This is a genomic window from Gluconobacter sp. DsW_058 (genome assembly GCF_002153615.1).
In the GTDB taxonomy this organism is placed as follows: domain Bacteria; phylum Pseudomonadota; class Alphaproteobacteria; order Acetobacterales; family Acetobacteraceae; genus Gluconobacter; species Gluconobacter cerinus.
In genome coordinates this window covers 1-57,671 of sequence record NZ_JOPH01000034.1, presented here as the reverse complement: position 1 = coordinate 57,671, position 57,671 = coordinate 1, and the positions used below count along the sequence as shown (strand labels likewise).

Sequence of the window (57,671 nt, the reverse complement as noted above, 5' to 3'; positions counted from 1 at the left end):
GATCGGGAATTACGAAGTGCCCATCTGGGCGAAACAGGGTTGGCTCACAGAAATCAAGCCGGACGCCGCGTATGACATCAACGATGTTCTTCCATCGGTTCGGGAAGCCCTGACCTCAGACGGCAAGCTCTACGCTCTGCCCTTCTATGCCGAGAGCGTCATGACCTACTACCGCAAGGATCTGTTCCAGAAAGCCGGTCTGACGATGCCAGACGCACCTACCTACGATCAGATCCGGCAGTTCGCCGACAAGATCACAGACAAGTCAGGACAGGTCTATGGCATCTGTCTTCGTGGCAAGCCTGGCTGGGGTGAGAACATGGCCTATGTCTCATCACTGGCGAACACATACGGTGCCCAGTGGTTCGACATGTCCTGGAAGCCAATGCTCACGTCAGACGCATGGAAAAAAGCTCTGACATGGTATGTCTCGGCGTTGAAGGAAGACGGCCCACCGGGCGTCACATCCAACGGATTCAATGAAAATCTGGCACTCTTCGCGAGTGGACATTGCGGCATCTGGATTGATTCCACCGTTGCTGGCGGCCTCCTGTTCGATCCGAAGCAGTCTCAGGTAGCCGACAAGGTCGGCTTCGCGTCAGCTCCCAAAGGCCCCTACGGCAAGGGACCAACATGGCTGTGGAGCTGGAGCCTTGCCGTTCCCGTCAGTTCCCATCAGGGCACGGATGCCCAGACCTTCATCACATGGGCAACCTCCAAGGAATACGTGAAGCTGGTTGCGGACCGAAAGGGATGGGTTGCCGTTCCCGCTGGAACCCGTGCCTCAACATATGCTGCACCCGAGTACCAAAAAGCAGCCCCGTTTGCGTCGTTCGTTCTGAACGCGATCAAGACTGCCGATCCGAGTGGACAAACAGCAGAACCGCGCCCCTATACCGGAGCGCAGTTTGTCGGAATTCCTGAATTCCAGGCGGTTGGTACTCAGGTCGGACAGACGGTCGCCGCGACCCTTTCCGGGCAGATGACCGTGGATCAGGCACTGACTGCAGCACAATCTTCTGTCACCCGTTCGCTGCGCCAGTCAGGCCGCGCCAAGTAAGGCAGAGTGCCATGCAGGCAGTTCTAGAACACAGCCCCCCAAAAGGGGCATCAGAACGCAAAGGCAAGCGAACGGGGCTTCTGCTCCTTTCGCCTGCAGTTCTGATCCTTCTCGTCTGGTCTCTCGTCCCATTGGCAATGACGCTGTGGTACTCGCTGATCAACTACAATCTGATTGACCCGACGCTTCACGGCTTCGCTGGCTTCAGCAACTACTGGTGCCTTCTGACTGATCCGGATTTTCTGTACTCCCTGTTGCATACAGTCATTCTGGTCGTTGGCGTCCTGATCATCAGCGTAGGTGGTGGTACGCTTCTGGCCATCCTTTACGATCAGGAGTTTTTCGGGCGCGGCATTGCACGTGTTCTGGTCATTTCTCCGTTCTTCGTCATGCCGACAGTGTCTGCCCTGCTGTGGAAGAACCTGATGCTGCACCCGATCTATGGCGTTTATTCGGCCATGATGCGGGCTGTCGGTTTGACGCCAATTGACTGGCTTGCCCGGTTTCCACTCCTGACAGTCATGATGATCGTCAGCTGGGAATGGTTGCCATTTGCCGTCCTCATTCTCCTCACAGCCGTCCAGTCACTGGATAGCGAGCAGAAAGAGGCCGCACGGATGGATGGTGCCGGTCCGATCGCTCAGTTCCGTCATATCATTCTCCCTCACCTCAGCCGCGCAATCAGCGTCGTCGTGATGATCGAGACGATTTATCTGCTGACAATCTTTGCGGAGATCTCCGTCACGACGGCAGGCGGCCCTGGAGTGGCATCCACCAACTTGGCGTATCTCATCTACTCCCGCGCATTGCTTCAGTTTGATGTCGGCGGTGCCTCTGCCGGTGGTGTGCTGGCCATCATTATCGCGAATGTCGCTGCGATGTTCCTCGTGCGCTCCGTCGCACGCAACCTGGAGGTGTGAGATGGCGATCAAGACAAAGCGCAGTACAAAAATCGCCGTCACCTGTCTGGGCTGGGGGATCGCGCTATGGCTCTTCTTTCCCATTTTCTGGATGATCTTGACGGGCTTCAAAAGCGAAGTTCAGGCGGTCTCAACACCGCCAAAACTGATCTTCGCGCCAACCCTTAGCAGCTACGCGGAAGTGTTCGAGCGCGCGAGTTACTGGCACTTCACCTTCAACACCGTCATCATCTCGGTTGGCGCTACTGTGGGGGCGCTCCTGCTTGCCATTCCGGCGGCATACTCGATGGCCTTCATGCCCTCAAAGCGCACACGCGGGACGTTGCTGTGGATGCTGTCGACACGCATGCTGCCTCCTGTTGGGGTGCTCGTGCCTATCTATCTTCTGGCCCGCAGCACCCACCTTCTGGATACCTGCACAGGACTGGCCATCGTCAATATGCTGACGAACCTGCCCATCATCGTCTGGATGCTGTTCACATTTTTCCGGGAAGTTCCTGCCCCAATTCTTGAGGCTGGTCGCATGGACGGGGCAACACGCTGGCAGGAAATGACAATGGTCCTGCTTCCCCTTGCCCTCCCGGGGATCGCCTCCACAGCTCTGTTGTCGCTGATCCTGTGTTGGAATGAGGCTTTCTGGTCTCTCAATCTTACCTCTTCCAATGCCGCTCCGCTCACAGCATTCATTGCTTCCTTCTCCTCACCAGAAGGACTGTTTTTCGGCAAGCTATCCGCCGCATCCACACTTGCAGTCGCTCCGATCCTTGTTCTGGGCTGGATCAGCCAGAAACAGCTCGTACGTGGCCTCACCTTTGGAGCCGTCAAATGATGGCTACCCTCGCTTTCTCCGTCCCCCAAACGCTCAGGAACGGGACCTGATTCATGGCAACGCTTGAACTCAAGAACCTCCGTAAAACCTATCTTACGGAAGAAATTATCAAAGGCATTTCGCTGTCGATCGAGGACCGTGAATTCGTGGTTTTTGTCGGGCCGTCCGGCTGCGGAAAATCCACGCTGCTTCGTATGATTGCAGGCCTTGAAGACATTACTTCCGGAGACCTTCTGATTGACGGTCAGCGCGTCAACGACGTGGAACCGGGAAAACGCGGCCTAGCCATGGTGTTCCAGTCCTACGCGCTCTACCCGCACATGGACGTCTACAAGAACATGGAATTTGGCCTCAAACTTGCTGGAGTGTCGGAGAAAGAACGGAGCGAGAAGATCAAGCATGTTGCCGCCACGCTTCAGCTTGAACCCTACCTGCATCATAAGCCGGGTCAGCTCTCAGGCGGTCAGCGGCAGCGCGTTGCTATCGGCCGCGCCATCGTACGTAACCCGAAGGTTTTCCTGTTTGACGAGCCTCTCTCAAACCTGGATGCAGCCCTTCGAGGCCAGATGCGAGTGGAGCTTTCAGCCCTTCATCGCAAGCTGAACGCGACCACCATCTATGTGACCCATGACCAGGTGGAAGCCATGACAATGGCGGACAAGATCGTGGTTCTTCAGAAAGGCGTTGTGGAACAGATTGGCTCACCGCTGGAGCTTTATCACCACCCGCGCAACCTGTTTGTCGCCAAGTTCATCGGTTCACCTCCCATGAATTTCTTCTCCGCAATCTTCCAGAACGGCGGCCACGACGGATCGAGCGTTCAGCTCCGGGACGGTACTCTTCTTCATGTCCCGGTCTCGCCACCGGATATTCTGCCCGGAACCAAGATTACAGTCGGCATTCGCCCAGAACACGTGGAGCTGGCTCCCGCGAGTGATGATAGCGGGGTTGTGGAAGTTATCGAGCGCCTCGGTGCCATCACGCTGGTTCATGTCCGCTGTGCCGACGGGCAGATCATCGTTGTTCAGACAGACGGTTTCACAACCCTCGAAGTCGACACGCCGGTCAGCCTGAAGCTTCCTCCGCAGCATTGCCACCTTTTCGCCCCTGATGGCCTGGCGTTCGAGGCCTGCCGCCGTCATCCCCTTGCCGCCTGATTTTTCTTCCCAGGAATATACATCATGTACATGGAAAAACTTCGCCTTGACGGTCGCGTCGCAGTGGTTACGGGCGGTGCACAGAATATTGGCCTCGCCTGCGTCACGGCTCTGGCAGAAGCAGGCGCACGCGTCATCATCGCAGATCTGGATGAAACACTTGCTGCACAATCCGCAGAAGACCTGCGCAAGCAGGACCTGAATGTGGATAGCATCCGGATGAATGTCACCAGCACGGAGAGCGTTCAGTCCGCAATCAAAACCCTTCACGAGAAAGAGGGGCATCTGGATATCCTGGTTGCCTGTGCCGGTATCTGTATTTCAGAGGTCAAAGCCGAGGACATGACGGATGGGCAGTGGCTCAAACAGGTGGACATCAACCTGAACGGCATGTTCCGGTGCTGCCAAGCTGTTGGCCGGATCATGATCGAGCAGAAAAAGGGCGCCATCGTTGCGATTGGCTCCATGTCCGGACAAATCGTCAATCGCCCCCAGCAGCAGGCGGCTTACAACGCGTCAAAAGCGGGCGTACACCAGTATATTCGTTCGCTGGCCGCAGAATGGGCCCCTCATGGCATCCGCGCGAATGCTGTCGCCCCGACCTACATCGAGACAACCCTGACGCGTTTCGGCATGGAAAAGCCAGAGCTCTATGACGCCTGGATCGTCGGAACCCCAATGGGCCGAGTTGGCCAGCCGGATGAAGTGGCATCCGTCGTTCAGTTCCTGGCTTCCGACGCCGCCAGTCTCATGACCGGTGCTATCGTTAACGTCGATGCCGGTTTCACTGTCTGGTAAGTATCAATTCCGCAATCGGGCCTCTCGGTGAAAGGCCCGATTGTTTCTCAGGAACGCCGGGCCATAAGAGGGTCTGTCTTCCCCAGCCTCCCCGTTTCGATCCGACCGGCAAAATGGACGTGTCCTCCAGTTTTCCCGCTTCGGCTGGTCACGGTCAGATCATACCAGAAGTCACTTCCGACCAACGGATAAAAGCGTGACGTCTCCTGCCCGGAAGGCAGTATGGCCGTCCATTCTCCAGCAGGGCCGTAAGCATCTTCAACGGTCAATTCTGCCGTCGCTGACTGGACGTTTTTGAGCACAAGCCTCACTCCATCGTGCTCTTCCAGAATCTGGACCTGCAATCCGGAAAACCCTTTGCCCGCCCGATAAAACCCGGCTGGACCATGCAGGGTGAAATCATGCTCAATCTGTAACGGGATATTTTGCGCGTGCCCTGCCCCAACAGTGTATTGGCGTGATGGTCCCTGGCCGGAAAGCCGGAACACTGCCCCACGCGTCCCACTGTTGGCGATTATCAGATTTTGCAATTGCCCCGTGACCTGAACATCAACTGATAACTTATATGGCAGCACACAAGTTGTTCTCTGCCCTTCCTCCTGTCGAGGCAACGTTTGATATTGTGGAACCAACGGCAGCGGAAGCATGCAGGACTTTCGCGTCTGAGGCATATAGTCGTCTGTATTTGGCAGGCTGGCTTGCCATGATGTGTCAGTCTCGGAAAAATCAAAAGCCGATGTCAGATCGCCACACACAGACCGGCGCCAAGGCGTAATGTTCGGAGCACGCACCCCAAACCTGGCTTCAAGGAACATCAGGACGGATGTGTGATCAAACAGCTCCGAATTGACACGTCCTCCTTTACTCCATGGCGAGATCAAAATTGCCGGAACCCGCGGACCTAGGCCCACAGCAACGCCGTGATAGGTCTCTCCGCTCACTGAAACGGTGCTGCTGCCTTCATCCGGATGCAAAGCCGGAACAGGCGCTGGAACATGATCAAAGAACCCGTCATTTTCATCATAATTCAAGATAAAAACGGTTTTGGACCAGACGTCCGGATGTCGAACGAACACGTCCATCAGTCTTGAAATCAGGTGTTCACCATATCCGGGCGGAGCATTGGGATGTTCGGAAAGAGCGGCGGAAGGCACAATCCAGGACACCTGAGGAAGCGTCCCCGAAGCAATATCTCTCTCGAACGCCTCTACAAGAAACTGTCCTTCAGATGTCGCAGCATTACCGGCAGTTGAGCCTTCAACAATCGTCCGACCTCGCTGATACTGCCATGAGGTCTCTGACAGCCCACGAAAGGCCCTAAATCCAGCGAGGGCATTGTCACCGAAGTTATCGTACTCTTGATATACTTTCCACGAGACGCCCGCCTTCTGCAGTTCTTCTGCATAAGTTGTCCATTGGAAGGCCTGAAACTTCGGATTGTCATGCCGCATATCAGCCGACGTGTTGCCATCATCAACATTTTCAACGGCCTGCCTGCCGTCATGCCCGACACTCAGACCATTGGTACCTGAGAACAAAAACAGGCGGTTTGGGTTGGTCGGACCAAAAATTGAACAGTGATAGGCATCGCAGATCGTAAAGGCGTCCGCCAGAGCATAGTAGTAAGGGATGTCACGGCGGGTGAAATGCCCCATCGTCATAGCCGTTTTGTGAGGGACCCAGCAATCCCACTCATTCCAGGTTTTCTGACTGCCTTTCCAGCTATGATCCAGACTGGCAATGCAGGCACTAGAGGTGTGAACTGTGTTCATGCGGAAGGGCATAACCGTAGCCCCATCCGCAGCTTTCTGTGCGAAAACTGACGTTCCATCCGGTTGATACGGAGCACGCGGGTCTCCATACCCCCGAACACCCTGCAAGCAGCCGAAATAGTGATCGAAAGACCGGTTTTCCTGCATCAGGATCACCACATGCTCGACGTCCTGAATTGTGCCGGTTTTCCGGTTGGCCGGAACCGCCAGAGCCTGTCGCAAATTGCCTGGCAGTGACCCTGCAGCAGCAAAAGCAGCTCCCAGTTCAAGAAATCTGCGTCGGCTGGAAAGCGGTCCGGTCATGATATCGTCCGATCAGTCGAAATGCTTGCGAATTGTGAAGAAGACCATACGCGGAGCACCAGCCTGCAGCGTTTGGAAAGTCCCTGAGGGATCGGAATTGACGAAGCCATTGCTTCCGACTGTTGCCACATAACGCTTGTTAAACAGATTGGTGACGTTGATCTGAGCATCCATGCCACGCAGGAACCAGTTCTGGCTCTGGAAACGATAGCCAACGTTCAGGTTGAAGATCGCATTGGCCGGCACAGAGGCATCGTTGGTGTAGGTGTAGTAGCGCTTGTCCTGAAACTGCATCAGGACATTGCCCCAGATCGCGCCATCATCATATCCGAGTTCCACATTGGCGAGATTGGACGGCATCCCGACTGTGTGCTTACCCTTGATGCGCGCAGAGACCACGCCGTCTGCGTAAACATTGTTGTCATACAGGGAGTTGTTGAACGCGTAGGATGCAAAGAGCGACCAGTTGCGGGCAAATTTCCAATTTGCAGCAACGTCCACGCCGCGCGCTGTTACACCGCCAACATTGCTCAGAACCGACGCATTGCCCTGAATGCCAACACCCTGCGTCACAGCCAGAAGCCGGTTTTGGAACTCGACATAGTAGCCTGTGACAGATGCCTGGAATGTATGGTTATGGAAGCGATATCCCAGCTCCTCAGTATTGGACATCTCCGGCTTCAGCTTCTTTTGAAGCACTTCGAAGCCAGCCGTCGTTGTAGAGAACGGGCCTGATGTCTGTGCGCTATCGAAAGCTGCCATGTTGCGAGCAAAATCAGCAAAGATTTCGTTATGCTGGTTAATGCGGTAGTTCGCACCAATCTGCGGCAGGAAGCCATTCGAGGCGCTCAGCGAACCCGACGGATAGGTCGTGCCGGTTGGCGTACCCATCAGGTTGCCGCTGAGTGCGCGAGCAGAGTTGTCCACGATCAGGGACTTGAACCCGTAAGTCAGCTTCAGCGCTGGCATGATCTGCCAGGTATCCCCCAGATGGACTTGATAGGTCTTGGTATTAAATGTGCTCTGCCACTGGGTGTAGAAGGAATTGCCCTGATACCAGTGAATGGATGACGGAGATCCGCTGTCCTGAAGCGGGTAGAAACGCCGTGCCTGCTCGAAATTATTGTTCTCGAACCAAAAGCCCCAGTCGATCGTATGGTTAGCGATCTTGTAGCTCAGACCACCGATAAAGCCTGCACGATGAATGTCATATTCCGTAGTACGGGTCGTAAGCGGCGAGCCACCAAGAGCCGCGGGGGTGGCGAGATAAGGCGTGACCCATGCCCCCTCACCCGTATTGGTGTGGCCATATCCGGTCACGAAGCCTTTAAGGCGGCTCGTAATGTCAAAATCCAGACGGCCATATCCCATCGCATCTTCACGCAGGCCTGCTGCGTTGTAGTAGACAGTGTCCTGATCCTGAACGCTTGAGGGGAAAGCTGTGCCTGTCTGGTAAGCCGTAGCAATTTGCTTGGCGAGGGCATAATTCCCGGTAATATTGTCGAGATTATATCCATACTTGCTAATCTGAGCGAGCGAGAGATCCTGGTAATCGTTTTCCTTACGCTTGGACCAGTCTCCATAAACCGTAAGCTTTACATGCTCGCCAAATGGCTGAATGTACTTGGCGTTCGCCTGGTCCTGTACCTGAACGCCGTCACCCTTCCACTTGTTGGCATCCTGATGGTTATAGGACACGTAGAAGCGGCCGCCGCCCTTCAGTTCTCCGCTATTAATGCGGGCAAATGTGCGCCAGGTCGAAGCAGAGCCAATCGTTCCCGCAACATCGACGCCAAATTTCTTTGTGGGATCAACAGACGTGAACTGAAGAGCACCGCCCAGATCGTTGGATGCTGCCACACCAAGAGCACCAGCGCCCTGTGTCAGGGTTGATGGCCCGTTATTTTCAGTTTCAAGGGCCCGTCCGATCGAAAGGCCGTTATCATTACCATAAGCAAGATTGCCGAGCGGAATACCGTCCATTGTGAAGCCAAGACGGCTCTGGTCAAAGCCTCGGATAACAATCTGCTGAGACCATTCGTAAGATCCCAAGGGATCAGACGACGTGAACATCACGCCCGGCAGTTTGGAGAGTGTCTTGAACGGGCTGGTTCCCGGCGTCATCTCCTGAATGGCACGGCGCGATACGGTTTGTGTTTCGCGAGCGGCACCCGCTCCGAGAACGACAACGGATTCCGACGTTGTTGCTTCTACAGGCTGTGCAACCGTCTTTTTTGCTGATGCTTTCTTAACCGGCACACTCGACGGAGCGGCCTTACGGGCAGATTGTGACGGGCTCAGATCATCTGCAAAGGCAGACTGTACACCGGAGAAGACGAAAACGCCGCTCAGGCAAGTCGTCAGTGCAAGCATCAGCTTCATCAATGTATTCCTGCAAAGGGCACGGCGATGCCCGTGAATTCGCAGGAACGTTATGTAGACGGTTCATTTGTGTCTTGTGATCGTTTCAAGACATTGCCACACCACTTTAACAATTTGCAGTTCACCTACAAAAAAGGACCTGCCTCACGGCAGATCCTTCTTGAATACTGTCTTATTGTGAAATTGACGATCAGGCGAGAATATAGAAAAGGATCGCCGAGACAGTGATCGTCACAGGCAGTGTAAACAGCCAAGCCAGAGCAATCTTGGTCAACATGTGCATGTTGATCCCGGAGCCTGAGGCAACCATGGTTCCAGCCACGCCAGATGTAATGATGTGCGTAGTGGAGACCGGAAGGCCCGTGTAGCCAGCCGTCATGATCAGACCTGCGCCAACAACTTCAGAAGCAGCACCCTGTGCAGGCGTAAGATGTGCCTTGCCAATGCCCTCACCCAGTGTCTGAACAATCCGGCGATAACCGATCATTGTTCCTACGCCTAGGCAAAGTGCACTCAGCAGTCGAACCCAGAAAGGCGCATATTCCACTGTGGGGCGAAGCTTCTTGGCCAGAGATCCGGCTTCTTTCTTCTGCTCGTTGGATGCAGCAGGGTTGGACGCTACGGAACGCAGGCCAGACAGAACCTGATAGATGTCCCCGCGTGTTTCAGCCGGGCTGGCATGAATTTCCGCGCCCTTTTCCAGTCGATCAATGGATGCAAGGGCATCCGATTTGAACGAATAACGATCAAACTCAGCAACAAGCGGGCGAGCAGCCTGCACGTCCTGACGAATGATATCGTACTGCACCGGCACCTGAGGGTTCAGGGCAAACGTCGCTGGCATCAGACCGATGATCGTCAACATGATCAGGCCAATGCTCTTCTGCCCATCATTGTTACCATGCGAAAAGCTGACCAGCGTACAGGTGGTGACCAGCAGAGCACGAACAACCGGGTTCGGCTTGTGATGCGGCTCAGGGCGCTGATAAAGGGCCGGAAGATGCACGAATTTCCGGATGATCAGGAACAGAATGCCTGCCCCAATAAAGCCGAGCGGCGGAGATACGGCCAGCGTCGTCAGGACCTTCCAGATCTGGTTCCAGTCCACGCTGTGCCCCAGGTCACGGGCATGCAGGAAGGAGTCACCAATGGCGATGCCGACCAGAGAGCCAATCACACAGTGAGAGGAAGAGTTCGGAATACCGAACCACCATGTGAGAAGGTTCCAGGCGAGAGCTGTGCCAAACAGAGCGACCAGCATTGGAACTGCCGGATTTCCATTCGGCGGAGACAAAACATCCGGCGGCAGCAACTCTACGAGCGTGTAAGCAACGGCAATACCACCGAGCAACACACCCAAAAGGTTCATCAGGCCGGACCAGACAACCGCAACCTTCGGTTTGAGGGAATTCGTGTAAATGACTGTCGCAACAGCATTTGCGGTATCATGGAAGCCATTGGCAAATTCAAATACGCAGACCAGCAGGAAGCAGATCCCAAGCGCAATGATTGACCATGTTGACTCTGGGGCGAAGTGCAGCATTCCGGATGCCATCTCCAAATAAAGGTATGTCTAATCTGGTAGCTGTTTCGGTAATTTTACTAAAGATCCCGGGAACTTCTTTCATGAAAGTTTCATCACACCCTGAAACTGGTTTTTATTTAACCGAACCATAATATTTCCCCGTCCATTCTTCCGTTATGGTGCCATTGGCTCTGTCGCCTGCTTCACCCAGAAGGCTTTCCAATGAACCAGCCCACGAAAAAGCAGCCTCACGAACTCTGGCGGGAAACACTCATGACCGCCTGGAACGACCGGATCGGACAGGACAAAAGTTCTGGCCTCCACCTCCTGTTTGCCAGTACAGAACAGGCTGACAAACGCCGTACTTCCCAGTCTCACCAGAGAAGCTAGATTTCTGCCTGCATGACTTTACGTTCAGCTCTCCTCCTCACGACGTTCATTCCGTTCCTGCTTGCTCCGGCTCAAGCCGCGGAAACGCAGGCTCCGGAGCCTGCAACGCCAATTCGCCATCTTGTTGTGATCTATCAGGAAAACGTCTCCTTTGATCATTACTTCGGAACATATCCGTCCGCAGCGAACCCTGCCGGAGAGCCAGCTTTTCATGCGGCGGCAGAAACCCCAAAGGCCAATACGCTCATCGCGGCTGACCTTTTGTTGAAAAACCCCAATACGCGCGCCGAAAACGGCCGGGATGCGGCTCTGCCCTTCCGTCTGGACAGGACACAAGCCAGCACTGCCGATCAGAACCACGCCTATACTGCTGAGCAACAGGCTTATCATCATGGCCTGGCAGACCTGTTCCCTCTTCACACCGGTCGCGGCGCACCGGGTGGTGTCGGAGCATTTTCAACACGCGGCCAGGTGATGGGTTATTTTGACGGTAACACCGTCACAGCCCTATGGAATTATGCTCAGAATTTCGCCATGAGCGACGCCGCCTATACGGACACATACGGTCCTTCCACTCCGGGTGCTCTGGAAGTGGTTTCCGGACAAACCAACGGCATGAAGATCGTCAAAAGCGCTCAAGGCCGGTCCACCCTGACAGTCCAGTCTCCGTTCATTCCGGACGGACAAGGGGGCTGGACGATGGTCAACGATATCGACCCTGCTGGAGATGTCTGTTCCGTCCCGACCGAACAGGTCATGATGACGAGCAAAAACATCGGCGACCTGTTGAACGACAAGCACCTGACATGGGGCGGCTTCATGGGCGGGTTCGATCTGACTGCTCGTAACCCTGACGGCACGACAGGCTGCAACCGCCAGACCTACTCCTCGGTCGTGGCCCAAAATGTGGTTGACTATATCCCTCACCACAACTGGTTTCAGTATTACGCCAGCACATCAAATCCAACGCATGCGAGACCATCCTCTCTCGCCGTCATTGGCCGTACTTTTCAGCAGGACGGTATTCACCGGGATCCGGCCAACCATCAGTATGACCTGAGAGACTTCTACAAAACGGTCGCTGCAGGAAACCTTCCTGCTGTGTCATTCCTAAAAATGCCAGCCTTTCAGGATGGCCATGCCGGTTACTCGGACCCGCTGGACGAGCAGCATGGCGTGGTAGAGGCCATCAATCTTATTCAGCACAGCCCGCAATGGCACGATGCAGCCATCATCATTGCCTATGATGATTCCGATGGCTGGTACGATCATGCCTATGTCACGCCGTCGCATGGCTCCTACGATAATCCTGCAGATCAGCTCAACGGTCCTGGCCGCTGCGGGACAGCCCCGGCTCCGAGCGGAGTTTCGGGTCAGCCTGGAAACGGCCGTTGTGGCCCAGGAACAAGAACACCGCTGATCGTTTTATCTCCATGGGCTAAACCTAACTACGTCAGCCATATCCAGATTACCCAGAGTTCTATCACCCGCTTTATCGAAGATAACTGGCTTCAGAGTCAGCGCCTTGGACAGGGATCATTTGACGCAGATGCTACTGATCTGTCTGATCTGTTCGACTTCAAGCAAACCCCGCACCTCACACCCGTTTTCCTGAACCCTGAGACAGGCGAACCTGTTAAGCAGGCTCCTGCTACACCGCTTTGACCGTCTCACTCCGTTCTTTCACAGTCGTAATGGCTGGCGGCCTAATGTCCGCCATGCTGGCCAGTCAAGCCGTTGCTGCGGATCAGTGTTTGCCAACTTGGGACGGCAGCAATCCATGTCCGGTCAAATTACATCGGCCGGCTCATGCACCTCTTTCCGAGATGGCTAAGATCGGGCGTGAAATCTTTCACGACCCCCTCTTCTCGGGCTCAGGGCGTCTGTCCTGTGCATCCTGTCACAGCCCAAAACATCATTACGGGCCTTCCGGTGCTGCTTCCGTGTTTCTGGGAGGCCCAACACTGGCAAGCCATGGCCGCAGAGCCATTCCGTCTCTGACATATCTGGAGCATGTGCCAAATTTCAGCATTGGTCCGGATAATCCAGAAAGTGAGACGGCCCCCGTTCTGGCTTCGGCAGCACCCGATGCTACACGCTCACCGAAGAGTGCAGCCGCGTCCCCAACGATCAGTATGGTGCCTCAAGGAGGAATGTTCTGGGACGGCCGGGCCGATACGCTCCAGCAGCAGGCTTCAGGCCCCCTTTATGATCCAGCTGAAATGGCCTCTACCCCGGAGATTGCGCTTCATCGGCTTGAAAATGCCCAGTACATCCAACGGCTAAAAGCTCTAGGCGGCCCCGCGACTGACGCATCCCGTGACCTGCTGCTGTCTGAAGCCTTGTTTGCTCTTGCGCGCTACCAGATCGAAGATCCGTCTTTTCATGCTTATGACAGCAAGTTCGATGCATGGCTTGAAGGGAAAGCCCGTTTCACACCGGAAGAGAGTGCCGGATATCGGCTCTTCAACGATCCAACCAAAGGCAACTGCGCAGCCTGTCACCTGGATCGTCCGCTTCCCGGTAATCTCCCCCCCCTTCTCACGGATCGCCAATACGAAGCACTGGGCGCCCCGCGCAATCAGGCTTTGATGGGGCCGTACGACACGGGGCATTTCGATCTCGGATTGTGTAAAGTCATGCCGGGGGGCGTCGAGACGTCATCGGCCTATTGCGGTATGTTCGCGACGCCAACCCTCCGCAATGTGGCAGAGCGCAAGGTCTTCTTCCATAATGGCGTGTTCCATGACCTTCATCAGGTTTTGGATTTCTACGCCCTGCGAGACATCCACCCAGAACGCTTCTACAGCCGTGACACACACGGCCATCTTCAGGTTCCGGACGATATCCCGCCCCAGTATCGCTCCAACCTTGATCGCACTGACGCACCGATGGATCGAAAACCAGACGACCTGCCTGCCCTGACGCCTCAGGAGCGCAGTCAAATTATCCAGTTTCTAAAGACACTTACGGACGGATGGTCTCCCACCCGTCCGTAACATCTTACTTCTGGCTATCAGCCGTCAGGCCACGATGCGCCAGCATCGGCTCAATGTCCGGGTCTTTCCCGTAAAATGCACTGAACATCGGGCCGTAATCCATCGTGTGCCCTTTGGACAGGATCATGTCGCGGAAACGCTGACCATTCTCACGCGTCAAGCCACCATGCTGCGTGAACCAGGCAAAGGCATCCTGATCCAGCATTTCGGTCCACAGATACGCATAGTATCCGGCCGAATAGCCATTGGACCAGATATGCAGAAAGTAGCTCGAACGGTAACGCGGTGGCACGTTGGCCACATCCAGTCCCATGCTGTTCAGGGCATCAGCTTCAAACTTGTCCACATCCTGACGTGGTGCTGACGCCGGGAGGGCATGCCATTTCATGTCCAGTTCTGCTGCAGCGACGATCTCACCCAGGGCGTAGCCCTGATTGAAACGGGCAGCCTTCTTGATCTTGGCGACCAGTTCCTGCGGCATCGGAGCGCCAGTCTTGTAGTGCCGAGCGTAATGGGAAAGGACCTTCGGATCGAGGGCCCAGTTCTCGTTGAACTGAGACGGGAACTCAACGAAATCCCGTGCGACACTGGTCCCTGAAATCGAAGGATATGTCTGGCTGGCAAACAATCCATGCAAGGCATGCCCAAACTCATGGAACATGGTCGTCACGTCATCAGACGTGATGAGTTGCGGCTGACCCGGCGCGGCCTTTGTGAAATTGGCTACGTTGTAGATGACCGGCTTTGTGCCCAGCAGCGTGGACTGACCAACGAAGTTGGACATCCATGCGCCGCCGGATTTGGTATCACGCTTGAAGTAATCGAAATACATCAGGCCAAGCTGTGAACCATCCTTATCAAAAACCTCAAATACCATGACATCAGGGTTATAAACCGGGATGTCAGTGCGCTGTTTGAAGGTCACCCCGTAAAGCTGGTTGGCAGCAAAGAAAACACCGTCTGTCAGAACGGTCTTCAGTTCGAAATATGGCTTCACTTCATCCTGGTTGAGGGCGTACTTCTCATGACGCACCTGCTCCGCATAACGGCTCCAGTCCCAGGGCTTCAGGGTGAAGTTCTCACCATCCCGATGGATGGCATCCTGCAACACACCAGCTTCCCGCTTCTGTTCAGCTGCAACCGCAGGAACAAGCTGCTTCATGAAATTTTCGGCAGCTTCCGGCGTCTTGGCCATCTGATCATACAGCGTGTAGGCTGCAAAGCTCGGGTAACCGAACAGGGCTGCCTTCTGCGCCCGAAGCTGGGCGAGTTCTGCGATTGTGGACCGCGTATCGTTCTTGTCGCTCTTCTCCGCACGGTTCCAGCTCTGATCGAACAAGGCCTGACGCGTTTCACGCTTGCTCAGGTTTTCCAGCGCTGGCTGCTGCGTTGTGTTCTGGAGCGGCAGAACCCACTTACCGGAAAGCTGGCGACTTTCAGCATCTTTCTGCGCGGAGGCGATCGTCCCGTCATCCAGTCCTGCAAGCGCCTCCTTGCTATCAACGACGAGAGCCCCATTTTTTGCAGCGGCAATCAGTTTCTGCTGATAGGCAGATTCAAGATTAGCAAGTTTCGTGTTGATGGCCCGCAGCTTGACCTTGTCCGCTTTGGAGAGCTGGGCGCCCGCATGGACGAACTGCTGGTAATAAACATCCAGAAGCTGCGCCTGCTCGGCATTCAGATTCAGGCTTGCGCGAGCATCATAGAGTGCCTTTACGCGCGCAAACAGGCGCTCATTCAGATAGACTTCATCTTCATGCTGAGACAGACGCGGCGCTTCACGGCTTTCAACCTTGTCCAGTTCGGCATCACTGTTGGCTTGATAAACACCAAAGAACGTCTCCTGCACACGATCCAGCAGACGACCAGACTTCTCCATGGCAACAATCGTGTTCTCGAATGTCGGAGCGGCCTTGTTGTTGGCAATCGCTGTGATCTCGCGCAGATGATCTGCCATACCGCGCTCAAAAGCGGGCGCGTAATCACTGTCCTTGATCAGGTCAAAGCGGGGAGCCTGATAGGGGAGCGTGCTGGCGCTGAAGAACGGATTTTCTGCGGCAGCATGTGCTTCAGTGCCAACGAGCGCGGCAAACGAGAGTGCGAAAGCCGCTCTGGTCCAGAGGTTGGAAGTCATTGAAAAGTCCTGACTGCTAAACGTTATGGCGACTGTATTGAAGAAGCCGCATAACGTCCAATCTCTCTGTCTCGTCAGTCCTTTACGGGAAACAGCTTGGCTCCCCACTCGTCCACACTGTCGCCACTACTGAAGGCTGGATCAATCAGACCATCCACCATGAAGGTTGGCGAGACATGAATGCCATTCTGGCGACCGTAACAAGCATGCCATTTGACTGCTGCCGTCACCTCTGGGCGAACAAAGGCCTCAGCAAGCGGGACACCGCTATAAACCTCAATGCGCTGTAGAATGTCTGCCGGTGTAGCGTCCATATTCGGTCCACGGCAGTGATCGGTAAATTCGAACTCTTCCCGATGATCTGCGACAGCCATCATGACGGCTAAGGCAGCATCCCGGCCTTCGTCCAGCGAAGACGCAGCCAGAATGGCCCGTACAATGACGCCGGAGAACATATGCCACGGTTGGGACTGGAGCCGCACGCGAACCGTCAGACGGTCTTGCCCCGCAAGTTGGAGGAGATCTGGTATTTTGCGTAGGGTCTTGACGGAAAATGGGCAGGTCGGTTCCAGAAAGACTTCAAGAACCTTGGGTCCTGCGCCCCATTCCAGGGCAGAAAGCTGGAACGTCATGTGTCTGTTCTCCCTCTCAATCATCAAGCCGGATGCGACGATTGCGTTTGATCCCGGCCCTATGGGCTTTGCCATCCAGTCGGCGCTGCCGCGCTCCTTTTCCGGGGCGTGTCGGCACCCGGTAGGCCTGTCGATGCGCAGCTTCACGGATCATTTCTGCCAAACGCTCGATAACGTCTTCCCGATTGCGTAACTGCGTCCGAAAACGCCGCCCGGTCAAAACGATCTCTCCATCCCGGGTCGCACGACTTCCCGCAATTTCTAAAAGACGGGTTTGTATCCGCTCTGAAAGAACAGCAGAACCGGAGACATCGAAACGCAATTGGGCGGCAGTTGCAACCTTGTTGACGTTCTGTCCACCTGGGCCAGACGCCAGAATATAGGTAACTTTCAGGTCCTCTTCCCGCAGGGACAGGCCGGGCATGACTTCAACACTCATTCCTCTTCCATACCACACGGATGGATGAACGTGCGACAGTCAGTTAGCTCGCTGAGACGATGTTCTGCTGTCTCCAGACCCGCGGAGAGACCCCGAACCATCGTCTGAACGCACGGCTGAAAGCACTGGTTTCAGTATATCCAAGGAGAGACGCAATCTCACTGACATCTTTGTTCGGCTCTGCCAGATATCGCAACGCATCGATCTGACGTGTCTCATCCAGGAGCCCGGAATAAGAAAGGCCAAGTTGGGCAAGTCTGCGTTGAAGAGTCCAGGGCGAAAGGGACAGTTTTTCCGCCACGTCAGAGAATTCAGAGCCGCCCTGCCGCATCGACTTGCGAACCTGAACCATAACCTGCTCTTTGAGGCTCTGCCTTGAATGAGGCACCGTGTGGCCTGCCCCTCGCGCCAACGTCACAAGTGAAGATTTCATCACCTGTAGCAAAGCGGCATCGGCGTCTGGCATGGGCTTTTTCAGCCCCTCTTTCCGGAACACCAAAGCATTCATCCCGGCAGAAAAGCGTATATCGGCCTGAAACGCTTCTCGATGTTCAGAAGCCTGCTCCGGTTGCTCGTGAGCAAAAAGAACGGCCTGCGGGCACCAGTCCGCACCAAGACCAGCCCTTAAAATATTGGCAAACATGCCCATCGTCAGCTCGGCATCATGACGTTTGTCCTGAATGGCCGTGTCCGCGATCATATATTCAAGCCGGACATGATCATCCGTTTCAACAAACCGTGTGATGGTCTGGGCCTGATGGTACCCGAAATAAGTCGCCAGATTCTGCGCCGCCTGCCCCACTGTTTCTGAACAAAGCGCGATGTAACCAATCAGCCCGAGTTGCCTCGGTCTGAACTGTTGCCCGAAATGCAGACCGATGTTTCCGTCGTGCGTATCTGTTTCGGCTTCGGAAAACAGACGGCAGTACGCGCCTAGGTTCAATGCATCTGTCGGCATGGCGAATTGATGCGTTGAAAGACCAGACCGCCCAGCGATCCGGTCCATGTCTCCGCCTTGCTCCGTAAGGAATTTTTCCACACCGGCAGCGGCGGCCGCCAGGACATAGACATCTGATCCGGAAGACTTGGGAAAGGATGACATGGTGTCTTCCTGTTGCTGCTCACTTGACACGAGTGTTGGGCGCATTGTCGTCAAATGTCAAAACGTTGTTGTTTCGGGTCAAGTCAAACTCGGTCCGAAAGAGATATAATTGCGATAACGGACAAAACCTTGATTCTCCCAAATGCGACTTTCGGGATGAGCAAAGGCAGAGGACTCTGGCCATGGCTTACAGATGCACCCTGCGAGGGGAACAGTACACTTTTGATGATCTGAAAACGCTGCTTGCCAAAGCGTCTCCTGCCCGCTCTGGTGATGAACTCGCGGGCCTGTCTGCCTCTTCCGATGCTCAACGCGTGGCTGCCCGTTACGCTCTCGCAGATCTTCCCCTCGAGACATTTCTGAAATCAGAACTCATCCCTTACGAAACGGATGACGTGACGCGCCTGATTCTGGATACACATGACCGGAACGCCTTCTCCCCCCTCTCATCGTTGACTGTTGCTGGCTTCCGGGACTGGCTGCTGTCCGAAGATGCCACGACAGAAGCACTGGCAGTCGCAGCTCCAGGCATCACACCGGAAATGGCGGCTGCTGTCAGTAAGATCATGAGAAATCAGGATCTTATGACAGTGTCGCGCAAGATCCGCGTCCTCACAAAATTTCGCAATACCATCGGCCTCGAAGGTTGTCTGTCCACACGACTGCAACCCAACCATCCTACAGATGATCTGAGGGGTATTGCCGCTTCTACGCTTGATGGTCTTTTGCGCGGCATGGGCGATGCCGTCATTGGCATCAACCCGGCGACAGACAGCGTCTCCAATGGCCTTGCCTTGCTGGAGATGCTGGACCATGCCCGCCAGCGCTATGACATTCCCACACAGACATGCGTTCTGACGCACGTCACCAACACGCTCGAAATCATGAATCGTGGCGGCGCGGTTGATCTCGTGTTTCAGTCCATCGCAGGCACCCAAAAAGCCAATGAAGGTTTCGGAGTCAGCCTCTCAATTCTGAAGGAAGCCCATGAGGCCGCCCGAGCGCTGAACCGCGGTACGATTGGCAACAATGTCATGTATTTCGAGACGGGTCAGGGCGCTGCACTGTCCGCCGATGCCCATCACGGCGTTGATCAGCAGACTGTAGAAGCCCGCGCCTATGCTGTGGCTCGCGCCTATGACCCCCTTCTCGTCAATACTGTCGTCGGATTCATCGGGCCGGAGTATCTGTATGATGGAAAGCAGATCATCCGTGCCGCGCTGGAGGATCATTTCTGCGCGAAGTTGCTGGGCGTCCCGATGGGGTGTGACGCCTGCTATACCAATCATGCCGAAGCGGATCAGGATGACATGGACAACCTGATGGTGTTGCTGGGAGCCGCTGGGATCACCTTTCTGATCGGGGTGCCAGGAGCTGATGACATCATGCTCAATTACCAGAGCCTGTCGTTCCACGACCTTCTAAGCCTTCGGAAGCTTCTGGGCCTCAAGCCCGCTCCGGAATTTGCAGGCTGGCTGGAAAAAATGGGCCTCTATGACCCGCATACGGAGCGCATGCTGGATATTCCACCCGGCCAGACCCTTCTTGGTGAAATGGCGCGCTGACCATGACGGATGATCGCAACGCGCCCTCTATTCCACCGCACACAGCAGACCTCTGGCAGGATTTGCGGCGTCTAACCCGCGCTCGGATCGGCCTAGGGCGCGCAGGAAACGCATTGAAAACCGAGGATGTACTCGATTTTCAAACCTCTCACGCCCAGGCCCGCGACGCGGTCCACACACCTTTGGACGTTTCAGCCCTGACAGCGACTTTAGGGTCTGAGCCCTATCTGATCGTTCATAGCCGCGCATCAGACCGTTCCACTTATCTGCGTCGCCCCGATCTTGGCCGCCGGCTGGCCCCAGAAACGCTCGACACTCTCACAAAAGGTGACTGGGACGTAGTATTCGTCGCGGGCGATGGTCTGTCGTCTTTTGCCACCCAGCAAAACGCCATCCCGCTCTTTCGGGCCATGAAGAGCCGCCTTCCGGATTGGAAAGTCGCCCCGCTGATTATTGCGACACAGGCGCGCGTCGCTCTGGGGGATGACATTGCCGTCACTCTCGGAGCGAGAATGGTTGTGATGATGATTGGCGAGCGACCCGGTCTCAGCGTCGCGGATAGTCTGGGCGTGTACCTGACATATGCGCCTTTTGTGGGCTGCCCGGACTCAGCACGGAATTGCCTCTCCAACATTCATGCTCATGGCATGACCATCCCAGCCGCTGCGACAAAGCTGGCCTGGCTCATGCATGAAGCCCGCCATCTGAAACTCACTGGCGTCGGCCTCAAAGACGCGGCTCCTGATGCCCCTCTGATTGAAAACACCACTCCCACCCTGGAAAAGGACAATGACCAATGAGCACTGCTCCGACGCATCTCAACAAGTCCCTTAGTGCGTTTCATCTCTGGGGAATTGCAGTTGGTCTCGTCATTTCGGGTGAATATTTTGGATGGAGCTACGGCTGGGCAACAGCGGGGACGTTAGGCTTTCTGATTGCCACAGTCTTTGTCGCGCTCGTTTATACCAGTTTCATTTTCAGCTTCACGGAACTGACATGTGCCATCCCGCAGGCAGGCGGCCCGTTTGCTTACAGCCAGCGTGCGCTTGGCCGCTGGGGTGGTTTGATTGCGGGTCTGGCTACACTGGTTGAATTCATTTTCGCACCACCAGCCATCGCGCTTGCCATCGGAGCCTATCTGAACGTTCAGTTTCCTCATCTGAACCCAAAGGTGGCAGCACTGGGCGCCTATATCGTCTTCATGGCGCTCAATATCGTGGGGGTCCATATTGCCGCCACGTTCGAACTGTTCATTACAATCGCCGCAATCATTGAGCTGCTGGTATTCATGGGCGTCGTTGCTCCCGCTTTTTCATGGGACAATTTCCTGCACGACGGATGGGGCGTTGCACCTCATTTCGGACTGGAGGCCATGGGTGGCATCTTCGCGGCCATTCCTTTTGCCATCTGGTTCTTCCTGGCGATCGAAGGCGTCGCCATGGCGGCGGAAGAAGCCAGCAATCCTCGCCGATCCATCCCCATCGCCTATGTTGCAGGTGTTCTAACGCTGGTCGCACTGGCTTTCGGCGTCATGGTATTTGCTGGAGGTGCGGGAGATTGGCATGCTTTGGCCAACCTGAATGATCCCCTGCCTCAGGCGATGAAGCATGTTGTCGGCGCACATAGTGGCTGGTTGCATATGCTGGTCTGGCTGGGTCTGTTTGGACTTGTCGCGTCTCTGCACGGGATCATCATGGGGTATGCGCGCCAGATTTTTGCAATGGCGCGAGCAGGATTTCTGCCCGCTATTCTCGGCAAGGTGCATCCACGCTTCCACACACCCTACACCGCGACCATTGCCGGTGGCGTTATTGGTATTGCTGCCATTTTCTCAGATGACGTCATTTCGATCCACGGTCAGTCTTTGACGGCAACGCTTGTCACCATGGCCGTCTTCGGGTCCCTGACGATGTACATTCTCAGCATGGTAAGCCTGTTTCGGCTACGCCAGACGGAACCCGCCCTGCCGCGCAGTTACCGTGCACCGCTCTACCCCGTTCTTCCGGGTATCGCCTTGGCAGGCGCAGTGATCCTTCTGGTCGCTGTCACATATTACAACCCAGAAGTCTGCCTGATTTACGTGGCCTTCATGACGATACTGAGCCTCTTCTTCATGCGGAAATACCAGAACGGGCAGAAGCAGGCAGCGTCAGAAATCTGATCCGTTTTTCCTCACGACCCTTCCGAAACCTTCAGGAACGGAATTTCGCGTGTCAAAAAAACACGTCATGGCAGTCTTTTGTCTGCTGGCCGGAACCGCCCTGCCGTCTTTCGCCTATGCGCAGGCGGCAGCCTCTTCAAACACGACTATCACGCCAAACGGCACGCCCAACCCCAATCACCCTACACCACCGCCAACAGCATCCCATGCGAACGATGCCGGAGACCCTGATCTTCCGGCGTTGAAAGCCGGAAATCTTTTCTCTCCCAAAGCAGGACGTCCCCTTACCTATTGGGATGGCTTGGTCGGACATCTCACGGTCGAAGCTGGTATTAGCGGGAACCCGTGGACGAGATCTGGACGCAATTTCGGGCAGTTTTATCTGGATCGTGCGAATACCGTGACCCTTAACCAGATCATGGGTTCTCTCTCCCATCCCGTCACCTCCATCGGAAGCGGTTACGGGATCGGGTTTGTCGTAGAGATGATGTACGGATCTGACTCACGTTTCGACCCGACGATCGGAATGGGCGACGGCACGATTAGCGGCTTGTACCAGTGGGCACCCACACAGGCCCATATCGACATCCATACGCCATGGATTTTCCATCACGGCATCGATTTCCAGGCAGGTCAAATGTACGGCCTGATGGGCGCTGAAGGCACACCAGCCCTCGCCCGTCCGTTCTATTCTTTCAACTACGCTGCCGACTATATCGTTCCCTTCGAGACGGTAGGCGTCGTGGCCACGATGCATTTAAGCCATCACATGGACTGGATCCTTGGCATCGATGCAGGCAATTCTACAACCTTCGGAGGCGCAGGAAACAACAGTAGACCCAAAGGCTACTTCGGCTTTGCCTGGAATAACCTGATGGGCGGCAAGCTAAATGTCCATGCCATTGGCCATTTCGGCCCGCAGGCAAATAATGGCCGCACGATCGTTTCACCCGCCGGATGGAACAGTGCAGGCATCGGGCGGTCCGCCAACGATCTCATGCAGTATAATGCGGACCTTCTCGCCACCTATCACGTGACAGATGCCCTGTCCGTCATGGCAGAAGCTCTCTATCTGCACGACGATGCGTCGCGCGACGATGCTTATGGCGTTTCTTCATATCTGTCGTGGGACATCCAGCCATCCCTCACACTCAACGTCCGAGGTGAAATCTTCCGAGACAACACTGGCGGCATCATCAACCAGTATTCCAGCGACATGTCCTACACAAACTCGCTGAGAAACCGCCCGTTCGAGTATTATAACGCCCTGCCGACCACATACGGAGACCTGACAGTTGGGGTGGCATATCGGCCCAGCTTCATCAATCGACATCTGGGTCCAGCCAGCCTGACCGTCCGACCTGAAATCCGTCTGGACAAATCCCTGAATGGAACACACCCCTTCAATCAATCCGGCACAGTCTCTTCCAGAACGGTGAATAACGGGACGAACAACATGCTGTGGTTCAATCTGGATGCTGTCCTGAGTTTCTGATCTGCCACACCTTCCCTTTCAAAACAGAGGGACATGCAAAACTTCTTGACAGGTTATGCGCGTTTATGACGGTTTGCGCGTGTTTTAACCCGTTTCGGAGAAAGTCCCATTCTAAAGGACGAACGTCTCAGCCACATTCGGGCCCGTCTGCGAAGCCACGGCCGTGTTGTCGCGGCTGATCTAGCTACTGAATGGAACGTCCCGGTCGATATGATCCGGCGCGATTTGCGTGAGCTCTCTGAAGCAGGAGAATGTCGTCGCGTTTATGGCGGTGCACTACGGCTACAGCCCAATGCGTCTCATATCCGGGCGAGAATGGGCGAAAAAATTCCGCTGAAGAACGCCCTCGCACGTCAGGCCGCAACGCTTTTCAAGCCACGGCAGGTTGTCTTCATCGACACAGGCTCAACCAATATTGCGCTGGCTGGATCGCTTCCCCGCGATACGCCTTTGACTGTGGTCACATCCAGTCCCGCGGTTGCTGTTGCCCTGAGCGACGCAGACCAGATTGAAACCATTATGATTGGCGGGCGTCTGGAAGGAACAACGGGTGGCGTGACAGGTTCAGTCGCCGTCCAGGCTCTTCAGCATTACCGTTTTGATCTCTGCTCTTTGGGCGTCTGGGCCATTTCCGCCGAAGGACCAAGTGTCTGGGATCATGAGGAAGCCGCCTTCAAACGTGAGGTTCTGAGCCGGAGCGAAAGCGTGGTGATCATGGCTGAGGCAAGCAAGATCGGGTCCGGGGGGCGCTTCCCCGTTGCCCCTCTTGAAACTGTCCAGACCCTGATCGTTACCGATGATGCCCCAACAGACGAACTCACCCGCATGACTGCCTCTGGCGTCACCATTATCAAGGTTCCAGTCCATGACTGATCCCACTACCGAGACATCACGTCCCGCCCAACGGGATCTTATCCTCATCCTCGGACTGCTGACCTGTCTCGGTCCGCTTAACATCGACATGTACCTGCCGGGTTTCCCCAGTATCGGGCATGATTTCCACGCTGGAGAGACCGCGGTTCAGTTCAGCCTGACCAGCACCCTGATCGGGCTGGCTCTGGGACAGCTCATGGTGGGACCGTTCAGCGATTCACGCGGCCGGAAAGGGCCGTTGCTGGCAGCGATGGCGCTTTTTGCGCTGTCATCCCTGTTCTGCGCCATTTCATCCAGCATCACAGCGTTCATCGTTGCCCGCTTTCTTCAAGGCCTCACAGCATCAGCCGGACTGGTTCTGTCCCGGGCGGTGGTGCGAGACGTGTTTAATGGGCCGGAACTTGCCCGCTTCTTTTCCCGACTCATGATCATCAATGCTGTCGCCCCTATGGTGGCACCAATGATGGGTGGAGCCATTCTGGCGCTGCCATCAGCAACATGGCGCACCATGTTCTGGTTCCTGACAGGCTTTGGCGTCGTGGCGCTAGGTCTGGTTGGCGGCCGTCTGAATGAAACTCTTGAATTACACCGCCGCCTTCCCAACTCAGCACGCTCGACACTAGAGACATTCCATAGTCTGCTGACGGACCGGGAATTCATTGGGCATGCGTTGACTGTGGGGCTGATCCATGGCGGCAGCTTTGCCTATGTGGCCGGCACGCCCTTCGTCTATCAAGACATCTACGGCGTCTCGCCCCAGACATTCAGTCTTCTGTTTGGAATTAATGGTCTGGCACTCGTCGGTGGGAGCTGGCTGATTGGCCGTGCAGGTAGCATGGCGCGCACCAATACAATGCTTCGGGCATCCGTGATCTGTATCACCACCGCAGCCGCACTGATCACGCTTATCGCGACACTGGAAGGACCGCTCTTCCTGTTGGTGGCAGCCATCTTCCTTTACATGACGTGCATCGGCATGATTTTGACGGCTACATTTGTTCTCGCCATTGCCAAGCAGGGCCACCGTGCAGGAAGTGCGAGTGCCATCCTCGGCTCTCTCAACCTTCTGGTCGGCGGCGTTGCTGCTCCGCTCGTCGGGCTGAGCAAAACCAGTGCCTTACCGATGGGACTGGTTCTGTTCTTTACGTCTCTCGCAGGCTTGCTGACCTGCTTTCGCATGACCTCAAACCATCAGGACGAAACGCCCTGATGGTCGACATATCCGCTCAGGCCTTTTGAAGGCCTGGGTTGCCACGCTCAACTGCAAAACTGGCGTAGGTTGAGAGCTGTCCGTCGTGATTGCTCACCTGATCCAGAGTTTTAAGGTCTGCTCGCCAGACATCCCGGCCAACATCACACAACACATAGCCACGCTTGTCTGTCGTTGCCTTAAGATGCGGGTTTTCACGCCGAACCGACTGGCTATGGGCGTCATTATCTCCAACGCCATCACCGCCTGACGAAATGGACGTCGCCAGAAATTCCACGGAGACCGGCTTCTGCTTGGCAGGATCAATCACAAGATTGCCCGCATAATGCCGATGTGCGTCGCCCGTCACGTTGACCACGTTTCCAGGGCAGTGCTCTCCGATGAACTGAAGCAGTCGGTTACGGCTATGCATATAACCGGACCACTGATCCATGCTGTAAAGCAGTTCCGAATGGGCTGACTTACGGTGAGCAAGATCCATAACCATCACCTGATGCGCCAGCAGGTTCCACCGCGTGTCAGACTGTCCCAGCCCGTTGAAAAGCCAGGCCTCCTGCTGTTGTCCCATCATTGTGCGTTCGGGTGACCAGACATCCGTTCCCTGCGGAACGTCTTTATCACCATAAGCCTGATCGCTCCGGTACTGACGGGTATCCAGCACGAACGTATTCATCAGATCACCAAAGCGGAAGCTTCGGTACATCTGCATGTGACTGCCATCCGGAAGAGAGCTGATACGAAGGGGCATATGTTCGTAATAGGCCTGCATGGCGGATGCCCGACGCAGACGGAAAATATCCGCCGGAGTACCGTCCTGATCGGTATCCCCTGCCCAGTTATTATCAACTTCATGATCATCAAAGCTTACCAGCCAGGGCGCGGCGGCATGAGCAGCCTGTAGATCCGGGTCAATTTTGTACTGTGCGTAACGACGGCGATATTCGTCTAGGGAATAGATTTCTGGCCCGATATGCCGACGGACCGCCGTAAATGGCTTTCCATAAACAGTGTGTACGCCTGCCCCAATATCGGGGCCTTCGTAAATATAGTCTCCGTAATGGAAAACAAAATCGACGTTCTCGTTCGCGATAGCTCGCCAGCCACTGTAATATCCAAATTCGTAGTGCTGACACCCTGCGGCAGCGAACCTTACACGCTGCACGCTTGCACCGGGCAACGGCAAAGTACGGGCGCGACCCATCGGGCTCTCATGTCCGGCAATATGGAAACGATACCAGTAAGGCCGATCTGGTTGGAGCCCATCAACTTCAACATGAACGGAATGAGCGAGTTCTGGGTGAGCAATGGTCTGCCCTGACCGCAGGCGTGTTGAAAAATGCTCATCCTCGCTGATTTCCCAGTCCACCAGAACAGGCTTCAGGCGCTTCATTCCTCCCGCTTCTTCCAGCGGGTGCGGCGCAAGGCGTGTCCATATTACGAAACCGTCTGGTGCTGGATCTCCAGACGCGACACCCAACTGAAAGGGCGATGCATCAAACTCAGGAGTCTTGTCCAGATTATGCGGGGCGGCAGCAGACAACTGCTTCAGGCGGTAGGAAAACAGGAGCCCGGCTCCCAGACCTGTCAGTACCCGTCGGCGGTTTAAAAGCATGATGGAAAATCTTTCGCTGAAATCGAGCGGTCGCACTCTTTCCAAGACAGCGAATGAGAGCGTTTGCCCATGCCCTTCAGCCTCTTTTCATGAAACTGTCACAGACCCACCCCGCCAAAATCCGTAATGGAGCGCTTCAGGCAGTCCATCTTTAAAACAGGATGATAGAAGCTTTGGCGGAAAACTGGTTTCCCTGTCAGCAGGAATGGCTGCGCCTTTGCCGCCGCATCAAAAGCCTGACGCATCGCGACGATGCGGAAGATCATCTGCAGACGGCACTGGCGAATTATTATGAACGCGCCAAAGACGACGTGACGCATCCGGAGGCATACATCACCAGAAGTGCGCTCAACCTGCATCTCAATGATTTGAAAAAAGCCTCATCACGCATGCAATCTTTCAGCGATGATCGGGATATTACATTAGAAATAGAAGACCCTGGGCCATCCCAGGAAGACGTTTATGCGTCAGGCCAAAGAATGGATCGCTTCCACGAGGGTTGCAGGCAACTTCCCGAAAAGACAAGGCAGGCCTTTCTTCTCAATCGTGTTGAAAAAATGAAGTATCGGGAGATTGCTTTAACGCTGGGAATGAGCGAAAGCAGCGTGGAAAAGCATATTGCAAAAGCCCTTGTCTTCCTTTCTTCCTGGATGGACCATTAATGCCTTCCGAAAAGCAGCTCGCAGTTCGGGAACAGGCCGCCCTCTGGATTGCGCGCCTGCACGCTGATGATTGTAACGACACGGACCGTGCCCGCTTTGTACAGTGGATGCGTGAGGACACCTGTAACGCCAATACTTTTGAACTCCTGACGGATTACTGGGAGCTTGGCGGCGGGGTTCCAACACAAAGCATTCCTGCAACGCCCGCGAAACGCTCAGATACGCATGGTTTTTCGTTAGGGCGTAGAAGTGCACTGGCCCTTGCCTCAGCTGCGCTCATCGCACTTGTGCCGACGAACAAGACTGCCCGGGCGTCCCGTGTTCTGCAGGCATCGACTGGGCATACTCTTCGCATTGCATTGCCTGATTACGGCACATGCCTCCTGGATTCAGGAAGCCGGATGACGCTGTCTGAAGATGGGCACCGCGCGCGACTGGAGCACGGACAAGTGCTGCTTTCCCCTGAAAGCCCATCAGATTTTCACCTCTCAGTTCGAAACGTTACAGTTCGACTCTCAAGACAGACCTCAGCGAATGTCCGCATGGAACAGAACTGCACAGACATCACGGCGCTTCGGGGCAGGATATTGCTCCGAAGCGGAACAACTGCCGCGCGTGATATCTGGATCCGAACGGGGCAGCGCTTTCGCATTGCCCAGAATGGTGCGGTGAGCATCGATTATCCCAACATCGAAGCGCTTCTTTCCTGGCAAACCGGACGTCTGATTTTTCGCAATACGCCTCTGCAGGAGGCTGTTTCAGAAATCCGACGGTATAGCCAACGTCAGATCATCCTGGCGTCGCCCACTGTTTCAAATATGCGGTTAAGCGGGGTTTATTTTGTGTCGCAGGGAGAGATGTTTTTGCGGATGCTTCCGCGCCTTCTTCCCTTGACCCTTCAGGAACAGGGAAACGTTTTCATCTTTCGTGCTTTATGACGGTTTCATGAAAACCGTTGAACAATGCTGAGGTTTTTCAGTTTTCATTTGTCTTCCTGTTGAGGCCGCCTTCTGCGATCACCAACAGGATAGAGAATACATGGCCGTCAACGTCCGGTGCCCCCTTCGCGCAGTTCTGCTTCTGACTGTAGGGACGACCATTCTGACCCATTCTGCTCTGGCTACACCGTCAGCCACAGCGAATATTCACATTAACCGTCAGCCAATGGCACAGGCACTGGAATCCCTGAGCCAACAGACCGGACAGAGCGTCATTTTCTCCCCTGAACTGGTGGACCACCTTGAGGCTCCGTCCGTTAATGGCGACCTGTCAGCTGACGCAGCCGTAACGCGGTTGCTCAATGGGAGCGGCCTGGTTGCCGAGGTTGCTCCAGGTGGCGGCATGGTCATTCGACGTGGTGCCGCTACAAAACGCCTCCCAAAGCACATACGCGCATCGCGGATCCGGGATGAGCGCGACATTGAGCAGATTGTTGCAACAGGCCATCGGACGCGGTCTGTGCTGAGCATCGGCGGCGACCAGATGCAGGAAATGATGCCGGGTCAGAACCCGATGCAGGCGCTGGATCTCTTGCCGGGCGTGACATTCACCAATGTTGATCCGTGGGGCAACAACGAGCAGAACTCAAGCATTTACGTTCACGGTTTCTCCAACAGCCAGTTGGGCTATACACTTGATGGTGTGCCGCTCGGAGCAGGCGCTTATGGCAATTATAATGGCCTCTCCCCCTGGCGCGCCGCCATCAGCGAAAATATCGGCCAAACGTCCCTGTCCTCTGGGGCGGGCGCACTCGGAACAGCGTCCACCAGTAACCTGGGCGGAACAATTGAGTTCAATACGCGGGACCCGAAAGCAAAAGCTGGCGCAACAATCCGGCAGACTTTCGGCAGCTATTCCACGTTTCGCACCTACGCCCGTCTAGACACTGGTAATTTTGGAAACGGAAACGCGGCCTACGTCTCTTTCTCACGGCAGGATGCCAGACCCTGGAATCTTGGTGAAGGGAACAATCAGGGTGGCTATCAGGTAAACGGCAAATTTGTTCACAAAGGTGAAAAAACCACCATCACGGCGTATTTTGACTGGCAGGACAAAGCAGAGCCCAACACACAAGGACTAACGGCGCCGACAGACCTCTATGCTCGCGGTGCGTTTTTTCCTGATTTGAACGCTGCCATGGCCAACTACCCTGCCATGACCTCCAAATCCGCAGCCCCGGGAACGCCCAATAATAAATACTATTATTCAGCAGCGCAGCGAACCGATTACCTCAGCTATCTGAAAATCTCGCACAAATTTTCCCCAAATCTGACGTGGGATAACCAGCTTTACTTTCACTATGACGATGGCGCAGGTGTGGTCGCAACGTCCATTCGCACCAACGCTATCCTGACAATCCTTGGTAGCTACCTGGACCCGACTGGATCCAAATACATCAAGAATGGCCAGTTCACGTATAGCAACGCTGGAATTGATCCGAAGGTCTGGAATGCAACCGGCGGAACGGGTCTTGCTGTTCGTACGACCGAGTATGAAGACTATCGCGGAGGCCTGACCAGCACCCTGCATTACCATCTGGGCCATCATAATATTGAGGTTGGCGGATGGTACGAACGCAACAACAACACGCAGGGGCGTCTTTGGTATCCGCTCACTGCAACGGACACGCTGACGCCGTATAAGCGCGCGACCAATCCTCTTTTTACTCAGTGGATGAATGCGTTTTACACGAACACGTTTGTCACACACCTGCAGGATAGCTGGCGCGTAACACCCCATCTGACCCTGACAGCAGGCTTCAAGTCCGAGATGGTTTATACCAACGGTACGTTGCCTGTCGCTGCTTTGCCGCAGTCTCTGGCATCATCTGTTAAAGGTGCAAAAACGATTGTTGATACCAGCACCCACACAGTGGCTGGTGGAACGATCCCGTCTTACAAACCCTTTCTTCCTGCTTTTGGTGCCTTGTGGAGCTTCACGCCCCATGAGCAGTTATTCGCCAACATTCAGGAAAACATGAATTCGTTTGCCCAGACTGGATATGGCAGCACGTCACCTTGGGCCGTGACCAGCCAGGAAGCATTTGAAGACTTCAAGAAAACAGGAAAACCAGAAACGTCCTGGACCTATGAAACAGGCATTCGAACCAATCGGCCACTGTTTCTTGGCCCACTCACGGGGATCAGCGGTCAGCTTGAATATTACCATGTCGATTTCTTCAATCGTCTTGGCTCGATCAAGCCGCCTAATCAGGGCATTTCCGGCGTTGGTGGCACTGTAGCCAACCTGGGCAGCGTTTCGACAAATGGTATGGATCTATCCTTCACACTCCGGTTCGGGCAGCACTTCTCGATTTATGATGCCGTTTCCTATGTCAGCAGCATTTACGGCAGCGATTTCATGGACGGCACCACGCTTTACGCGACAAAAGGCGAGAAAATCCCGGCTATTCCTGTCTGGTCTGACAAGTTCGCCATCAACTACAATCAGTCAGGCTTCAACGCTCAGCTCTTCGGAACCTATATGGGCGTTCGTCCCGGTACAATCACGAATACCGTCATGGTGCCACCAAGGTTCCAGCTTGGTTTCAGCTCCGGTTATACGTTCAAGCATATTCCACACATGCAAAGCCTCAAGCTCCAGTTCAACGTCAGCAACCTGACGAACACGCGCTCCTGGTCCACCATCACCGCGGGAGATGGCTCAACATATGTGGGTTATCCTACACCTCCACGCATGTTCTTTGGCACGGTGGCGGCATCGTTCTGAAAAACGTCAGAGGGATGACAAAAACGCCATCCCTCGCTTTTTCAGAAGTCTGCGCGAACGCGGACTTCCCAGGTTGCTGGTCGGCCAGCAACTGCAATGTTGTCTCCACCCACAAAATAGCCGCGCGTCACGTCATAATGCTTGTCGGTGATGTTGCGACCAATACCCTCGATTTTCCAATGGCCCTTATGAGGCGCAAACGAAATATACCCGCCCCATAACGTATAGCCCGGAATAGTATTGGCTGAATTCAGAGCCGTACTCGTGGTGCGCAGGCTGTAATCCACACCTGAAACGAGATCATATTTTCCAACGCGCCACGTATAATCGACGGAACCATTGGCCGTAAAATGAGGCACCTCAATCCCACGTCCAGACACATCCTGCGTGACACCAACCCAAACACCATTGACCTGCTTTGAGCTCGTGACAGCACTGAACTTGTCATAGGCACCTTCGACATAGGCCCCAGACTGCGCCACGTGCAGCCCCGGGATCGGGGACCATTCGACTTCATATTCGCCACCAAACATATGGGAGCGCGGCGCATTTACGAACAGACCAATAGCGGATCCGGTCGTTGGGCTATAGGCGATGGACTGAACCTGACGGTCGAAATAATCATAGTAAAAGAAGTCAGCATTTACCCGCAGGTTATACCTCGGCAGAATTAGCTTGTTTCCAACCTCGAAAGAATAAAGCTGCTCAGGCTTGAACGGATTGGTCATTTGCGTGACGTCAGACGAGTTGTACACCGTGAAGCCACCGGATTTCACACCTTTGCTGAAGGTGAAATACGTCATGTCATGGCTGAACGGATGATACTGAATGCTGAATTTCGCAGACGGCAACGTGTATGACTGCGACTGCTGGGCGACAGCGTTCTGCGGGTTCGTCACCACCCCGCCGACGAGGTAGTGAGCATAGACGTTATTAAGGGTGCGCTTCTCGTGTTCGACGCGAATGCCACCAACCAATTGCAGCTTTGGCGTAAGGTCATACGTCACCTGACCGAAGCCGCTGATTGTATTGACCGTCTGCGAATAACGAACGTCTCCATCCGTATTGTAAAGAGCCTCAAACCCCGACTGGTACCGGTCATTCAGCCACTGATGACCGTAGTAAATGCCTCCAATCCAGTGAAGCCGACCAGATGTATTGGATGAGAAACGCAGTTCATCGGCTACGACATTAGCCCGCGTATTGAACTTCACGTCTGCCAGAGACAATGAGGAATCATCGAAATTGTCGTATTCGTCACGCTGCATGTAATCGTAGCTGGCGAGGTTCGTGATCGTGAAATCACGGAGATGCTTCTCAACCCGCAGACTGCTGCCACCGGTATCGATATGGCTATATGGCTTTTGATCCGGCGTCAGACCAGTTTCTTTGGCAAACTGCTCCGAAGTCCCCCAGCGGGTATTATAACGACTGGTGGACGCGGGCATTGGATTGGTGGAACTGAGGCTGGTGATAGGCTCCCACGCATAGACGCCCGTCCCATCAGAACGATCCCGGCTACCGTGAAGGTTCCACTCCACCTTCCAGCTCTCTGACGGGGTATAATCCACCAACAGCCGAGCCGCGCCACGATTGACGTTCCCGAGATGGGCCTGAGCCTCAGGATTGTACTGCCATGCCCCGCCCTGCTGTGTTTCGCCAGACAGGCGAAACTTCAATTTGTCGTTGATTGGACCGGAAATATATCCGTCGATCTTGGCGCTGTCGAAACGGCCATACTGGGCACTCACGCCTCCCGCCAGCTTATCGGTCGGTTTGTTCGTGATATAGTTGATCGCACCGCCTGTCGTATTCCGACCATACAGCGTACCCTGCGGACCGCGCAGAACTTCCACGCGTTGCATATCAAACATCATTCCGTTGATGCCGAACGGGACCGGGTTCGCCACCTCATCGATATAGATACCCACAGTCGGGGAATTGTTGCTGGAGTAATTGCTAAAGCCGACGCCGCGGATCGTATAAGTGAACTGCCCACTGCCGTAGGACGGCTGGATCTGAAGCGATGGCGTAGCGTACTGGAGATCGAACACATTGTTGATGTTCCGATTTTCCAGCATCTTTGCGGAAACGACGCTGATTGACGTACCGATATTCTGTGGGCTGTCTGCCTTGCGCTCCGACGTCACCACAACGTTTTCCACGCGGGAGGCCTCAGATGCGTGAACTTTAGGCGCAGCCGATGCATGAGCAGCTTTTGCAGAGAGCGCGCTGCCCTTTCGGGACATAGCCTGAGCAGGCTTCTTCGTCTGGGCATTCTCTTCCGCAGCCGCAGCAACATTCCAGAGCGGCAGAAATGCAACGCTGGAAATCAGTGCAATACGCCCACGAACAAGGAGGGCATTCCTGCGGTACGGAGCAGTAAGTACGTCGTGCATCGGTTCCGCCTAATAACTAAGTTTTTTGGTTGTTAATTGAAACAACTATTTAATTGCGTTTAAGGGATAGAAAAACGATTCACAACAGGTTATGTTGTGGATGCAACAATTTTTTGTGTTTCTGACCGCGACATAAGCAAGAGATCAAGATCCATGGCTCCCCAGATGAAACTCGCCGCATTTCTTCTCCCGACCGGCCATCATGCGGCAGCCTGGCGCCACTCAGGATCTGCCCCTGACGCAGGAAGCAATTTCAAACGCCAGCTTGAACAGGCACGCCTCGCTGAACGGGGGCTGTTTGATGCCGTGTTTATCGCTGATTTTACAAGCTCCATTGACGAAGCGACAATCAATGGCTTCCGCAGGATGACATATGCGGCGTCTTTTGAACCTCTGACGCTCCTTTCCGCACTGGCTGCCACAACAGATAAGATCGGCCTGATTGGTACTGTCAGCACGACCTATTCGGTGCCTTATCACCTTGCCCGGCAGTTCCTCTCCCTTGACCAGATCAGCGGCGGACGCGCCGGATGGAACCTTGTCACGACAGCCAACGTCAAGGAGTCCATTCATTACGGACGTCCTAGCCATGTCCCTCATGCAGACCGTTACCGTCAGGCCCGCGAATTTGCACAGATTGTAGAGAATTTCTGGGATAGCTGGACCGACGATGCATTCCTGAGAGATACAGAAAGCGGAGCATTCTTCGCGCCTGAAGGTCGGCGCCCATTTGATTTCAAAGGCGAGTTTCTCTCTGCAGCGGGTCAGATCGATATTCCCCGCTCGCCGCAGGGTAGACCTGTTCTCGTGCAGGCGGGCTCTTCCGAGCCGGGGCGCCAACTGGCTGCGGAAACTGCCGAAATGGTCTTCACCGCCCAGCAAGACCTTGAGGAAGCAAAAGCTTTCCGCCTCGATCTCCACCGCCGCATGACAGAAATCGGGCGTGACCCTGCATCTCTGAAAGTTATGCCAGGCGTATATCCGCTTGTTGGTCGCACGCAGATGGAAGCGGAAGATCTAAAGGGTGAACTTGATGAACTTACTCACCCTGACGTCGGGCTGTTCCTATTAGGAGGCATGACGGGCACAGATCTACGTGGTTTGCCCCTTGATGCGCCCCTTCCAGAAGCTCCAGCCGACTTCAACGGAAACCGCAGCCGCCAGACACTGCTCGTAGAAATGGCTAAGAAGCGCAACATGACCCTGCGAGACCTGTATCTCGAAGTCAGCGGCGCGCGCGGGCACTGGTCCATCTATGGTGGTCCCAAGGAGATTGCAGATCAGCTTGAAGAGTGGTTTGTGGAAGGTGCGGCAGACGGGTTTAACGTCATGCCTCCCATTCTGCCGCAGAGCCTTGAAACGTTTGTGGATCATGTGGTGCCAGAACTTCAGAGACGCGGCCTGTTTCGCACTGCCTATGAAGGCTCCACCCTGCGCGAGCATCTTGGCCTCAAGCGCCCGGCTCCCGGCGAGACCCCATGAAGTCAACTTTTGCGCTTTTAACCATGGCAGGCCTGATTCTGGGCACGTCCGCACTGGCCCAGACGCGCGATACAATGAGCATTGGCGTCTCCATTGAGCCGCCTGGCCTGGACCCAACCCGCAGCCCAAGCGAGGCCATCGGCACAATCACATACAACAACGTCTATGAGGGCCTGACCCGACTGGACCGTGACGGGCACGTCCAGCCCCTGCTTGCACGGGCTTGGACTATCTCAGACGAGGGTCGCGTTTATCATTTTGCTTTGCAAGAAAACGTTCATTTCCATGATGGGACACTCCTAACCTGTGAAAATGTGCGGTTTTCCCTTTTGCGTGCAGGGGCGACGTCCAGCACAAACCCCGACCGTACATTCTTTACAAACATCGCGGATGTGAGCTGCCCCGACACCACCCACGCAGATATCACACTCAAAAAAGCCCATGGCAGCTTCACCTATGAACTTGCGTGGAATGATGCCTCCATCCTGTCACCCTCATCAGCTGACAAGAACGCCAGCCATCCCATAGGGACAGGACCGTTCCTTTTTCAAGCCTGGCAAAGAGGCGATCATGTCACCCTGTCCCGTAATCCCGATTATTGGGGAAAGACGCCAGAACTGAAGGCTGTCACATTCCGGTTCATGCCTGATCCGCTTGCTGCCAGCAATGCACTTCTGGCTGGAGAGCTGGATGCTTATCCCTCGTTCCCTGCCCCTGAAATTCTCGGCCGTTTTGCAGGAAACCCGAACCTCAAGGTCGTGCGTGGAACCTTTCCGTTCAAAGCCATTCTGGCACTGAACAACGCTCGCAGGCCATTCAATGACCTGCGCGTCCGTCAGGCTCTTGCCTACGCCATCGATCGAAAGGCCCTCATTCAGGCTGGGGCCGATGGAGACGGGACAGTCCTGCAATCTCATATGGCTCCCAATGACCCAGACTATGCTGCACTCCCCGATCGGTATCCATACAATCCGGAACGTGCACGGGAGCTTCTCAAAGAGGCTGGCATCAAACCGGGGACGCAGCTGACGCTCTCTTACCCGCCCATCACCTATGCTCGCGATACAAGCGAAATCGTTGCCGCTTATCTGGAGCAGGTTGGCCTGATCGTCACGTTGCAGCCGCTGGAATGGCCATCATGGCTGGGACGCGTTTTTGGGCAGGGCTCTTTTGACATGACAGTCATTGCCCATACAGAGCCGCATGACATCGGGATCTACGATCGGGATAACATCTACTTTCATTACAAAAATCCGCAGTTTCATGAGCTATTCGAACAGTATGAAGCCAGCGACAACGCGAAGGATCGGCATCGGCTCTCCATCGCACTGCAAGATCGTCTCGCGCAGGACGAGCCCAACGTCTTCCTGTATTCCCGCCCTCGGGACACAGTTCTGAACCGGCGTATCTCCGGCTTATGGATTAAGCAGCAGATCGCAGCCTGCCCTATGGCAGATGTGACGTGGCAACCATGATGACCAATCTTGCCTCTGCCATTTCAGGAAGACTGATGGTGCTCGCAGTCGCCAGTGTGATCGTGTTCGCTCTGTTGAACCTCCTTCCGGGAGATCCTGCCACAGTGATGCTTGGGCTGGATGCAAGCCCGGACAGCATTGCGGCTCTCCATCACCAGCTAGGCCTCGATGCTTCCCCCGCAACACGATATCTACGCTGGATTTCTGGCCTGCTGCATGGAGAGGCTGGAACGAGTTACGCCTATGATGTCCCCGTTCGTGGGCTGATCCTTGAGCGCTTCCAGAGCACCCTCCCTCTGATCCTTCTGGCGACGGGCCTCGCTCTTCTCATTGGGTTACCCACGGGAGCCATCGCGGCCACTCATCGTGGGAAAGGTCTTGATCTTGCCGTCATGGCAACGTTGCAGTTCCTCAAATCCATTCCGGATTTCTGGCTGGCCATGATGATGACGCTGCTGTTTTCCCTGACGCTGCACTGGTTTCCGGCAGGAGGATTTACCGGCTGGAACGCAGGATTTTTCACCGGACTGCGCGCTCTTTTCCTGCCCACAGTCGCCCTGGCCATCCCACAGGCAGCCATCACAGCACGCTTCATGCGCTCCTCTCTCATCGATGTTCTGAACCAGGACTTTATCCGGACAGCACGTGCTCAAGGCTACAGCCACAAGAGCGTTCTCTGGAAAGTCGCCATTCCAAACGCATTTATCCCAGTTTTGACACTGATCGGCATTCAGCTTCCCGTTCTGGTGACTGGGGCAATCATTGTCGAAAGCGTGTTCAATATTCCCGGTTGCGGAAAACTGCTTCTGGAGGCCGTGAACCAGCGTGACATTCCGGTCGTACAGAACCTTGTCATGCTGATTGTCGCGGGTGTTCTTCTGCTCAATCTGGCACTTTCCATCGTTGTGCGCTGGTTAGACCCGCGCCTTGCAGGAGAAAGTGCATGACCCGGCTTCGCACGAACAGGAGCCTGATTGCTGGAAGCGCCCTTCTTCTGACGTGCCTTATTCCAGCAACACTTACGTGGATCTGGCGGGGTGGCCGCTCTCCTCTGATTGATATCGCGCATCGTTACGCTCCGATTTCTTTCTCTCACCCACTGGGGACGGACCCGTTCGGACGTGACATTGCGAGTTATGTCCTGACAGGGGCTTTCAACAGCACGGTAATCGCTGTAATTGCGGTGACATTGGCAACAGTCATTGGGACAGCCTTGGGGCTCGTCGCTGCTTACGGCGGTTTGCGTGGCAAAGCCGTGATGAGCACAGCAGATCTGGGGCTGGCTTTTCCACCTATTCTGATCGCCGCCATGCTCGTCACAGCGCAAGGCGCCTCTGCCACTGGCGAAATTCTGGCTATTGCGCTTTTCGGCATCCCAGCTCAGATCCGAATTACCCGACAGGCTGCACACTCCATTCTTGTGCTCGATTACATTGCAGCCGCACGCATGGCCGGACTAAACTCAATCGATACGATCCTTCGCCATGTTCTTCCGAACATCGCGCCTATCCTGATCGTTCATGCATCGACGTCTTTAGCGTTGGCCATTCTCTCAGAAGCCGGCCTATCCTACTTGGGGCTTGGGGCACCGCCCCCTCAGCCGGATCTGGGACGAACGCTCGCGTCTTATCAAATCCATATTTTTGACCATCCCCTGCTTGTTGCAATTCCAGGTGTGACCGTGATGGTTCTGGTGCTCGGGTTTAATCTGCTTGGCGAAGGCCTGCGTGACCTTCTGGAGCGTCCTTTCAATCGACTGAAAGGACAGCCGTCATGACGAGCCTTCTGTCTGTTCAAAATTTGTCAGTCCATGCTGGCTCCACAGCTATTTTGCATCCTTTGTCCTTCACCATAAACGCTGGTGAAACCGTTGCTGTCACAGGAGAGTCTGGGTCGGGAAAATCCACGCTTGCCCGTACTCTTATGGGACTGCTCCCTGATGGCTTTGAAACGTCAGGTCAGGCTCTATTTGAAGACCACAACCTCATTTCTCTTCCGGAGCGCCAGTTTCGAAACCTGCGCGGTCAGAAGATTGCCATGGTTTTTCAGGAACCCATGACCGCGCTTAACCCAATCCGTCGGATTGGTCAGCAAATCGGGGATACGTTCCGACTGCACACCCCCATGACAGGTCGCGAAATCAAAGAGGCCGTTCATCAGCTTCTGGATCGTGTTGGCCTTAGTCGCGCAGGGGTTTCAGCAAACGACTACCCTCACACGCTGTCAGGCGGTCAGCGACAGCGTGTGCTCCTGGCTATCGCAATCGCGTGCAAACCAGCACTGTTGATTGCTGACGAGTTCACAACCGCTCTGGATAGCCAAACCCAAGCAGAGGTCATGGATCTAGTCCAGGATCTTGCTGCTGAAAATCAGATGGCCATTCTGATGATTTCCCATGATCTGGGTCTGATCCGCCATAAAGCCCGTCATGTTCTGGTTCTTCAACACGGGACACTCGTGGAAAGCGCAAGGACGGAAAGACTTTTTTCAGCACCTCAGCACCCATACACACGTGCTTTACTGAGTATGTCCCTGCACGGAGTGAACCATCCGCCGCTGACACGCCTGCCAGTGCCAGAAAATCTGGCGTCTGGGGTGGAGCCATGAGCCATCTTCTGGAAGCCAGACATATCCAGTACGATGTTGCAGGCCGGGGAACATCGCTGCTTCGCTCGCGGAAACCGAAGACCATTCTACAAGATGTCTCGCTTCACGTAGATAAGGGCGAAACACTGGGGCTCGTTGGGTCCTCAGGGAGCGGAAAATCTACGTTGGCTCGTATCCTCACGGGTTTAGTCGGTGCGAAAAGTGGTCAAATTTTCTTTGAAGAACAGGATATTACGTCCATCACCGGCGTTGCCCGACACCGTTTCAGACCCCACATCCAGATGATTTTCCAAGACCCCCAAGGAGCTCTGGACCCTCGGCAGACGGTTGGAAAAATCGTCGCAGAACCTCTTTATCAGACCGGTTTGAGTGCTGAAGAAAGGAACCGTCGTGTTCTTGACGTACTGGCGGACGTAGCTCTGCCGCAAGACGCCATCAGCCGCTATCCGAGGGAATTTTCCGGAGGCCAGAGACAGCGTATCGCAATTGCTCGCGCGCTTGTAACCCGCCCCGATGTTATCGTGGCCGACGAGGCTGTTTCGGCGCTGGACGTCTCCACTCAGGCCATCGTTCTGAACCTTTTGCTGGATCTGCAGGAGCGTCATGGGTTGTCATATATTTTTGTCAGCCATGACTTGGCTGTAATTCGGCACATTTCACATCGTATTGCTGTTTTAGATGGTGGGAGAATTGTCGAAACGGGGCCCACAGCGGACGTTTTGACACACCCCCAACACCCGACAACCCGTGCCCTCATTAACGCTAGCCTCTGAAATCACACGTGCCATGACTTCCAGAATCCGCCATAATCTCATCACGGACATTCCGGGCATTCGCGTTGGAAATGTGCGCAATGTTCAACAAAGAACTGGCGTCACGGCGCTTATGTTCGACCGGCCAGTTGTCGCTTCAGGCAGCTTTCTTGGCGGAGCCCCTGCACTTCGGGAAAATGCGCTTCTGGAGCCAGAAATGCTGGTGGATGGCATTCACGCCATCGTGCTGTCCGGTGGATCGACGTATGGTCTGGATGCAACCGCCGGCGTGCAGGCATGGCTGAGAGAAGAGTTTGACGCTCTTCCCACGCCAGACGGCCAGGTCCGCGTGCCTATTGTGGTGCAGGCCAGTCTTTTTGACCTCGTGAACGGCGGCGATCAGGACTGGGGACGATACTCGCCTTATGCGGAACTTGGCTATCAGGCCGCACAAGCAGCATGTCACGGTCCCTTCAAACTAGGGACCGAAGGCGCCGGAACGGGCGCAACCACCGCGACCGTGAGAGGGGGGCTTGGATCAGCCAGCGCCATAACCTCCAGCGGGCACACGGTCGCAGCGCTTATGGTCGTCAATGCTGTCGGGACGGCCACGATTGGAGACGGACCGCATTTCTGGAGCGCGCCTTTCGAACAAAGTGAGGAGTTCGGAGGGCACGGCTTCCCGCCACATCTGACAGCAGATGACCTCAAACTCCGCATGAAGCCGAATTACGTCGCTGGAACCACAATCGGCGTTATTGCAACTGATGCCACCCTGACGAAAGCGCAAGCCAAACGGCTGGCCGTTTTGGCGCAGGATGGCGTCGCACGTGGCGTTTTCCCCGCGCATCTTCCGCAGGACGGAGACGCAGTGTTCGGTATCGCTACAGGCGATGCACCCGCGCCCGCTTCCATTGAGGAGTGGACCGAAATTCTGCATACGGCCACGCAGGTCACAGCCCGAGCGATCGCGCGTGGCGTTTATGAGGCATCGCCCTTGCCAGGTGAGCCCACTCGCCCCACGTGGCAGGAACGTTTTGGAAGGAATACCAGCCATGACTGAGACACTTCCACCAGCAGAAACATTCTTCCGCGTTCCAGGCCGCAGGCTTGCCGTCTCTTCAAAACAGGCTGGAAGCGACACAACGCTCTTTTTCGTGCACGGATTGGGTGGGAACCGTCAGCAGTGGCGACTGCAGTGGGACCGATTTTCCAAAGAGCCCATCAATCTCGTCGCATGGGATGCGCTTGGACATGGCGAGAGTGCGCGCTCCAAGCACGAACAGGTTTTTGCCAGTCGGTTTTCGGTACAAGACCTTGCCGCTGTTCTGGCAGCGTTCCCCTCGCGCAAACGCATCATCGTCGCTCATTCTTTTGGGTGTCGCATCACGCTGGAATGGATTTCCGGATTACTTGCTGCTGGAGAGGACATACCCGTTGATGGCCTCATTCTGTTGGGACCGGCATCTCTTGCCCCCTCCCTAGAGGGGCCGATGTTTGGAAACTGGATGGACCGTCTGCCCTTCTGGATCGCCTCGTTTGCAAGACCGGCTTTACAGGCGCGCTTCGAGAAGCTGGCATGGGCTCCAGACGTAGATCCAGAGATACTCAAAACCGAGCGTCAGGCAACGAAGCGTAACAGCCTGTTCATGATCAATGCTGTTCGTTCCGGCGCGGCCCCGGTCAATACGGAAATCCTGCGCCATTTTGATAAGCCCGTGCATATTCTTGCTGGTCAGAACGATGGCATCGTCCCTCTGACGGAAGTCAGAAAAGTGCATGATTTTCTCCCCACCAGCACTTTGGATATCCTGCCAGACTGTGGTCATCAGATCATGCTGGAACAGCCTGTTATCGTAAACCAGTACATTGAAAAAGAACTTCAGCGACTTTCCCCCTCTCCCGGAGAGGCGCCATGACTCAGGACGTTTTAAACAACGATATTTCTGCTGACCAAGCGTCCACGATCGCTGGCATCAATGATTTTATCCTTGGTTACCTTGGCTATGACCTGCGTCTGGTCAAAATTCTTGAAGTTGCAGATCAGTCAGAAGACTGCCTGGCGAACACCTATGCCGGTCTGCTCTGGATGCTGTCTGAAACAGGTGATGTTCCATCAGAAGCGCGCCGATATCATGAACGCGCAGCTCAATCCGTTACCAATGCCCTTCCGCGTGAAAAGCTTCTGTTTTCAGTTCTGGAGGCCTCTATTGCGGACGATCCAGAGGCTATTATTCGCCTGACAGATCGTATACTCGCCCAGTGGCCGCGTGATCTGGTGATTTTGAAGCTTCGTCAGTACCACGATTTCATTCGGGGCCGCTTTGAGGACATGCTGGCCGTTGCGTTACGCAGCGAAGATGCCGCCGGAGACGTTGCCGCCCTGCACGGTATGCTGGCTTTTGCCTATGAGCAGTGCCACGATTTACCTGCTGCTGAGCGTTCTGCCCGCACAGCCCTTGCCATGGATGCATCGGAGCCGTGGGCCCAACATGCCCTTGCTCATGTTTTTTTGACGCAGGGACGCATTGATGAAGGTACCGCGTTTCTTGAAGAGCGGTCTGCTGGCTGGAAAACGCTGACCTCCTTCATGGACACGCACCTGTGGTGGCATCTGGCTCTCTTTTACCTTGCACGCAATCGGGTAAGCGACGCTGTCTCCGTTTATGACCAGCATTGCTGGACCAGAGAACGCAGCTTCTCACAGGATCAGGTTGGCGCAGTATCCCTTCTGGTCCGTCTGGAGCTTGCGGGAGCTGATGTCGAGGACCGATGGACGGACCTGGCGAACTGGCTCACTTCACGACAGGACGATGTCAGTCAGCCCTTTCTGACCCTGCAATATCTTTACGGACTACTCCGCGCCCATCGTCCGGAAGGGCAGCATCTGCTGCGACGTATCGAGGGCCTCTCTGGACAAAACCTGCCAGATCAGCGAGCGTGGGATCTGGTAGGCATTCCTCTAGCCCGTGGACTGAACGCCTATCTTCACAATGAAAACGCTTCAGCCCTGCTCTCTTTCAACGCTGCGCTTCCTCACTTGCAGGACATTGGTGGCAGCCACGCCCAGAGAGACCTGTTCATTCAAATCCATCAGAACCTGCAACGGCGCATGTCACAGGCTTGATCAAGCTCCCACGTCTGCCTTGATCCTGGCTGTAATTTCAAGCGAGCGCTTGCGGCTGTCCTGATCATGAATCGGGACTGCCACCATCAACTCGTCAGGCTTGTGACGTTCCAGGAAGTGTCTCAGTTGTCCCGTCACACTCTCTCTGGACCCGGCAAACGTATAAGCCAGTGTCTGCTCAAGGAGCGCCTGCTCCTCTGCCGACCACAACGACAGGACATTGTTGACAGGAGGTGGGAACGCGATAGGCCGCCCGCGGCGCAAAGCCATAAAATACTGGTATAGTGACGTCGCCAGGCGCTTGCCATCTGCTTCCTCATCCGCTGCAATGACATTGACTGTCAGCATCACATGAGGCCGCGCACACCTCTCGGACGGCTCAAACCGCGACCGATAGAGAGCAATGGCCTCTTCCATCTGCGCTGGCGCGAAGTGAGATGCAAAGGCGTACGGTAGCCCCAACTGGGCGGCCAGAACGGCCGAAAACAGAGACGACCCCAAAATCCAGACCGGAACGCGCAGGCCCATTCCGGGAATGGCACGTATCAAATGCGTATCTTCCGCCGCCATGGGCTCGAAGTAATGCAGAAGCTCAACCACATCTTCCGGAAACCTGTCAGGCGCCGACGGATCGCGCCGCAAAGCACGAGCCGTTCTCTGGTCAGCACCTGGTGCCCGGCCCAGACCCAGATCTATGCGGCCCGGAAAGAGCGTCTCCAATGTTCCGAACTGCTCTGCGACAACAAGTGGCGAGTGATTTGGGAGCATGATCCCGCCAGAGCCCACCCGAATACGGGTCGTTGCCCCAGCCACCTGACCGATCAGAATGGCCGTTGCCGCGGACGCAATTCCCGGCATGGAATGGTGCTCAGCCAGCCAGTACCGATGAAACCCCAGATTTTCCGCTAGTTTGGCAAAATCAATTGTATTCCTGAACGCTTCACGAGGGCCTGCGCCCCGTGTGATGATTGAGAGATCAAGAACGGAAAACGGGATCATTGTGTGGTCCTTGAGGTCAATGCGTGCAGACGTACGGCATCGTAGCACGAACCGACAAAGCCGTAGCCATTGTCACCGTACAGACTCCTGACGCAGCACTTCACTGATGCGTTGCGTTCAAGTTCCCGTCATTCAGGCGCTTCATTACTGTTGGGTCAGGACCGAAAAATGCAGGAATAATTTAAAAATTCACAGCTACCATATTCTTCAACTCGTGCATTTGAGCAATGGTGGAAGCCTTCTGCCGAGATCATGACGCAGACTTTACATCCGTTCTTTGAGGCAATCGGCGTATGGGTCTGAGAAAGTTTTAGTTCTCTGCAGGAGCCTCTCACGTAAGGGTTTTTTCTGGTTTCCGCTTCTGAACTGTTTCCTCGTTCTGACAGGGCTGCGTTCCATATGACAACAACCTTTGCCATTCTGCTGGCAACAGCCGCAATCATTGCAGTCGTCGTACTCATTGCGCGTTTTCGTTTGAACCCTTTCATCGTTCTCTTCAGCGTCTCTATTCTGCTGGCTCTTTGCGCGGGTATGCCTGCGGACAAGGTTGTCGCATCTTTCGAAGCTGGTGCCGGACACGTCCTCGGGCACGTTGGCACGATCATTGCGCTCGGGACCATGCTGGGCAAAATGCTGGCTGAGTCCGGCGGTGCTGACCGGATTGCCCTGACAATTTCAGAGCGCGCTGGTCGTCAACGGATTGACTGGGCGATGATGGTGATTGGCCTGCTTGTGGGACTGCCAGTCTTCTTCGAAGTTGGCGTTGTCCTGCTCTTCCCGCTCGCTTTCGTTCTTGCAGCCCGAACGGAAACATCGCTGCTGCGAGTGGCCCTTCCCATGGGGGCGGCGCTTTCCGTTACGCACGCCATGATCCCGCCTCACCCGGCAACGCTGCTCGCCCTCTCGGCCTATCACGCCAACACGGGAACAACGATCTTCTGGGGCGTTCTGCTGGGAACACCGATTGCGGCCATCTCAGGCCCGCTATTTGCGCGCTTCATCAGCCCCCGTGTTCTGATCACAGAAAAAAATGCGTTGGCAGAACAGTTTGTACGGCGTGAAATCCCGACAAACCTCCCAGGCTTTACGGTTACGGTCCTGACCATCACATGCCCGGTCATCCTGATGCTGATCGGCTCTTCCGCAGACATGTTTACGACTCCGAGAAGCGCACCAAACATGTTCCTGCACTTCATCGGCAACACGGACATTGCGCTGCTTCTGGCAACCGTCATGTCGTTTTACGTGCTAGGATTAGCCCGCGGCTTTTCACGAGAAACCATTCTTCGCTTCACCAATGAGTGTCTTGGCCCAACGGCCCTGATCATGCTTCTGGTGGGTGCAGGCGGGGGCTTTGGTCGTGAACTCATTGATAGTGGCGTCTCGAAAGCCATCACGGACGCTGCCGTCAGCGCGCACGTTCCACTTCTCGTGCTCGCATGGCTTCTGGCCGCGATCGTCCGCGTCGCTTGCGGGTCTTCTACCGTTGCAATGAGTACGGCCTCCGGCATCGCGGGTCCGATCCTCGCGCACTCGCAGGGCGTATCGCCAGAACTCATGGTGATTGCCACCGGCGCAGGGTCCGTGGCTTTCGGCCCCATGAACGATGCCGGCTTCTGGCAGATGAAAGAATATCTTGGCCTGACCGTGCCGCAGACAATCAAGACCTGGTCAGTTCTGGAAACGATCATTGCCGTTCTGGGACTGGTCTTCTGCGTTGGTATTTCAATGTTCATCTGATCCGCGTTGACAGAGCGCTGACACAGCAAAGGAAGAAGGATTTTCCATGAGTGTATCTCTTTTTGACCTGACGGGACGTCGCGCTCTGATTACGGGATCGTCTCAAGGTATCGGCTTCAGTCTGGCCAAAGGCCTGCAAGCGGCGGGCGCTGAAGTTGTTCTGAATGGGCGGGATGCTTCCAAACTCTCGGCCGCAGCCGAGGAACTGGGAGGTGTCGAGACACTTGTTTTTGACGTGACCGACCATGCAGCTGTTCGAACGGCAATCGATCGCTTTGAAGAAGATACCGGGCCTATTGATATTCTGGTCAACAATGCAGGAATGCAGCACCGCGCGCCCTTGGAAGACTTCCCACCAGAAATGTTTCAGAAGGTTCTTCAAACAAACCTGACCTCCATTTTCAATGTTGGACAGGCTGTTGCAAGACATATGCTAGGCCGTAGGCAGGGTAAGATCATCAATATTGCCAGCGTCCAGACGGCCCTCGCCCGCCCAAATATCTCCCCCTATACGGCCACCAAGGGTGCCGTAGGGAATCTGACTAAGGGGATGGCGACCGAGTGGGCAAGACACGGCCTTCAGTGCAATGCCATTGCGCCGGGTTACTTCGATACGCCGCTCAACGCTGCACTCGTAAATGATGCAGAATTTTCAACGTGGTTGGAGAAGCGCACACCTGCGGGTCGATGGGGACAGCTTGATGAGCTGACAGGGGCCTGTATTTTCCTTGCTTCCGGCGCATCTTCGTTTGTGAGTGGCCATGTTTTGTATGTGGACGGCGGTATCACGGTGTCTCTCTGAAGCAAACGCGCCAAATACACATCAACGCCGTGTCAGAAGCCCCATCAGGAAACAAGCACCTATCGCAGAAATGACTATCCCAACTGGCAGCTCCTGAGACGGCAAAAGACAGCGGCTGAGAAGATCTGAAAGGATTGTCAGCATCCCCCCCGCGACCATAGCGGGGATAAGGATATTCTGAACAGACCGTCCCCAGATGGGCCTTATGAGATGAGGCACAATCAGTCCGACGAAGCCGATCGGCCCACACAAAGCCACTGTCGTTGCACAGCTAAACGCGCAAAGGGCAAGAACACAAAGCCGTAGCTTTCTTGTTTGCACCCCAAGGGACGCTGCGGTTTCCTCCCCGGCCATCAAGGCATCCAGATCAGCGCCAAAAGCCCATTTACCGAAGATCACGGGCAGAAGCCCCAACACGACAAGTGGCAGGGCCGACCAGCGAGCGGCGGAAAAACTGCCCATCGTCCAGAACAGAACGGATTGCGCCGTATTACGGTCACCCCAGAAAATCAGCAGGTTTGTCAGAGTAGAGAAGACGAAGGAAATCGCCAGTCCAGACAGCAGCATCCGTTCCGTTGAGACCCGTGCGCCAGACCGGGATCTAAACGATACCAGCAACAGAAGTGCTGAGGTTGCCAGAAATGCCCCACCGACGGCACCAAAAGCGATCGTCCAGACGCCGAAAACGTCCCCCAACAATACGATGACAGCAACAGCCCCTGTTGCTGAGCCCGAGGACAACCCGAAGAGAAACGGATCTGCCAAGGGGTTGCGGGTTACGGCCTGAAGAAGTGCCCCTGCACCGGCAAGAATTGCTCCGGTCAAGAAAGCCAGAACCAGCCTTGGCATTCGCAGGGACCAGATAATCCGGGCGGCAATATCATGGCTGGCTGGACCGGCCAAAAGTCCCGCGTGCAACGAATGCCAGCGAAGAGAAGCACTTCCGAGCGTAACTTCCAAAAATGCCAGCACACTCAGAGCCGGCAAAGCGCTGATGCCAAGAACACGCTTCATCTAAGGTGCTGCGTCCGGATGGAGAAAGGCTGCAATTTTTTCGATCACATCGATATTCGCGGGAGACGGCGTCATTTCATCATAGCGCACAACCATAATACGGTTTGTCTTCAGGGCCGTACTCTCCATCAGCAATGGCTGGCTTCGCAGAAATTTCAGACTGTCTGAAACACCTGCCCCGTAATCCATCACCAAGATAGCTTCAGGATCACGCAAACCCGCGTTTTCCCACGAAGCAGCACCCCAGTTTGTTGGTAAATCACGAAAAATATTTTCGCCCCCGCCCAGCCGGATCAGCTCTGTCGCAAGGGCATATTGGCCAGCTGTAAATGGCCGGTCGCGTCCACTGTCATAGAGAAAAACACGTAACGGGTGATGGCCCTTGAGACGATCCTGAATGTGCTGAACGCGCCTCTGCCAGCCTTCGACCAATTGCCGAGCCTGCTGCTCCCGGCCGAAAACCTGTCCAAGTTTTTCTTCGTCGCCATACAGAAGGTCTAATGTCGGGAGAGCTGTAGAGTGTCCGGCCCGGAAGCAGCTTTCAGACAGAACAAGCGTCGGGATACCCTGAATTGCCAAGGTCTCGGGTGTCACATCTCCACCGACATGCATCCCATAATTCCAGCCTGCAAAGAAAAAATCTGTTCCGGCATCAAGCAATTGTTCAAGACTGGGATAGTGAGTTGCAATTTCCGGGATATCACCTTGCTGAGCTTTGAAACCCGGTGTGTATTTGTTCCAGCCTGATATCCCGGTCAAACCACGAATATAGGGCTGCAAATGCAGAGCAAAAGCCATTTCCGCCATATTAACGTCGTGGATGACAGCGTGCTCTGGCTGATGCGTGATCGTTACGGGCTTCCCGCAGCTCTGCACGGTAACCGGGTAGGCGAAGGCCGTTTGCACGGCAAAGCCACAGAACCCCAGAAACAGCATAAAGGTAGGCGTTTTCATGCGCCTCGCGGCCTAAAAACGAACGTCGTGCTGCCATCATCCAGTTGAACGGAATGAACATTCAAGCCGAACGCACACCCTAGTTCCGAAGAGAGCAAAACCTCAGAAGACGCCCCATCCAAAATGATTTCTCCGTCCCTCATCAAGAGAGTTCTCGGCGCAAAATCAGGCACGAAAGACAGGTCATGCAGGACGGCCACGATTGTCAGAGGGAGGTCACGAAGCAGATTTAGAAGCTCTGCTCTGGCCGCAAGATCCAGGTGATTCGTGGGCTCATCCAGCAACAGTATTTTGGGGGTCTGGGCCAGACATCGCGCCAGCATCACACGCTGACGCTCACCACCAGAAAGACTGCAAATCGGCCGTTTTAAAAAAGGTTCGACACGGAAATACTGGATTGCTGTTTGCAGATTCGCAGTATCCTGCTGCGCTTGGACAGTGCCCCGAAACGGGAGACGACCAAGTGCGATATAATCCTCAACTATGAATTCAGGAGTTACATCATCGGTCTGGGAAAGCCACGCAATCTCCCGCGCTACCGCTGGTCTGGACAGGGTACTGAGCAGCGTTCCTTCCAGAACTATCTCCCCTTCCGTGGGCGAAATTAATCCCGCGAGGAGCCTCAGAAGCGTGCTTTTCCCTGCACCATTCGGGCCAATGAGTGCAACATGCTCACCCTCCCTGACGGAGAAATCCGTCAAAGAGAGTATGCGGTCATACCCGACACCATGCGTCTGAAGCACAACCTCAGACACGATCAGAAACCGGCCTGAACACTGATCGAGAAGGACCGCGGCGCCCCCAGCATCACTTCACTCGGATAACTGGTGTCAGCCCACTGGATGAAGTGCTTGTTGCCTACATTGTCTACCCGGCCATAAACCGTCACGCCGCTATAGGCATGCCATGCCGCGAAAAGATTGACGAGCGCATAGTCTTTCAGACTCAGGGTGTTGGCGTAATCGCCCTTGCGGGCAGATACGTAACGCATTCCAGCCCCCAGATCGACCGGCAGATCTGCAACCCGGGACCAGACACCCCACAGGTTGGCCGTTACAGCCGGAACGTTCGGGACCTCGTTCCCGGAAGCATTCACTGACGCTGAGGGATGGAATGATCCATAACGAGACCACGTATAGGCGACATTTCCCGACAGGCTCCAGTGTTTGCCCAGCGTGAGGTCCCCCTGCCATTCCACACCCCGTGACTTCTGAACGCCCGCAGTTGCCACGCTGTCCACACCGGTGGCAACGAGAACTCGGGTACGGCTGATATCGTACAGAGACAGCGTAGAGGACAGGCGCCCTTTCCAGAAAGAACCCTTGGCGCCGATTTCTCCCTGCCTGGACTGACTCAAGCGTGAAAACTGGCCTTTATTAACCAGGAAGATATTGGAGCCCGGCGGATCTTCAGCCGTTGTGTACACGCCGTAGAGGCTGATGTTGTCTGTCAGATCATAAACAGGGCCAATCCTGAAGTTGGCAGGATTGTAGTTCCCCTTAAAGCTGGTCGCAGGATTGAACGCACCGGACTGGCTATAATTCTGGCGGTCCAGTTTCAGCCAGTCATAGCGAAATCCACCCACTACACGCAGATTGTCCCTCACGGTCAGGACGTCTTCCATAAAGATGCCTGCGTCCACCATGGTCGTGGGAGATTTTGTATATGGATACTCCCCAGCAAAACTTCCGACGGCCGTACTCTCAGGACTACTCAGAGAAACACTGTCCGCATATGTCGCGTCCGGAAAACCACGGTTCCGGATGAGCCGCACATAATACGCGTCTCCACCGACGACCAGACGGTTCTTCATTCCGAAAACGTGGAAATCAAACTGGCCATCCAGCGTGTCACCAACCTGATGCTGGTTCATATAAACATAGAACCGATCCCGGCCGACCCGACCGGGTGCAATGGCATTTCCCGCTGCGTCCGTCTGCCCGGCTGAACCGATATAGCTGTAGGATTCAGCGTTATTCCAGTTGCGCTTGGCATAAAGGACATAGGTTTTATTGTGGAACGTCATGTTCTCCGTTGGCTGCCACGTCAGATGGAGCGTCGGAGTCACATTAACCGAGCCAGCTTTTGCATCCTTGGCATTGTAATACCGCCAGAGCGATGACCGGCTTACGCCTAATCCCTTGGAAGACGACAGCAGGCCACCTACGCCATCATGGACCTGAGCCAGCGGGACCAAAGGGGTTCCATAGTACGTCGACAAGCGATCTGTCAGATAGTCGACGCCAAAGCGGGCTGTAAATTTCTTCGAAGGGTGCCAGAGCAACGTTGTCGTGAAATCGTTGCTGTGTGGATCTGCGCCAGCAACGTATCCATCAGACGAGGTACGACTGAAATCACTTCGAATGGCCAAAGTGTCGGTAATGGGAACCGAACCGCCCACGCCAGCATTCCACGTATTGAAACTGCCATAAGATACCAGAGCATTGGCATGCGGCCCATCAAACGCAGGATCACGCGTTCGCATGTCCACCGTGCCGCCAACAGCGCCCTGCCCGTACAGAACAGACGACGGCCCCTTGAGAACCTGAACGCTCTCAAGATTGAAGCTGTTGAGCGGACGGTTCACCATCGTGGTCGGGCCATAATAAATGCCATCTCGCAGGATCAGAACCTGATTTCCGCTGAAGCCGCGCATCATCATCTGCGCCGGACTTCCTGGCGATCCACCGGAAGAAACGCCCGGTGCACTGTCTGCGGCGTCTTCAGCGTGCACATAGCCGCGCTGTTCCATCACGCTGCGCTGAATCACATTGATCGTCGTAGGATTATGTTGAACTGTCAGCCCAAGTCTGCCCCCGATAACAGCACTATCCTTCAGCGGCTGCGCCCGACCGTGCGCCGTAATGTGCTCTTCTTTCGCTTTGGCTGCCGCCTTCCTGACGTCTTCTGTCTGGGCGAACGCGGGCTGAAAAACGGTCAATGCCGCGACGGGCAACACACCGACAAAACTGATTTTCCTCATGGATAACGCAAACTTCACTCAACAATGCGTCACTACGATGAGCAGGAAAAACATCCTGCTGCGTCCGGTGCACCCCGCCCTTTCGCTTCGTCCATGACCATTTTCGATGGCAGGTCTCCTGGCTTGCGGATCATCGGCAGATCGCGAGCCTTCCCAAGGCTGACGCCCCAGTGGCCGGGTTCCCGGAACCCATCGTGATCAGCCTCACCGCTCACAGTTGCGGGGGCAGCCGCAGCATTTCACTGCGTTCCCTTTTCATCCCCTTCCGGGGAACCATCATTGAGCAGGGGCATAACCGAAACTCCCATATAGTCAAACACGTATGTTATAACATATTAATAACTGAAGTTATCAATTTGAACAATGGAGGCCCCTCAATCCCTTGGAAGAGGAACCAAAACATGCCTAATCTCATGCTTTCCTATTCTGGACAGAAAGTGTCGCAGGATGAAGCTCTGTCGTTTTGGTCCCTTGGATCAAGAAACACCTGGACTCATTGATGACACTGGCATCCTGAGAAGCCTCAAAGGGATTTTGCCTGATATTACAGTTGCCCACCTGTCTCCAGAGCAGCTGGACGCCTTGCGGGCGATTAATCCGACCACTCTCCCTGTCGTTTCAGAAGCACCACGCTACGGTATTCCGTTCTCAGGTGCCGGAAAGTATATCTGCATTGGCCTGAACTATCGGGATCATGCCGAGGAAGCAGGCCTTCCCCTCCCCTCAGAGCCAATCGTCTTCATGAAAGCCATCTCTGCCCTGACGGGTCCGAGCGATGGTATTCTGATCCCCCAACATGCCACCAAATTGGACTGGGAAGTCGAACTCGCAGTCATTATTGGCACAAAAGCGTCCTACGTCTCCCCGGAGAAGGCTTTGGAGCATGTTGCGGGATATTGTGTCGCCAATGATGTCTCTGAACGCTCATTTCAGATGCAGACAAGCCAGTGGGACAAAGGCAAAGGCTGCGACTCATTCGGGCCCTTGGGACCATGGCTTGTGACGACCGATGAGATCGCCGATCCGCAAGCGCTCTCCATGCGGTTAGATGTCAACGGACACCGTCGGCAGACGGGGCATACCTCCAACATGATCTTTGACGTCCGCAGCATCATTTCACATGTCAGCAACTACATGACCCTGATGCCGGGCGATATCATTGCCACAGGCACACCTGCCGGCGTCGGAATGGGCATCAAGCCTCACCCAGTCTATCTCAAACCAGGGGATGTCGTAGAGCTGGAAATCGAAGGGCTTGGCATTCAAAGGCAGACCGTGAAGGCCAGTTCTTAGCTGATTCGACAGGAAAACGTCTTTTACGAAGCGATTCTTGAAAAACACCAATTTTCATAATTATTTTTTGTACGAACGACTTGCCCGCTCAACATCGCAGGAATGCTGCCTACAATGTAACAACTGCGAAGGTGCGTGAATTAAAGATTGAAGTTTCTGAGAATGAATATCATTTGTAACTTTAGAAATACGGGAAAGTCAGCTGAAATTCTCGTGAAAATTCATTTTCCAGGAGGCAGTTAGCCCTTTCCATGAGACTTCCAGCGTCGAACGTTCCTCAACGTACACATCTAGGCCCAATGCTTTTTACAGCACTTTTGCTGTCAGGTACGTGGAATGGCGCCTTTGCCGCGACCACTGATGACGTATCTCCAGAAGTTCGTAAGAAATCAGCTTCAACGACCGGTCTTAAAGAGGAACGTTCCGCTTCACCAAAATCGCAGAGCACGCAACAGAAACACGCGTCACAAGAAGATGAGACCCCCGGCAGCATTGAGCAGCTTCTGGTGCAGGGTCATCGCCGCAATGCCTCTACGGATGGTACCGGCACTTACACGGTTTCTGCGGTCTCCACGACGAAAATGCTCCTCAAACCGTTGGACGTTCCACAATCCATCTCGGTCCTCAGCAGCCAGCAGATGAAAGACCAGAACCTCAATACGGTTGATGCTGCGCTCAAACAGGTCGCGGGCGTGAACGTCAATATGTATGGCGACGGAACGGGGGGTTACACTGCCCGAGGCTTCACGCTACAGGCTCAGTATGACGGTGTTCCGTCTATGAGTGGGCTGACTTTAAGCCAACAGTATGATCTGGCCATCTATGATCGTATTGAAGTCCTGCGTGGACCAGACGGCATGCTTCAAGGCTCCAGCACACCCGGCGGGAGTGTCAATTTCGTCCACAAGCGCCCGACTGATGACTTTCAGGGCAATGCGTCATTCTCGGCTGGCTCATGGAACAATTACCATGCCACCCTTGATGTCGGCGGCCCTCTCGCGCACTCGAAAATTGTCTCAGCCCGACTTGTCGTCGCAGGCACCGACCGCAACCAGTTCTACAACAATGCCTATGATCGTCGCTGGACGATTTATGGCGTCACAGATGTGCACTTAACGCGCCATGACACCCTGACAGTCTCCGTGACGTCTCAAAGCAACGATACAACCCGTTATATGGGGCTTCCCCGTGCCAGTAATGGCGCGGATCTGAATCTGCCGACGAGCACGTTGGTGGGGGCCAACTGGGGCAAATCCGAAGTCCCGATGACTGAAGTTGAAGCACAACTGGAGCATCTTTTCTCTCATGGCTGGCGCGGGCGCCTCAACTACCGTCACCGAACCGCAGCCACCACACTCCAATACGCTTATCTCAACGCGTATAACGCGTCCGCAAAGACTGGCAATTTCGTCGCAGCCAATACACGGTATGACGAGACGAATGATGGCCTGGACGCATACGTCACCGGGCCGCTTCACCTCTTCGGGCAGAAACATGTTCTGATGATGGGAGCGAACTACGATCGCTATCTCTATGAAGGCGGCGGTGCCAGTGCAAACTCCCGGACCTACACGGCGCTCGCCGGTATCCCGATTAATGCGAACAATGCCATTCCGTCTCTGGCTCTCCCTACCATTACCAATCGCTACTGGGAGCCATCCACGCAGTGGGGCGTGTATGGTCAGGCACAGATCAAGCCTGTTTCACGCTTTTCCATCCTGATTGGTGGCCGGGTGAGCGGGTATGTCAGCAAGACACGTCGTATTTCCCCAACTGTTGGTGCCACCAGCACCGATATCGACCAGCAGGGCATCCTGACCCCTTACATCGGCGGCGTTCTGCACCTGTGGCCGAATGTCACGGCTTATGTCAGCTACGTTTCGACTTTTTCGCCTCAGTCTGCGTTTGATACCACCGGCCGCCTCGCACCGGTCCGAGGCAATCAGCTCGAAGGTGGTATCAAGGGAGAGTTCTTCCACGGGCACCTGGGCATGACCCTGTCTGGCTACAAAATTATTCAGAAAAACGAAGCCATCTATAACGGCACCATCGGCGCTATCTGTGGACCCGGTGGCGTGGATGACTGCTACGTCGCGACAGGCAAGACACGCAGCCAAGGTGCTGAAGCAGAGCTGATTGGCCGTCCTCTTGAGGGCTGGGATATCAATGCCAGCTATACTTATAACGACAACCGGATCGTCAATAACGGTAGCGCCACACAGTCTGGCCTAACCTATGCTGGCAACTCGCCCAAGCATCTGTGGAAGCTCTGGACACACTACCGGTTCGAGCCATATCGCGGGGCACAAAAGAATGTCTGGAGTATCGGCGGCGGGTTCAACGCTCAAACAAGTACATTCGGAACAAACCGCACCGTGACGCAGGGCGGATACATTATTGGGTCCATCCAGGCTGGATACCAATGGAACAAATATCTTTCCCTCTCCGCAACACTGAACAATATCGCCAACAAACGATATTATCAGCGACTGGGAAATCTGTATTACTACAACTACTACGGAGAGCCGCGGAACTTCATGTTTACGCTCCGTTCTAATTTCTGAAGCAAATCTCAGCCGACTTCATAAACTCTTTGATTGTGCGCGGGGCTCCATAGATATGGATGTGCCGCGTTCAAAGCTTGGGGCGCCGTCTTCTCCGTATGCGTATCCGGGCCAATCGTGCCCGGGTCGGTCTGTCTCGCCCACAGCAGTATCATGATAAGCCCGGCGATCAGGATAATGATTGTCAGAAGAACCCAGCGTTTTTCCATGATTTTTGCTCCTTGCGGCAATCAGTCACGCTTTTTGGCTGCCCGTTTGGATCATAAATCGGAGCTTGACCCAAGGTTTCCGCTACACACAAGGAAATAACTCACTGACACCAGAACGGGACGTCCTTCGAAAAAGTCTTCCATCGCTTGGGAAGTTTTTTAAGGATCTTTTTCCGCGCCCGATGCGCCATGTGAACAATAGCATCTCCTGCTTCGGCGAGGTCCGGCCTTTCTTTTATCGCCTGCCTGACCAGAGCCTCTGCCGTTGCTGCATCGTTGAAACGACCAAACAGGTCCTGCAAATCCTTGCAATGGCCCATGTAGGTTTCAACGCGGCTCCCGTTATACAGAGGAAGAATGCTCTCAATACTATAGCGCAGCCCCTTCAGAGATTTACGGACGTCATGCAACTGGCGGTCTGACAGGTGCCCGATGTGATGACCCCGCTGCTGGACTTTACGCGCCATTCGATCAAGCAGAACAGGCGCGTGGTCTTCCAAAAGCGCGTCAGCAGTCTCGGCTCCAAAAAGAGCTGCCGGGTCTTCCGTGCTTTGTCCAAGAGAAAGTAGCGTAGACGTTATGCTCGGATCAGTCAGTTTCTGTCGCATCTCCGCCAGTGCAGACACTCGCTTTTCTTTGGCTAACTGAACGAATTCACGCGCAATATCCCCGCTCACATAAGCCGGTAGAATTTCGGTCTGAAAAACATCCCAGTCTCGAACATTGCCAAGAAACTGCCCAGTTTGCTGAAAAACTGACATCTCATTCGCTAACGCTCCCTTAGGCAACAAAGGGCGAAAAGCTTTCAGGATCGTTCGAAGCCGCCTGACGGCGACGCGCATCTCATGCACAGCATCGACGCTCCCGTGTTCAGCAGCAGGCTCCGCGGCAAGAAATACCGTCAGAAAAGCACGAACAGACTGGCTCCACCCTTTCCCAACCGTCATATCTCCTGCGAAAGGTATCGCCGATTGAACTGTGACATCCTCATCATACTGCCCAAGCGCGAGCCGCACTCCCCTCATGGGAAGCGTCTCCCCCGTCAGCCATATGGGAAGATCACTTAAAGTCTGCGCAAAAGCATACAGACCTCGTACTTCACCGCTCAGGAGCGTCAGATCCAGTGCACAAACAGCTTCCGCCTGTTCTCCAGCCTGAACTGATCCGCGAGACAGAGTCACCTTAAAGCTAGTGGCACCAACCGCCGCCTTCCCCTGTAACTGCCAAAAATCTGTGCGGTATATTGGAAGAACCATGCCTGAAAAATCGAGTTTTGCAGCTTCAGTCCCTTCAAGCAGCTTGATATCTGGACGTAATCCTCTCCGGGACCAGACCCATTGTTCAGGTCGCGTCATGTTAGGCCACGTTGACAAAAGATCTGATCCAGAGCCTTGCTGCGGCGATATTGAGGAAACTCATGAAGGACAAGGCAGTCTTGTCGTAGCGGATTGTGATGCGGCGCATCTGCTTGAGTTTGTTGAACATGCGCTCGATGCGGTTACGGTCCCTGTAACGCCGCCAG

General features: G+C 54.9%; 46 protein-coding genes and 1 riboswitch (1 of these 47 running past the window's edge). Of the genes, 29 read left to right on the top strand and 17 right to left on the bottom strand.

What is annotated here, in order from left to right; genetic code table 11:
• The 5 genes in view from HK24_RS06925 to HK24_RS06905 are tightly spaced (at most 53 nt apart) and all read left to right on the top strand, a layout consistent with a single transcriptional unit that may run on beyond the window.
• A protein-coding gene (locus HK24_RS06925) for a sugar ABC transporter substrate-binding protein (RefSeq protein ID WP_086633899.1) crosses the window boundary here: on the top strand, positions 1–1,060 show its 3' portion. 257 nt of this gene lie to the left of the window's left edge; the window shows 1,060 of its 1,317 coding nt (coding positions 258–1,317); the start codon falls outside the window, past its left edge; it ends in the stop codon at positions 1,058–1,060.
• 11 nt (positions 1,061–1,071) lie between these two features.
• Positions 1,072–1,980 (top strand): carbohydrate ABC transporter permease, encoded by a 909-nt coding sequence (locus tag HK24_RS06920; protein WP_086633854.1) that lies wholly within the window; start codon positions 1,072–1,074, stop codon positions 1,978–1,980.
• A gap of 1 nt (position 1,981) precedes the next feature.
• Positions 1,982–2,809 (top strand): carbohydrate ABC transporter permease, encoded by an 828-nt coding sequence (locus HK24_RS06915; protein WP_086633853.1) that lies wholly within the window; start codon positions 1,982–1,984, stop codon positions 2,807–2,809.
• A 53-nt stretch (positions 2,810–2,862) separates the two neighbouring features.
• A complete protein-coding gene (locus tag HK24_RS06910) occupies positions 2,863–3,966 on the top strand; it encodes an ABC transporter ATP-binding protein (RefSeq protein ID WP_086633852.1) in 1,104 nt (367 codons plus the stop codon).
• A 24-nt stretch (positions 3,967–3,990) separates the two neighbouring features.
• Entirely contained in the window at positions 3,991–4,764 is a 774-nt protein-coding gene (locus HK24_RS06905; protein ID WP_086633851.1) for an SDR family NAD(P)-dependent oxidoreductase, read from the top strand.
• A 47-nt stretch (positions 4,765–4,811) separates the two neighbouring features.
• Here the strand turns inward: HK24_RS06905 and HK24_RS06900 are convergent, their stop codons facing one another.
• The 3 genes from HK24_RS06900 to HK24_RS06890 all read right to left on the bottom strand — a co-directional run bounded on the left by HK24_RS06900 (position 4,812) and on the right by HK24_RS06890 (position 10,764).
• Positions 4,812–6,839: a phosphocholine-specific phospholipase C gene (locus tag HK24_RS06900; protein WP_086633850.1), complete on the bottom strand. Its 2,028-nt coding sequence runs from the start codon at positions 6,837–6,839 to the stop codon at positions 4,812–4,814.
• A 12-nt stretch (positions 6,840–6,851) separates the two neighbouring features.
• A complete protein-coding gene (locus tag HK24_RS06895; RefSeq protein WP_086633849.1) occupies positions 6,852–9,221 on the bottom strand; it encodes a TonB-dependent receptor in 2,370 nt (789 codons plus the stop codon).
• A 190-nt stretch (positions 9,222–9,411) separates the two neighbouring features.
• Positions 9,412–10,764: an inorganic phosphate transporter gene (locus tag HK24_RS06890; protein ID WP_064274565.1), complete on the bottom strand. Its 1,353-nt coding sequence runs from the start codon at positions 10,762–10,764 to the stop codon at positions 9,412–9,414.
• 384 nt (positions 10,765–11,148) lie between these two features.
• Here HK24_RS06890 and HK24_RS06880 point away from each other — a divergent pair, with 384 nt between their 5' ends.
• Both HK24_RS06880 and HK24_RS06875 read left to right on the top strand, forming a co-directional pair.
• On the top strand, positions 11,149–12,801 hold the full coding sequence (locus HK24_RS06880) for a phospholipase C (RefSeq protein ID WP_086633847.1): 1,653 nt from the start codon (positions 11,149–11,151) through the stop codon (positions 12,799–12,801).
• 44 nt (positions 12,802–12,845) lie between these two features.
• Complete coding sequence (locus tag HK24_RS06875) at positions 12,846–14,135, top strand: cytochrome-c peroxidase (protein ID WP_233126159.1); 1,290 nt, start codon at positions 12,846–12,848, stop codon at positions 14,133–14,135.
• A gap of 4 nt (positions 14,136–14,139) precedes the next feature.
• On the opposite strand, the gene HK24_RS06870 is transcribed toward HK24_RS06875, so the two are convergent.
• From HK24_RS06870 to HK24_RS06855, 4 genes are all read right to left on the bottom strand, one after another.
• Positions 14,140–16,269 carry a M3 family metallopeptidase gene (locus HK24_RS06870; protein ID WP_086633846.1) on the bottom strand — a complete coding sequence of 710 codons (2,130 nt, stop codon included), beginning with the start codon at positions 16,267–16,269 and terminating at the stop codon, positions 14,140–14,142.
• Positions 16,270–16,343: 74 nt separating this feature from the next.
• Positions 16,344–16,901, bottom strand: a complete 558-nt coding sequence (locus HK24_RS06865; RefSeq protein WP_086633845.1) for a thioredoxin — start codon at positions 16,899–16,901, stop codon at positions 16,344–16,346.
• Between the two features lie 16 nt (positions 16,902–16,917).
• Positions 16,918–17,340, bottom strand: a complete 423-nt coding sequence (gene arfB / locus HK24_RS06860; protein WP_086633844.1) for an alternative ribosome rescue aminoacyl-tRNA hydrolase ArfB — start codon at positions 17,338–17,340, stop codon at positions 16,918–16,920.
• 43 nt (positions 17,341–17,383) lie between these two features.
• On the bottom strand, positions 17,384–18,442 hold the full coding sequence (locus HK24_RS06855; protein ID WP_086633843.1) for an AraC family transcriptional regulator: 1,059 nt from the start codon (positions 18,440–18,442) through the stop codon (positions 17,384–17,386).
• Between the two features lie 182 nt (positions 18,443–18,624).
• Between HK24_RS06855 and HK24_RS06850 the strand changes: the two genes are divergently transcribed.
• The 6 genes from HK24_RS06850 to HK24_RS06825 all read left to right on the top strand — a co-directional run bounded on the left by HK24_RS06850 (position 18,625) and on the right by HK24_RS06825 (position 25,746).
• Positions 18,625–20,007 (top strand): ethanolamine ammonia-lyase subunit EutB, encoded by a 1,383-nt coding sequence (locus HK24_RS06850; protein WP_086633842.1) that lies wholly within the window; start codon positions 18,625–18,627, stop codon positions 20,005–20,007.
• A 2-nt stretch (positions 20,008–20,009) separates the two neighbouring features.
• Entirely contained in the window at positions 20,010–20,807 is a 798-nt protein-coding gene (gene eutC / locus HK24_RS06845; protein WP_086633841.1) for an ethanolamine ammonia-lyase subunit EutC, read from the top strand.
• A complete protein-coding gene (gene eat, locus HK24_RS06840; protein ID WP_086633840.1) occupies positions 20,804–22,168 on the top strand; it encodes an ethanolamine permease in 1,365 nt (454 codons plus the stop codon). The genes eutC and eat overlap by 4 nt, the downstream gene beginning before the upstream one ends.
• A 67-nt stretch (positions 22,169–22,235) precedes the next feature.
• The gene (locus tag HK24_RS06835) at positions 22,236–23,663 is read left to right on the top strand and encodes an outer membrane beta-barrel protein (RefSeq protein ID WP_249194839.1); all 1,428 of its coding nucleotides are present in this window, start codon (positions 22,236–22,238) and stop codon (positions 23,661–23,663) included.
• A gap of 108 nt (positions 23,664–23,771) precedes the next feature.
• The gene (locus HK24_RS06830) at positions 23,772–24,536 is read left to right on the top strand and encodes a DeoR/GlpR family DNA-binding transcription regulator (protein WP_086633838.1); all 765 of its coding nucleotides are present in this window, start codon (positions 23,772–23,774) and stop codon (positions 24,534–24,536) included.
• Positions 24,529–25,746 (top strand): Bcr/CflA family efflux MFS transporter, encoded by a 1,218-nt coding sequence (locus HK24_RS06825; protein WP_086633837.1) that lies wholly within the window; start codon positions 24,529–24,531, stop codon positions 25,744–25,746. The genes HK24_RS06830 and HK24_RS06825 overlap by 8 nt, the downstream gene beginning before the upstream one ends.
• A gap of 16 nt (positions 25,747–25,762) precedes the next feature.
• Here the strand turns inward: HK24_RS06825 and HK24_RS06820 are convergent, their stop codons facing one another.
• Both HK24_RS06820 and HK24_RS13845 read right to left on the bottom strand, forming a co-directional pair.
• Positions 25,763–27,358 (bottom strand): alkaline phosphatase, encoded by a 1,596-nt coding sequence (locus HK24_RS06820; protein ID WP_086633836.1) that lies wholly within the window; start codon positions 27,356–27,358, stop codon positions 25,763–25,765.
• Between the two features lie 98 nt (positions 27,359–27,456).
• Positions 27,457–27,624 (bottom strand): hypothetical protein, encoded by a 168-nt coding sequence (locus HK24_RS13845; RefSeq protein WP_233126164.1) that lies wholly within the window; start codon positions 27,622–27,624, stop codon positions 27,457–27,459.
• Between HK24_RS13845 and HK24_RS06815 the strand changes: the two genes are divergently transcribed.
• From HK24_RS06815 to HK24_RS06805, 3 genes are all read left to right on the top strand, one after another.
• Entirely contained in the window at positions 27,568–28,020 is a 453-nt protein-coding gene (locus HK24_RS06815) for a sigma-70 family RNA polymerase sigma factor (RefSeq protein ID WP_346343973.1), read from the top strand. The two genes, HK24_RS13845 and HK24_RS06815, sit on opposite strands and share 57 nt — an antisense overlap.
• Positions 28,020–28,958, top strand: coding sequence for a DUF4880 domain-containing protein (locus HK24_RS06810; RefSeq protein ID WP_086633835.1), 939 nt, complete (start codon positions 28,020–28,022; stop codon positions 28,956–28,958). The genes HK24_RS06815 and HK24_RS06810 overlap by 1 nt, the downstream gene beginning before the upstream one ends.
• Positions 28,959–29,058: 100 nt before the next feature.
• The gene (locus HK24_RS06805) at positions 29,059–31,749 is read left to right on the top strand and encodes a TonB-dependent receptor (RefSeq protein ID WP_086633834.1); all 2,691 of its coding nucleotides are present in this window, start codon (positions 29,059–29,061) and stop codon (positions 31,747–31,749) included.
• A gap of 41 nt (positions 31,750–31,790) precedes the next feature.
• On the opposite strand, the gene HK24_RS06800 is transcribed toward HK24_RS06805, so the two are convergent.
• A complete protein-coding gene (locus HK24_RS06800; protein ID WP_086633833.1) occupies positions 31,791–34,148 on the bottom strand; it encodes a TonB-dependent receptor in 2,358 nt (785 codons plus the stop codon).
• A 153-nt stretch (positions 34,149–34,301) separates the two neighbouring features.
• On the opposite strand from HK24_RS06800, the gene HK24_RS06795 reads away from it, so the two are divergent.
• Genes HK24_RS06795 through HK24_RS06755 form a run of 9 tightly spaced genes read left to right on the top strand, consistent with a single transcriptional unit; the run spans position 34,302 to position 43,591 of the window.
• Entirely contained in the window at positions 34,302–35,630 is a 1,329-nt protein-coding gene (locus tag HK24_RS06795) for an LLM class flavin-dependent oxidoreductase (RefSeq protein WP_086633832.1), read from the top strand.
• Positions 35,627–37,105 (top strand): ABC transporter substrate-binding protein, encoded by a 1,479-nt coding sequence (locus tag HK24_RS06790; RefSeq protein WP_086633831.1) that lies wholly within the window; start codon positions 35,627–35,629, stop codon positions 37,103–37,105. The genes HK24_RS06795 and HK24_RS06790 overlap by 4 nt, the downstream gene beginning before the upstream one ends.
• Positions 37,102–38,052 (top strand): ABC transporter permease, encoded by a 951-nt coding sequence (locus HK24_RS06785; RefSeq protein ID WP_233126158.1) that lies wholly within the window; start codon positions 37,102–37,104, stop codon positions 38,050–38,052. The genes HK24_RS06790 and HK24_RS06785 overlap by 4 nt, the downstream gene beginning before the upstream one ends.
• On the top strand, positions 38,049–38,882 hold the full coding sequence (locus HK24_RS06780; protein WP_086633830.1) for an ABC transporter permease: 834 nt from the start codon (positions 38,049–38,051) through the stop codon (positions 38,880–38,882). Before HK24_RS06785 ends, HK24_RS06780 begins: the two co-directional genes overlap by 4 nt.
• Entirely contained in the window at positions 38,879–39,712 is an 834-nt protein-coding gene (locus HK24_RS06775; protein ID WP_086633829.1) for an ABC transporter ATP-binding protein, read from the top strand. Before HK24_RS06780 ends, HK24_RS06775 begins: the two co-directional genes overlap by 4 nt.
• Positions 39,709–40,485, top strand: coding sequence for an ATP-binding cassette domain-containing protein (locus HK24_RS06770; RefSeq protein ID WP_086633828.1), 777 nt, complete (start codon positions 39,709–39,711; stop codon positions 40,483–40,485). Before HK24_RS06775 ends, HK24_RS06770 begins: the two co-directional genes overlap by 4 nt.
• A 13-nt stretch (positions 40,486–40,498) precedes the next feature.
• Positions 40,499–41,527, top strand: a complete 1,029-nt coding sequence (locus HK24_RS06765) for a P1 family peptidase (RefSeq protein ID WP_086633827.1) — start codon at positions 40,499–40,501, stop codon at positions 41,525–41,527.
• Positions 41,520–42,383: an alpha/beta fold hydrolase gene (locus HK24_RS06760; RefSeq protein ID WP_086633826.1), complete on the top strand. Its 864-nt coding sequence runs from the start codon at positions 41,520–41,522 to the stop codon at positions 42,381–42,383. The genes HK24_RS06765 and HK24_RS06760 overlap by 8 nt, the downstream gene beginning before the upstream one ends.
• Positions 42,380–43,591, top strand: a complete 1,212-nt coding sequence (locus tag HK24_RS06755; RefSeq protein WP_086633825.1) for a tetratricopeptide repeat protein — start codon at positions 42,380–42,382, stop codon at positions 43,589–43,591. Before HK24_RS06760 ends, HK24_RS06755 begins: the two co-directional genes overlap by 4 nt.
• On the opposite strand, the gene HK24_RS06750 is transcribed toward HK24_RS06755, so the two are convergent.
• Positions 43,592–44,590, bottom strand: coding sequence for an LLM class flavin-dependent oxidoreductase (locus HK24_RS06750; protein ID WP_086633824.1), 999 nt, complete (start codon positions 44,588–44,590; stop codon positions 43,592–43,594).
• A 399-nt stretch (positions 44,591–44,989) separates the two neighbouring features.
• On the opposite strand from HK24_RS06750, the gene HK24_RS06745 reads away from it, so the two are divergent.
• Both HK24_RS06745 and HK24_RS06740 read left to right on the top strand, forming a co-directional pair.
• Positions 44,990–46,330: a gluconate:H+ symporter gene (locus HK24_RS06745; protein ID WP_046901908.1), complete on the top strand. Its 1,341-nt coding sequence runs from the start codon at positions 44,990–44,992 to the stop codon at positions 46,328–46,330.
• Positions 46,331–46,376: 46 nt separating this feature from the next.
• A complete protein-coding gene (locus HK24_RS06740; protein ID WP_086633823.1) occupies positions 46,377–47,132 on the top strand; it encodes an SDR family oxidoreductase in 756 nt (251 codons plus the stop codon).
• Between the two features lie 21 nt (positions 47,133–47,153).
• On the opposite strand, the gene HK24_RS06735 is transcribed toward HK24_RS06740, so the two are convergent.
• Genes HK24_RS06735 through HK24_RS06720 form a run of 4 tightly spaced genes read right to left on the bottom strand, consistent with a single transcriptional unit; the run spans position 47,154 to position 52,083 of the window.
• On the bottom strand, positions 47,154–48,146 hold the full coding sequence (locus HK24_RS06735; protein ID WP_086633822.1) for an iron ABC transporter permease: 993 nt from the start codon (positions 48,144–48,146) through the stop codon (positions 47,154–47,156).
• Positions 48,147–49,100: an ABC transporter substrate-binding protein gene (locus tag HK24_RS06730; RefSeq protein WP_233126157.1), complete on the bottom strand. Its 954-nt coding sequence runs from the start codon at positions 49,098–49,100 to the stop codon at positions 48,147–48,149.
• Positions 49,097–49,855, bottom strand: coding sequence for an ABC transporter ATP-binding protein (locus tag HK24_RS06725; protein ID WP_086633820.1), 759 nt, complete (start codon positions 49,853–49,855; stop codon positions 49,097–49,099). Before HK24_RS06725 ends, HK24_RS06730 begins: the two co-directional genes overlap by 4 nt.
• Before the next feature lie 2 nt (positions 49,856–49,857).
• Positions 49,858–52,083: a TonB-dependent siderophore receptor gene (locus tag HK24_RS06720; protein ID WP_086633819.1), complete on the bottom strand. Its 2,226-nt coding sequence runs from the start codon at positions 52,081–52,083 to the stop codon at positions 49,858–49,860.
• Positions 52,084–52,173: 90 nt separating this feature from the next.
• A riboswitch (cobalamin riboswitch) is annotated at positions 52,174–52,376 on the bottom strand.
• A 154-nt stretch (positions 52,377–52,530) separates the two neighbouring features.
• Here HK24_RS06720 and HK24_RS06715 point away from each other — a divergent pair.
• Both HK24_RS06715 and HK24_RS06710 read left to right on the top strand, forming a co-directional pair.
• A complete protein-coding gene (locus tag HK24_RS06715) occupies positions 52,531–53,376 on the top strand; it encodes a fumarylacetoacetate hydrolase family protein (RefSeq protein ID WP_086633818.1) in 846 nt (281 codons plus the stop codon).
• A gap of 299 nt (positions 53,377–53,675) precedes the next feature.
• Positions 53,676–55,940 carry a TonB-dependent siderophore receptor gene (locus tag HK24_RS06710; protein ID WP_233126156.1) on the top strand — a complete coding sequence of 755 codons (2,265 nt, stop codon included), beginning with the start codon at positions 53,676–53,678 and terminating at the stop codon, positions 55,938–55,940.
• A gap of 8 nt (positions 55,941–55,948) precedes the next feature.
• On the opposite strand, the gene HK24_RS06705 is transcribed toward HK24_RS06710, so the two are convergent.
• Both HK24_RS06705 and HK24_RS06700 read right to left on the bottom strand, forming a co-directional pair.
• Positions 55,949–56,149 (bottom strand): hypothetical protein, encoded by a 201-nt coding sequence (locus HK24_RS06705; protein WP_064274452.1) that lies wholly within the window; start codon positions 56,147–56,149, stop codon positions 55,949–55,951.
• A 101-nt stretch (positions 56,150–56,250) separates the two neighbouring features.
• Positions 56,251–57,504, bottom strand: a complete 1,254-nt coding sequence (locus tag HK24_RS06700) for a CHAD domain-containing protein (protein ID WP_086633816.1) — start codon at positions 57,502–57,504, stop codon at positions 56,251–56,253.
• Between the last annotated feature and the right edge of the window lie 167 nt (positions 57,505–57,671).

Bases quoted from the DNA above. Each gene is read 5' to 3' on its own strand.
- HK24_RS06705 (WP_064274452.1), bottom strand. From the start codon at position 56,149: ATGGAAAAACGCTGGGTTCTTCTGACAATCATTATCCTGATCGCCGGG.
- HK24_RS06710 (WP_233126156.1), top strand. From the start codon at position 53,676: ATGCTTTTTACAGCACTTTTGCTGTCAGGTACGTGGAATGGCGCCTTT.
- eutC (WP_086633841.1), top strand. From the start codon at position 20,010: ATGACGGATGATCGCAACGCGCCCTCTATTCCACCGCACACAGCAGAC.
- HK24_RS06760 (WP_086633826.1), top strand. From the start codon at position 41,520: ATGACTGAGACACTTCCACCAGCAGAAACATTCTTCCGCGTTCCAGGC.
- HK24_RS06890 (WP_064274565.1), bottom strand. From the start codon at position 10,764: ATGCTGCACTTCGCCCCAGAGTCAACATGGTCAATCATTGCGCTTGGG.
- HK24_RS06920 (WP_086633854.1), top strand. From the start codon at position 1,072: ATGCAGGCAGTTCTAGAACACAGCCCCCCAAAAGGGGCATCAGAACGC.
- HK24_RS06775 (WP_086633829.1), top strand. From the start codon at position 38,879: ATGACGAGCCTTCTGTCTGTTCAAAATTTGTCAGTCCATGCTGGCTCC.
- HK24_RS06785 (WP_233126158.1), top strand. From the start codon at position 37,102: ATGATGACCAATCTTGCCTCTGCCATTTCAGGAAGACTGATGGTGCTC.
- HK24_RS06805 (WP_086633834.1), top strand. From the start codon at position 29,059: ATGGCCGTCAACGTCCGGTGCCCCCTTCGCGCAGTTCTGCTTCTGACT.
- HK24_RS06750 (WP_086633824.1), bottom strand. From the start codon at position 44,590: ATGATCCCGTTTTCCGTTCTTGATCTCTCAATCATCACACGGGGCGCA.
- HK24_RS06820 (WP_086633836.1), bottom strand. From the start codon at position 27,358: ATGCTTTTAAACCGCCGACGGGTACTGACAGGTCTGGGAGCCGGGCTC.
- HK24_RS06740 (WP_086633823.1), top strand. From the start codon at position 46,377: ATGAGTGTATCTCTTTTTGACCTGACGGGACGTCGCGCTCTGATTACG.
- HK24_RS06825 (WP_086633837.1), top strand. From the start codon at position 24,529: ATGACTGATCCCACTACCGAGACATCACGTCCCGCCCAACGGGATCTT.
- HK24_RS06880 (WP_086633847.1), top strand. From the start codon at position 11,149: ATGACTTTACGTTCAGCTCTCCTCCTCACGACGTTCATTCCGTTCCTG.
- HK24_RS06855 (WP_086633843.1), bottom strand. From the start codon at position 18,442: ATGTCATCCTTTCCCAAGTCTTCCGGATCAGATGTCTATGTCCTGGCG.
- HK24_RS06915 (WP_086633853.1), top strand. From the start codon at position 1,982: ATGGCGATCAAGACAAAGCGCAGTACAAAAATCGCCGTCACCTGTCTG.
- HK24_RS06730 (WP_233126157.1), bottom strand. From the start codon at position 49,100: ATGAAAACGCCTACCTTTATGCTGTTTCTGGGGTTCTGTGGCTTTGCC.
- HK24_RS06765 (WP_086633827.1), top strand. From the start codon at position 40,499: ATGACTTCCAGAATCCGCCATAATCTCATCACGGACATTCCGGGCATT.
- arfB (WP_086633844.1), bottom strand. From the start codon at position 17,340: ATGAGTGTTGAAGTCATGCCCGGCCTGTCCCTGCGGGAAGAGGACCTG.
- HK24_RS06800 (WP_086633833.1), bottom strand. From the start codon at position 34,148: ATGCACGACGTACTTACTGCTCCGTACCGCAGGAATGCCCTCCTTGTT.
- HK24_RS06770 (WP_086633828.1), top strand. From the start codon at position 39,709: ATGAGCCATCTTCTGGAAGCCAGACATATCCAGTACGATGTTGCAGGC.
- HK24_RS06745 (WP_046901908.1), top strand. From the start codon at position 44,990: ATGACAACAACCTTTGCCATTCTGCTGGCAACAGCCGCAATCATTGCA.
- HK24_RS06870 (WP_086633846.1), bottom strand. From the start codon at position 16,269: ATGACTTCCAACCTCTGGACCAGAGCGGCTTTCGCACTCTCGTTTGCC.
- HK24_RS06810 (WP_086633835.1), top strand. From the start codon at position 28,020: ATGCCTTCCGAAAAGCAGCTCGCAGTTCGGGAACAGGCCGCCCTCTGG.
- HK24_RS06735 (WP_086633822.1), bottom strand. From the start codon at position 48,146: ATGAAGCGTGTTCTTGGCATCAGCGCTTTGCCGGCTCTGAGTGTGCTG.
- HK24_RS06835 (WP_249194839.1), top strand. From the start codon at position 22,236: ATGGCAGTCTTTTGTCTGCTGGCCGGAACCGCCCTGCCGTCTTTCGCC.
- HK24_RS06720 (WP_086633819.1), bottom strand. From the start codon at position 52,083: ATGAGGAAAATCAGTTTTGTCGGTGTGTTGCCCGTCGCGGCATTGACC.
- HK24_RS06715 (WP_086633818.1), top strand. From the start codon at position 52,531: ATGAAGCTCTGTCGTTTTGGTCCCTTGGATCAAGAAACACCTGGACTC.
- HK24_RS06875 (WP_233126159.1), top strand. From the start codon at position 12,846: ATGTCCGCCATGCTGGCCAGTCAAGCCGTTGCTGCGGATCAGTGTTTG.
- HK24_RS06700 (WP_086633816.1), bottom strand. From the start codon at position 57,504: ATGACGCGACCTGAACAATGGGTCTGGTCCCGGAGAGGATTACGTCCA.
- HK24_RS06900 (WP_086633850.1), bottom strand. From the start codon at position 6,839: ATGACCGGACCGCTTTCCAGCCGACGCAGATTTCTTGAACTGGGAGCT.
- HK24_RS06795 (WP_086633832.1), top strand. From the start codon at position 34,302: ATGGCTCCCCAGATGAAACTCGCCGCATTTCTTCTCCCGACCGGCCAT.
- HK24_RS06780 (WP_086633830.1), top strand. From the start codon at position 38,049: ATGACCCGGCTTCGCACGAACAGGAGCCTGATTGCTGGAAGCGCCCTT.
- HK24_RS06895 (WP_086633849.1), bottom strand. From the start codon at position 9,221: ATGAAGCTGATGCTTGCACTGACGACTTGCCTGAGCGGCGTTTTCGTC.
- HK24_RS06790 (WP_086633831.1), top strand. From the start codon at position 35,627: ATGAAGTCAACTTTTGCGCTTTTAACCATGGCAGGCCTGATTCTGGGC.
- HK24_RS06910 (WP_086633852.1), top strand. From the start codon at position 2,863: ATGGCAACGCTTGAACTCAAGAACCTCCGTAAAACCTATCTTACGGAA.
- HK24_RS06905 (WP_086633851.1), top strand. From the start codon at position 3,991: ATGTACATGGAAAAACTTCGCCTTGACGGTCGCGTCGCAGTGGTTACG.
- HK24_RS06865 (WP_086633845.1), bottom strand. From the start codon at position 16,901: ATGACGTTCCAGCTTTCTGCCCTGGAATGGGGCGCAGGACCCAAGGTT.
- HK24_RS06755 (WP_086633825.1), top strand. From the start codon at position 42,380: ATGACTCAGGACGTTTTAAACAACGATATTTCTGCTGACCAAGCGTCC.
- HK24_RS13845 (WP_233126164.1), bottom strand. From the start codon at position 27,624: ATGATCTTCCGCATCGTCGCGATGCGTCAGGCTTTTGATGCGGCGGCA.
- HK24_RS06850 (WP_086633842.1), top strand. From the start codon at position 18,625: ATGGCTTACAGATGCACCCTGCGAGGGGAACAGTACACTTTTGATGAT.
- eat (WP_086633840.1), top strand. From the start codon at position 20,804: ATGAGCACTGCTCCGACGCATCTCAACAAGTCCCTTAGTGCGTTTCAT.